We start from the raw sequence: 42743 nt of genomic DNA on the forward strand, positions 1-42743 counted from the left end.
GAGCCCCCTCCCCCGTCCTCGGGTGGCGCCCTCGCGGAGCCCTCCCAACGTCGCTTCCACTGGCTGCCCCCCGTGGGGACGTGGAAGTACCACCTGCTGCTGAGCGCCGTGGCCCTGTTCATCCTGGGGCCCCTGGGCGGCATCGCCGCCTCGTACATGAACTTCAGCGTGGGCTTCTTCGTCGGCGGCCAGGTGCTGGCCGGCATCCTCGGCAGCGCCGTCACCTACGGGTACGGCGCGGAGGGCAAACACGGCGCCAACTACATGCAGACGATGGCCGCGTCAGTGGCCTCGCTGTGCGCCATGTCCGTGCTCATCCAGTCCATGGTGTGGCTGGGCATGGAGATGCCCGCGGCCTGGCAACTCATGCTCTTCGTCGGCTGCGTGGGCATGTTCGCCGTGGGCGTGGGCATGCTCTACACGCCCCTGCTCGTGGACAAGCTCCAGCTCGACTATCCGTCCGGGCTGGCGGTGGCCAACATCCTGCGCGCCCTCACGGACAAGCGCCTGCTCAAGGCGTCCATCTCCAAGCTGGGCGGCGGCACCCTGCTGGGCGCCCTGGCGGCGTGGATGACGGAGAAGGTGGCCTTCGTCGCCTCCATCGGCACCAGCGCGGCGACGCTGGGCGCGGGCATGATTGTCGGCAGCCGCATCACCGTCCCCGCCATCGTGATGGCCGTCATCGGCGCGGTGCTGGTGCCCACCCTCCGGGAGATTGGCTGGCTCGGCCCTCAGGACCCGTTCCGTAAAATCGGCTTCGTCATCGGCCTGGGGATGATTTGCGGCGCGGCCGTGGTGGACCTGTCGCTGCTGGCGGTCCAGGCGGCGAAGCGCATCCGCGAACGGGCCTCGGTGAAGGACGAAGGGGAAGAGGAGTCCTGGAAGAAGGTCAACATCCCCCGGCTGCTGGCCTGGGTGGGTGTCTGGGGCGGCGCGACGCTGGTGGTGGGCACGCAGGTGCTGAATCAGCCCGTCGGCTGGCTCCTCTTCGGCATGCTGCTCGCCCTGCTGTTCGTGCTCATCAACGGCATCTCGTTCGGCATCACCGACCAGAACCCCATCTCCAGCGCCTTCGTCATCTCCGTGCTGCTGATGTCCATGATGGGCCTGCGCGTCCCGCTGGTGGGCATGATGGCCGCCACCATCCTGCTCATCTCCACGTCGGTGGGCTGCGACATGCAGCAGGACCGCTCCACCGGCTGGCGACTGGGCACCAACCGCGCCACCCAGTTCCGCTATCAGGTGCTGGGCGTCATCATGGGCGCGCTGCTGTGCGTGGGCCTGGCGCGCGTGTTCATGACCGCCTACCCGGCGCTCACCATCAACCAGCTCGACAACCCCAACGCCGAGGTGGGCCAGTGGGGCTCCGCGATGACGTACAAGCTGGTGGGCGCCATCCGCGACCTCGGCTCGCTGTCGCAGGCCGTCGTGAATGCCCTGCTCCTCGGACTGGCCATCGGCTTCATCTACGAACTGCTGCGCAAGGTGGTGCGAGGCAACGCGCGCTACCAGCGGTACGTGAAGGGTTCCCGAAAGGGCTTCGCCGTCGGCTGGACGGTGGACGCCATCCTGCTCCCCAGTCCCTACGCGTCGTCGTTCGGCGGCTTCGTGGCGTTCCCGGTGTCGCTGTGGTTCGGCGCGGGCGGCATCGTGACGTCCGTCTGGAACACATTCTCCAAGCGTGGAGAGCCCGCGGTGAGTGGCAGCCCGGGTGAGGGCGAGGCCCTTCCGGAGGACATGAGCACCATGTCCCTCATGGGCGGTGGCCTCATCGCCGGTGAGTCGCTGTTCTTCCTCATCGCCGGCCTCATCGGGCTCGCGTCGCTGTTGGCGTAGCAACACCTGCACGGGCCCTCCCAGAAGCGCAGGGTCCGTGCAGGGGGCCGAGTTGACAATTCTCCGAGCCCCTCGCATCTTCTTCGCCGTGAGCTTCGTCATCACCACCACGACCACCGGCACCACGACTCGCTTCGGCGGGCGTGGAACCGTGCGCGTCACGTGGTGAGCTGACGAACGCACGGTTCCCTGCCCCGCCTTCTCCGGCCGGGGCAACCGTGCGCTCGCTCAGCGCTCCGACCGGATGGCGTTTCACCCTTCCGAATCGGAGACGAAGCAATGCTCGACGAACACGACCACCGCGCGCTGGGCCAACGCCTGGACCTCTTCCACCTGCAGGAAGAGGCACCCGGCATGGTGTTCTGGCACCCGCGCGGACTGGTGCTGTACCGGCTGCTGGAGGAGCACGTCCGCCAGCGCATGCGCCGCGAGGGCTACCAGGAAGTCCGTACCCCACAGCTCTACGCGCAGCCCTTGTGGGAGCGCAGCGGCCACTGGGACAACTTCCGGGAGAACATGTTCCTGGTGGAGGACGGCGCGCGACACCTGGGCGTGAAGCCGGTGAGCTGCCCCGGCCACATCGAACTGGTGCAGCGCATGGCGCCCAGCTACCGCGACCTGCCGCTGCGCCTGGGCGAGTTCGGCCTGGTGCACCGCGCGGAGCCCGGCGGCGCGCTCCACGGCCTGTTCCGCCTGCGGCAGTTCACCCAGGATGACGGCCACATCTTCTGCGCCGAGCCGCAGGTGGTGCCGGAGGTCGTCCGCTTCGCCCGCTCGCTGAAGGACTTCTACGCGGGCTTCGGCTTCGACGACGTCCAGGTGGCCTTCTCCGGCCGGCCCGCGTCGCGCGCGGGGCGCGATGAGCTCTGGGACAAGGCCGAGTCCTGGCTCCTCCTCGCGGCGAAGGAAGCGGGACTCCAGTGCCACATGCAGCCGGGCGAGGGGGCCTTCTACGGGCCCAAGCTGGAGTTCGTCCTGAAGGACCGGCTGGGGCGTGCGTGGCAGTGCGGAACCATCCAACTGGACCTCGTGCTGCCGGAGCGCTTCGACCTCCACTACGTCGACGCCTCCGGGGCCCGCGTCCGTCCGGTGATGCTTCACCGCGCGCTGCTCGGCAGCCTGGAGCGCTTCATCGGCGTCATGCTGGAACACCACGGCGGCGCGCTGCCGCCCTGGCTGGCGCCGCAGCAGGTGGTGGTGGCCGCCGTGGGTGAAGGCGCGGGCGACTACGCCGAGCGCTTCGCCGCGAAGCTCCAGGAGGCGGGCTGCCGCGCCAGCGTGGACCGGCGGGGTGAATCCCTGTCCCGCAAGGTCCTGGATGCCCACGCGGCGGGCGTCCCGTGGCTGGTGGTGGCGGGCGCACGCGAGGTGGCCGCGGGCAACGTCCGCCTGCGGCAGCGGGACGGCGCGCAGCGGGACGTCCCATGGGAGGACGCCGCGGCGGAGCTCGTCGCGTCGTGCCGTCCGGCCCCGGACGCCTGAGGATGGCACCAGGGCGCGAGCGGTGTGGTTCACCGCTCGCGCCCCGTCGCTTCAGACCTGCTGGAGCCGCTCCAGCACCTCGCCCGCGTGCAGGACTTCCTCCGGCACCGTGGCCAGGTCGTCCAGGCTCAAGAGCCCCACCGGCCGCCGCTCACCGTCCACCACCACGAGGCGACGCACCATCTTCTCCTCCATCACCTGTTCCGCCACCTCGAGCGTCGCGTCCACGTCACAGGTGATGACCGTGGCCGTCATCACCTCGCGCACGGGCGTGGTGTTCGGGTCCTGCCCCAGCGCCGCGGACCGCACCGCGATGTCCCGGTCCGTCAGCATGCCCACCAGTTGCCCACCCTCCAGCACCGGCAGGGAGCCGATGTTGCACGTGCGCATCCTCAGAGCGGCGGCCCGGATGGGCTCGCCCGCTTCGATGGTCTCCAGGTTCTTGGTCATCAGCTCGCCAATCCGCATTGCACGCTCCTCGCTTTGCATGACGCCCCTCCCACTCCCGTTGAACCCCGGCGCCCCGCCGTCGCCTCCCGGATTGCGCCTGGCCCTGAAGCGGGGAGCCGGACGAGCTCCCTCACACCTTGCTGCCCACCAGGCGCGACGCTGGGGCAGGATGCGCATCTGATGTGCGCGTGGGCCCCGGTCCGGGCCCGGACAAGGAGCAGGAAGGCATGGTCGACAAGCTCACCCTCAGCGACGACGAATGGCGCAAGCGCTTGAGCCCCCAGGAGTATGAAGTCCTCCGCCGCCAGGGCACCGAGCGGCCTGGCTCCGGGTGCTTCCTGGGCACGAAGACGCCTGGCACCTACGTGTGCGCGGGCTGCGGCAACCCCCTGTTCAAGGCGGGAACGAAGTTCGAGTCCGGCACGGGCTGGCCGTCCTTCACGCAGCCGGTGGCGCCCGACGCGGTGGCGGAAATCCAGGACGTCTCGCACGGCATGATTCGCACCGAGGTCCGCTGTGCGCGCTGCGACGGGCACCTGGGTCACGTCTTCCCCGACGGCCCGCCGCCCACCGGCCTGCGCTACTGCATGAACTCGGTGTCCATGAAGCACGTCCCCGAAGGCCAGCCGCTGGAGCTGGTCAAGGCATAGCCTCCTCACGGAACGGGTGAGCGGGCCGGATGCTGTCCCGGCCCTGCTCCCCGCCCAGAGAACCCGCGGCGCTCAGCCCAGCCAGACGCGGGCGTTGCGGAACATGCGCATCCAGGGGCCGTCGTCACCCCACTCGCGCGGCCGCCACGAGTGCTGCACGGAGCGATGCACCCGCTCTGGATGCGGCATGGTGATGGTGAAGCGGCCATCCCGCGTCGTCAGCCCCGCGATGCCGTGCGGCGAGCCGTTCGGATTGGCGGGATACGACTCCGCCACGCGCCCGTGGTTGTCCACCCAGCGCGTCGTCACCAGCCCCAGCCCGTTGACGCGGGCGGCGTCCTCCGCGCTGGGGAACTCCGCGCGGCCCTCGCCGTGCGAGGTGACGATGAGCATCCGGCTGCCTTCCATGCCCTGGTAGAAGAGCGACGGCGTCTTCGACACCTCCACCAGCGACAGGCGCGCCTCGTACTGCTCGGAGGCGTTGCGCACGAAGCGAGGGAAGTGCTCCGCGCCCGGGATGATGTCCTTGAGCTGCGACATCATCTGGCAGCCGTTGCACACGCCCAGGCCGAAGCTGTCCGGCCGCGCGAAGAAGGCGGCGAAGGCGTCTCGCGCACGCGGGTTGAAGAGGATGGACTTCGCCCACCCACCACCGGCGCCCAGCACGTCACCGTAGGAGAAGCCGCCGCAGGCCAGCACGCCCTTGAAGCCCTCGAGCGACACCCGCCCCGACAGGATGTCACTCATGTGGACATCCACCGCGGCGAAGCCCGCCCGCGTGAAGGCCGCGGCCATCTCCTGCTGGCTGTTGACGCCCTGCTCGCGCAGCACGGCCACGCGAGGACGGGCCCCCTTCGCGATGAAGGGCGCGGCCACGTCCTGGGCCGGGTCGAAGGTCAGCTTCGGCGACAGGCCCGGGTCCGCCGCGTCAGTCCTCGCGGCGGATTCCTGGTCCGCGCAGGTGGGGTTGTCGCGCAGCTTCTGCATCTCGTAGCTGACGCGGGACCACGTGCGGCGCAGGGCCAACGTGTCCTCCGCCAGCAACGTGTCGCCGCCGTGGCGCACGCGCACCTGGAGCGCCGTCACCGGGCGGCCCAGTTCGTGAACGTCCCGTGACAGGCCGTGCTGCGCCAGCACCTCGCGCACCCGCGCCACATCCGAGGCGCGCACCTGCACCACCGCGCCCAGCTCTTCGTTGAAGAGGGCCGCCGTCACGTCACCGCCCAGCGGCGCCAGGTCCACATCCAGTCCGCAGCGGCCCGCGAAGGCCATCTCGCACAGCGTGGCCCACAGGCCGCCGTCGGAGCGGTCGTGGTACGCCAACAGCGAGCCGCTCTCGCTGAGCGCCTGCACCGCGGCAAAGAAGCCACGCAGCAGCGCGGGGTCCTCCACGTCCGGGCTCTCCGGCCCCACCTGCCCGTGGATGTGCGCCACCACGGAACCGCCCAGCCGCTGCTTCCCGCGCGCCAGGTCGATGAAGAGCAGCCGCGTGTCGTCCGCCACGTCAACCAGCTGCGGCGTCAGGGTCTTGCGCACGTCCAGCACCGGCGCGAACGCGGAGATGATGAGCGACACCGGCGACGTCACGGCCTTGCGGGCGCCGCCCTCCTCCCAGACGGTGCGCATGGACATGGAGTCCTTGCCCACGGGGATGGTGAGCCCCAGCGCGGGGCACAGCTCCATGCCCACCGCGTGGACGGCGGCGTAGAGGCTGGCGTCTTCGCCCGGGCTGCCCGCCGCGGCCATCCAGTTGGCGGACAGCTTCACGTCGGACAGCTTGCCGATGCGGGCCGCGGCGATGTTGGTGAGCGCCTCGCCCACCGCCATGCGCGCCGAGGCCGCCGCGTCGATGAGGGCCAGCGGCGTGCGCTCGCCCATGGCCATGGCCTCGCCCGTGGTGCTCGTCACGGTGGACAGCGTCACCGCGCAGTCAGCCACCGGCACCTGCCAGGGGCCCACCATCTGGTCCCGGCTGCTGAGCCCGGACACGGTGCGGTCGCCAATGGTGATGAGGAAGCTCTTGTCCGCCACCGTGGGGTGGCTCAACACGCGCTCCGCCAGCACCGCTAGCGAGCCATCCAGCGTCAGCGGCGCGAACGACACCGGACGCGACGTCACGTCACGGTGCATGCGCGGCGGCTTGCCGAACAGCACGTCCATGGGCAGGTCGATGGGCGCATTGCCGAACTGCGTGTCCCCCAGCTTCAGGGTCTGCTCGGCGGTGGCGTCCCCCAGCACGGAGAAGGGCGCGCGCTCCCGCTCGCACAGCGCGGCGAAGCGGGCCAGGTCCTCTGGTGCCACGCCCAGCACGTAGCGCTCCTGCGCCTCGTTGCACCAGATCTCCACGGGCGACATGCCCGGCTCGGCGTTGGGCACCGCGCGCAGCTCCAGGCGCCCGCCCAGGTCGTTGTCGTGGGCCAGCTCCGGCACCGCGTTGGACAGACCGCCGGCGCCCACGTCGTGGATGGAGCGGATGGGGTTCTTGTCGCCCAGCGCCCAGCAGCTGTCGATGACCTCCTGGCAGCGCCGCTCCATCTCCGCGTTGTCACGCTGCACGGAGGCGAAGTCGAGGTCCGCCGCGCTCGCGCCCTGCGCCATGGAGGACGCCGCGCCACCGCCCAGGCCGATGAGCATCGCGGGCCCGCCCAGGACGATGAGCTTGTCGCCCGGCTGCAGGCGGCCCTTCTGCACGTGCGGCGCGCGGATGTTGCCCAGGCCACCGGCAATCATGATGGGCTTGTGGTAGCCGCGCACCTCCACGCCACCGGGCGTGGGGACCTGCACCTCGTAGCTGCGGAAGTAGCCCGTGAGGTTCGGCCGGCCAAACTCGTTGTTGAAGGCCGCGCCGCCCAGGGGGCCGTCCACCATGATGTCCAGCGCGGAGACGATGCGGTCCGGCTTGCCGTAGGGCTGCTCCCAGGGCTGCTCGAAGCCGGGGATGCGCAGGTGGCTCACGCTGAAGCCGGTGAGGCCCGCCTTGGGCCGGGCGCCACGGCCGGTGGCCCCTTCATCGCGAATCTCGCCGCCCGCGCCGGTGGCGGCGCCCGGGTACGGGGAGATGGCCGTCGGGTGGTTGTGCGTCTCCACCTTGATCATGATGTGGGCCGGCTCGCGCACGGAGCCCCACTCACCGGTTTCGGGGGACGGGAAGAAGCGGTCCACCTCGAAGCCTTCAATGACGGCCGCGTTGTCCTTGTACGCGCCGAGCACGCCTTCCTTGTGCTGGACGTAGGTGTTCTTGATGGCCTGGAAGAGCGAGCGCTCCTGCGGCTTGCCGTCGATGGTCCAGCTCGCGTTGAAGATCTTGTGCCGGCAGTGCTCGCTGTTGGCCTGCGCGAACATCATCAGCTCGACGTCGGTGGGGTTGCGCTTCAGCTCGGTGAAGCGCGCCACCAGGTAGTCCATCTCGTCGTCGGCCAGGGCCAGCCCCAGCTCGCGGTTTGCGGTCACCAATGCCGCGCGGCCTCCGCCCAGCACGTCCACCGTCGTGAAGGGCCGGGGCGTGTGCCCGGCGAACAGGATGGCCGCGTCTTCGAGACGCCCCACCACCGCCTGCGTCATCCGGTCATGCAGCACCGGCGTCAGGCGCTCCAGCTCCACGTCCTGCAACGCCTGCCCGTCGGGGCCCGCGATGAAGAAGGCGGTGCCGCGCTCCATGCGCCGCACCCGCTCGCCCAGGCCGCAGTTGTGGGCGATGTCCGTGGCCTTGGAGGACCAGGGGGAGATGGTGCCCGGCCGAGGCAGCACCAGCAGCAGGCTGCCGGTGCGCGCGCCCGTGGCCACGCGGGGCCCGTAGTCGAGCAGGCGGCCCAGGGTGGCCAGGTCCGCCTCGGAGAGGGGCGCCGGAGCGTCGATGAGGTGCACGAACTCCGCATAGATGGATGAAACGGAGGGCACCCGCTCGCGGCACTGGGCCAGGAGCTTGGCGAGCCTGAAGTCAGAAAGGGCCGGAGCCCCACGCAGGGTGTGCATGCTGGACATGGGTCGAGATCGTGGCTCTGGGTAACAGCGAGGCCGTCCTTATCACCGTGCGTCGGCCCGGCGCGTGAAGAGTTCACGCCGGGACGCCTGCCGGACGTGCGGGCAGGAGCCACGGTAGGTGTCAGCCGCACGTCAGAGCCTGCGCAGCGCTCGTGACAAAGCGGGAAGCACCGCCAACAGACGAACCTGCCCCCCAGGACGCCGGACGGGGCATCGCAGGGGCAAGCAACTTTCACGGCCTCCTTCACGCGCCTCCAGGGAACAACCCCCGCGCGGGAGGCCCCCTCACCCGCTGTGCGTTCGCGCCGCTATGCCGCTTCGCGTTCCGGGACATCCGGAGGCGGCGCCTCCAATGTCGCCAGGTGGGCCCTGGCCAACTCCAGGTTGTCATTGTCCAGCGGGTGGAAGGAGGGGCGCAGGTACTGCCGCAAGCCCCGCCCCAGCACCTGGAACAGCACCGGGTCCTTCCGGTGAGCGCGCCACAGCTCGCGCAGCAGCCCTGTCCACCCCAGCCCACGCTCCTGGCGCAGCAGCGTCACCGTGGCGGCGAACCACAGGGAGAAGAGCGACAACACGGCCAGCACCATCCCCAACACGCGCAGCCCATAGCCCGGTGCCACCTTCCGCAGCACGTCGAAGGCCACCGCCTTGTGCTCAATCTCCTCGGCGGCGTGCCACTCGATGAGGTTGCGCATCGCCGGGTGGCCGTCCGCGAACACGCCCAGCGTCAGCGTGTTCTCGCCCATCAGCGCCGTGTAGTGCTCCAGCGCGGCGGTGATGGACAGCCGCAGCGACGGCGGAAGCTTCGCGTCGATGACGCCCCAGAGAAATGACTCGTACCGCCGCATGAAGCGGTGGATGTCGTAGCCCTGGGACTCCAGCAGCTCGATGTAGTCCTGGTGCTCACGCGCGTGCTTGCCTTCCTGCGCGAAGAAGGCCTTCACCTGCGCGCGCAGCGCGGGCGTGTCCGCCAGCTGCGGCATGTAGTGGTTGACGCTGCGCACGAAGAACCGCTCGCCCTGGGGGAAGAGCATGTTGAGCCCGTTCCACAGGTGCGTGGTGCCAGGGCCATTGCGGTGCCAGATGCGCGGGAAGCTCGCGTCGAAGGGGAACTGGAGGTGCGGTCGCGGCCGGATGCGTCCGGGGTCGTGGGGGGAGACCATGGGGAGCTCTCGTGACGGAAGACCAGGAAGGTTCATTCAAGGGAGTGACCGGCGCCGCGGCTGGGCCCTGTCGACGGCCTCCGCGACGAGCACATCCCGGAAGGCCAGCAGCTTCTCGCGCGTGCCCAGGGCACCACTGCCCGCGAGCGCCGCGAAGAAGCGCTTGCGCACGCCCGAGGGCGTCGCGTGGAGGACCTCCGTCACGCAGAGGGCCACGCCGCCCCCGACGGCCCGCAGCGGCCGCATCGTGTTGAAGAAGAGCGGGGAGTGCCGCGCCAGCGCTTCATCATCGTCGACCTCCAAGGTGATTTTGGACAGCAGGGCATTGCCTCCCAGGGCGGCGGGCACCTGCCGCAGCAAGGGTGTGTAGGCGAAGCCGTGTGTGGTGAAGGAGGGCATCCACCACGGCAGCGCCGGCGAGTACAACGTGGAGAAGATGTCCTTCAGCACGCCGCCGCCCCGCCGCGTCTGCTCCAGCAGGTGCGCGACGTGGGCGGGCGTCATCGGCCCTGTGCGCGTCCGCGAGGGCACCACCGCGATACCAATGCGCCGCCACTTCCGCGCCACGGTGTGCGGCGACGCGGGCAGCACCGGCACCAGCAGCGTGGGATTGTCGACGGGGAACACGCCCTCGCCGGCCCGCTTCACCGCCTGGAGCATCGCGCAGGTGAGGTTCCGGAAGTCGAGCCCCTCCGGCAACTCCACTCGCAGCAGTGGCGACGGCTCCTCGGGACCGGTGAGCCATTCGCCCGGCGCCGCGCGGCCCTCCCTGCGCGGCAACCCCTCCGAGGCCGCCAGCGAGAGCTCGGCCATCGCGGTGCCATCCATCACCAGGTGGTCGAAGCTCAGCTCCAGGGCGCCCGTCGCCGGGTCCACCCTCGCGCCGAACCAGGCGCTCGACGTCAGCAGGTGGGACGTCCAGGCGCTGCCACCTCGCGAGGCGCGGTCCACCAGCACCTGCGGGAACAAGCCGTCCCGGCGTGCCTCGGCCAGCGAGCGGCTGGGCGTGCGCGCCAGCAACGCCGCCACCCCGTCAGGCGTCAGCGCCGCGTCGTCCAGGGACAAACGCACCACCTGGAGCCCACCGTCCTCGCACGTGATGGCGGCGGTGAGGACGTCCGCGTCCAGGACGCGTTGGCGTGCATCAGAGCCTTCACGCCCCAGGCGCGCCACCCAGACGTCCAGGGGCTGGTTCTGCCGGCGCACGCCGCGGCTGTCGCGGTACCAGCGCGCCACACGCGCCAGCAGCACCGGTGCCCACGTCCCGCCGTCCGTCTCCACGCCCAACGGCTGCACCGTCACCATGATGCGGCGCGAGCGGGGCTCGGTCGTCAGGAACTGCTCCCACGTCGTCAGCGCGGGCACCACCTGGGTCGGCCTCCGCGCCGGAAACAGCCGCCGCCACCCGTCGCAGAAACGCACGAGCCCGCTGATGGCTTGACGCGCCACCGGATGCATGTGCGGAAACTGATGCGTCAGCGCAGCATGCACGCGTCCGATGACGCCAACGTCCTGGGCTTCAACCGGAAACGGGAGGGGACCGGATCCGTCCATGGCACACCTCCGAGTGGTCAACGGGGGGATGACCCACGGCATTTGCTGCGTAGCCTACCGGACACGCCACCTGTACCGTCAGGTCATCGCGCGATTTCACCTGCAGCCACGCTATTTTGACCTGCCTGCGCGGGTGAAACACGACTCACGAAGGCGCCCCCTCACGGAGCGCATGGGCAACTCACGCAGCGGGCGTGATACGCAGCGCATCAGTCGGGACGGAATCTTCGCGCGACGTGCCACGTCGGCCGGAGGGAATGTCTGACATTGAATGCAAGCGAGCCCAAACGCCTGCCTTCACCCCAGACACATCCTGGTATTCTTTGACAGCCTGACATTCCCATGCGCTCCCGCCCGGGTGTCGGCTCAGGAGCATCCATGTCTTTCATCCGCCGTCCCTTCGCCTGGAGTGCCGCCCTGCTGCTGACGTTCGCGACCGTCGCGGCGGCTGACCCCATCAGCTCCGGGTCCGAGGCGCTCTGTGAGAACAGCGCGAGCGCCGAGTCCTCGCTGGCCATCTGCTTCCAGTCCTTCTGTGACGAAGACTGGGAGTGCGCGAACGCGTGTCCCAGTGCGCAGACGGCCGCCTGCGTGAACGCCGTGTGCGAGTACACCTATCGAACGGGCGGCGGCACCGGCGGCTCGGGCGGCCCCTTCTGCCCGGCGATGCTCTGTGCGGATGACTCCCACTGTCAGTGTGGAGACCGTCAGGGCTACTGCGGCCTCGACTCCATCTGCTACTTCTAGGCCGCTCGACGCGTCGCTCCGCTCGTCAGGCTCCGGGAAGAAAGCCCGCGCCAGTGAGTCCGGCGCGTCGGTGGACACCTTCCCGGAGCCGCCATGCCACGCCTGCTCGACAGCCTTCCCCTTCTCTACCGCGACCTCCTTCCTGACTTCTTCCGGCAGGACGTTCCCGAGGAGAGCAAGGCCACCTGTTCGAACTGCGCCATGAGCCAGGACTCCGCGCAGGGCGCCGTCGACTCCGTGGACGGCGTGAGCCGCATGTTCCGGCCGGACACCAAGTGCTGCACGTACTCACCGCGCCTGCCCAACTACCTGGTGGGCGCGCTGCTGTCCGATGACCGCCCCGAACTGGCCGAGGGCCGCCGCCGCATGGAGGCGAAGATCGCCAGCCGCGTGGGCGTCACGCCGCAGTGGGTGAAGCCTCCCGCCAAGTTCCAGTTCCTCTACAAGAACGGCCACCAGTTCTTCGGCCGGGCCGCGTCCCTGCGCTGCGGCTACTTCTCCGCGGACAGCGGCGGCTGCACCATCTGGCCCTACCGCGAAGCCGTCTGCTCCACCTTCTTCTGCAAGTACGTGGCGGGCGCGGACGGCCGCAAGTTCTGGATGTCCCTCAAGACGTACCTGACGCTGGCCGAAATCCAGCTGTCACGCTGGACGGCGCTCCAACTCCTCCCCGACTACGTGCTGTCCGGCAGGGACCGCGCGGAGACGCAGCCCGGGCCGCTCACCGTGGAGGACCTGGATGACACCGCGCCGCCCGCCAAGACCTACGCGGCGCTGTGGCAGGGTTACGAGGGACTCGAGCTCGACTACTTCCGGGAGTGCTACCGCCTGGTGAAGGCGCTGCCCCCGGACGGCGTGGAGAAGCTGCTGGGACTGGATGGCACCATCGAGCTGAAGACGCTGGAGAAGCTCCACCACACCGCCGTGGCGCCCAAGCTGCCGCGCACGCTCAAGCTCAACCCCGATGCCACCGTCCAATGGATGCAGGACGGCAGCGTGGCCCTGGGCGCGTACAGCGAATACGACGCCGTGGCCCTGCCCGGCGAAGCCTATGGACTGCTCGTCGACTTCACCGGACGCGAGCCCGTGGACGCCGTGCGCAAGCACCTGCGCGAGAACAAGCAGGCGGACCTGTCCGAGGACGTCCTGCTGGAGCTGTACCGGCACCGCATCCTCGTGGACGCGTGAGGCAAGCGTCCGGCTACGACTGCTGAGCCAGCTCTCCCAGCTCGCGCAGCGTGCGGACGGAGGCCTGGGCGTTGCGCCACGCGAAGACCGTCTCTGACAAGTGGTCCGCCATCCACGAGCAGAAGCCCGGGTCTCCGGCGCCCAGCCACTCCGCGGACTCGGACAGCTCCGTCTCCGCGGCTTCCCACGCGCGGCGGTAGGCGCTGGCCGCGGTCATCAGCTCGGACAAGGAGTGGGTGAAGGCGTCCAGGGCCGCGCGCAGCTCCAGCGGCGCGCTCGGCTCTCCCCGGCGGGAATCGCGCAGCCGCCCCAGGTGGACCAGGAGTCCCTGCTCCAGCGCGGCGGCGGTCCCCAGCCGCGCCTGGGCGCCGTGGAGCAGGACCTGGAGGTCCTCGCCCAGCTCATGCTGCAGCTCCTCGGTGGAGCGCGCCACCGGGCGTCCCAGCCGCGTACACACCGCCTGCCACAGGCTGCTGTACCCCAGGAGCTCCGCCACGCCGCGGCGAACATGGGGCGGGACGCGATCCAGGAACTCGAGCGCGCACTGACGGGCGGAGGTGGCCAGGGGGCCCGCGCCCGGGCCCGCCTTCGCGCACTTCAGCACCCGCCAGGCCCACTGGAGCGTCGTCTCGGTGGAGCGGAAGAGGGCTTCACAACCCGCGCTCAGCGTCCCCGCATGGCTGGCGTCCATCAGCGAGGCGGAGGTCACGGGCACGGCCTGGGCTTCCTCGCCGGAGACCTGCTGCGGGCGTGGATCCCGTTCCGATGAACCGCGGTCCGGCGACATGCTCCGCCTCCCTAAACGCGACGAGCCCCCCAGGTATCGCATGCCCTGCGCACAAGCTCCAACACCCCATCAGGGGAGGGTTCAGGGCGCCGCGCGTGGCCTGAGACGGGCGGGATGCCCGGGGATTCAAGCCAGTGTCGTGTCACACCGGTTGAGAAAAGTCCGGCCGGGCGCCCGGAACGAGACACCCGGCCGGCGCGCATCCGCGCGGCACGCGCTCAGTGAAGGGTGCGCTTGAGACGGCTGAGCCGCTCATGCGTCCGCTTCTGCGCGGGAATCAACTCCATCCGCACGAAGCGCCGATTCTCGCCATGCACCTGGTCCGCGTCGCGCTGGTAGTCGGCGAGGCCATGGTCCTCGCCCTCCTCCAGCGCCTGGATGGCGGCCTTCTCGCCCAGGACGTCCGCGCCGCCTTGGACCAGCTTGGCGAAGGTGCCCCACATGCCAGAGCTCTCCACGGGCTCACCGCCCATCTTCAGGATGCGCTCGCGAATCTCCTCGACCCGGTGCTCATGGTCGTGCTGGCAATACTCCAGCGCGTCACGGGCCAGTCCGTCCGAGACGTGCCCGATCGCCTTGCGATAGGTCTCCACGGCGGAGATTTCGCCGCGCAGGAACGAGTTGAGCGTCTCGACGTCCTTGTTGGTGCTCGCCATCGATGGCCTCCATGGGTGACGGGTGAATCCGGCTTGCCGCAAAAGGTGATGCCCGCTGCCGCATGGGCAACGAGGGCTCGCCTCCCCGCCTCCTTCCAAGGTCTGCGCGGACGTTCACCGGATGGCGCCGTGTCCTGCCCCCAGACGGGCGGACGAGCGGACGCCTCCTCAGGCTGGCCCAGCCCCGCATGCCGCATCGAGGACGACGGGTTGACGCGCGCCTGAAACAGCCGCTAGCGTATGTCTTCGCGATGACGCACTCCCACACACCGACCGCCGCGCCGTTTGCCAGCCGCTGCTGTCCGTCGTGTGCCTGCTGTCGTCAGCCGGACCTGGGTTGTTGACGCGCACACGGGACGCCCTTCCAAGCCTCCCGCCTCGCGCTCTTCCCGGCCCGGTCTCCTATCCCAGGAACCGGGCCGTTTTCGTTTCCTCGCCCAGCCCTGCACCGCTCCCACCCCATGACCTTCACCGCCGACGCCCGTGTCCCTCGCTCGCCCGTGCTCTCCGCCCGGGGTGATGTCGTCTGTGCCACGGGTGGCGCGTGCTGTCTGTGCCGTGCGTGTCCCGCGTGTCCGCCTGCAGGCGGGTGCCGAGCGTCGAGAAGCGTGTAGCGCGTCCTTCTCGAACCTTCTTGCTCGTGCGGCCCGCCCTCGAAAGAGGCGGGCCTTTTCTTTTCCTGGAGTCACCATGTCGCCCCAGCAGCCCCAGGCCTCGGCCCTGCTCGCCGAAGCCGCTGAAGTAAAGGACGCCCCCGCGCAGGACCTCCTCGCCTGGGCCGAGCGCCGCTTCGGCGCGCGCGCTGCCATCGCCTCCAGCTTCGGCGTGGAGGACATGGTCCTCATCGACCTGGCGCGCCAGCATGCGCCCAGCCTGCGCCTCTTCACGCTCGACACCGGACGCCTGCCCCCGGAGACGTACGAGCTCATGGAGGTGGTGCGTAGGCGCTACGGCGTCACCGTGGAGACGTACTTCCCCGAGCGCGCGCGCGTGGAGGCGCTGGAGTCCACGAGCGGCTACTTCTCCTTCCGCCAGAGCCTGGAGGCACGCAAGGCGTGCTGCGCCATCCGCAAGGTGGAGCCCCTGTCGCGCGCGCTCGCGGGCCAACAGGCATGGGTGACGGGATTGCGCCGTGAGCAGTCCGTCACCCGCACCGACGTGGCGACGCTGGAGGTGGACAGCGCGCATGGGCTGCTCAAGCTCAACCCGCTGGCCACGTGGAGCAGCCGGGACATCTGGGCCTACGTCCGGGAGAAGAGCGTGCCCTACAACGCGCTCCATGACCGTGGCTACCCGTCCATCGGCTGCGCGCCCTGCACGCGCGCGGTGAAACCCTACGAGGACGAGCGCGCGGGCCGCTGGTGGTGGGAGTCCGCGGAGAATCGCGAGTGCGGCCTCCACCCGGTCCGATGAAACGCGCCATGCCTTCACACGCCTTGGATTATCCCGTGTGCCTTCGACTCGAGGGACGCTCCGTCCTGCTGGTGGGCGGCGGCGCCATCGCGGAGGGCCGTGCCCTCGCGGTGCTCGACGCCGGCGCGCGGCTGCGTGTCATCGCACCGGAGGCCACCGCCACGCTGCGACGGCTCGCAGCCGATGGACGCCTGGAATGGCAGCCCCGTACCTACGAGGCCGGCGACGTGCGCGGCCATCACCTGGTGCTCGCGGCCACGGATGACGTGGCCGTGGGCCGGCAGGTGGCCGCCGAAGCCCGGGACCTGGGCCTGTGGGTCAATACCGCGGACGAACCGGCGCTGTGTGACTTCACCCTGCCCTCCGTCGGCAGGCGCGGGCCCATCACCGTCGCCGTGTCCTCGGCGGGGCGGGCCCCCGCGCTCGCCAGCCACCTGCGCAAGACGCTCACCGCCCAGGTGACGCGACACCACATCTGGCTGGCGCGACTCAGCGGCTGGCTCCGCGAACACCTGCCCCGAGGCGAAGCGCGCCAGCGGGTGCTGAAGCAGGTGGCGGTGGGAGACATCGGCGCGCTGCTGGAGCGAGGCGAGCGCAAGGCCGCCTGGGCTCGGCTCCGCACGGAATTGGAGCACTCGAAGATTCTTGGAGAGACACGATGAGAGAGCAGACGAGAGGCCGAGTGTTCCTGGTCGGCGCGGGTCCGGGAGACCCGGAGCTGTTGACCTTGCGCGCCGCGCGCGTGCTCCGGGAGGCGGACACCGTCGTTCATGACCGGTTGGTCCACCCTGGCGTGCTCGAGCATGCGCGCCCCCACGCACGGCTCATCTACGTGGGCAAGGAGGGCGGCGGAGACGCCGTGAGCCAGGAGGAGATTCACGTCATCCTCATCGCCCAGGCGATGCTGGGGCGCCGCGTGGTGCGGCTCAAGGGCGGTGACCCTTTCGTCTTCGGCCGCGGCGGCGAGGAAGCGCTCGCGCTGGAAGAGGCGGGCATCCCCTATGAAGTCGTCCCCGGCCTCACCGCGGGGACAGCCGTGCCCGCGGCGGCGGCCATTCCCGTCACGCACCGGGGTGTCTCCGGGGCGGTGACGTTCGCCACCGCATACCGAGGCGGCAGCGCGCCGGCCTGGGACTTCCTGGCGAAGGCCCAGACGCTGGTCCTCTACATGGCGGGCAGCCGGTTGGAGGAGACGGTGCGCGCGCTGGTCGGCGCGGGGCGCTCCGCGTCCACCCCGGCCGCCGTGGTGGAGGCGGGCACGTGGGAGCACCAACGGGTGGTGGAGGCTCCGCTGAGCCACATCGCCCAGGCGGCGACGCGTGACGCGCTCGGCTCGCCGTCGCTGCTCATCGTGGGCGAGGTCGTCTCGCTGCGCGGGCGCCTGCCTTCGCTGGTGGCGCAAGGAACCTCGGAGCATGGACACGCGCCAGCGCGCGTGGCGGAGGGCGGTCATGAGTGAGCACACGTTCGCGCGGGCGTCCCACCTGTCGGAGCTGGAAGCGGAGAGCATCCACATCCTCCGGGAGACAGTGGCCGAGTTCGCCAACCCGGTGATGCTCTACAGCATCGGCAAGGACTCCCAGGTCCTGCTGCACCTGGCGCGCAAGGCCTTCCACCCCGCGCCCCTGCCCTTCCCGCTGCTCCACGTGGACACCACCTGGAAGTTCCGGGACATGTATGCGTTCCGGGACGCCTTCGTGGCGCGCCACGGCCTGCGCCTCATCATCCACCGGAACCAGCGCGCGCTGGCCGAGGGCATCAACCCCTTCGACCACGGCAGCCAGAAGTACACCCACGCGATGAAGACGCAGGCGCTGCTGGAGGCGCTGGCGGCGCATGGCTTCGACGCGGCCTTCGGTGGCGCGCGGCGCGACGAGGAGAAGTCCCGCGCCAAGGAGCGGGTGTTCTCCTTCCGGGACCGGCACGGACAGTGGGACCCGCGCCGCCAGCGACCGGAGCTGTGGAACCTCTTCAACGGCCGCGTCGACGCGGGCGAGAGCATGCGCGTCTTCCCGCTATCCAACTGGACGGAGCTGGACGTGTGGCACTACGTGCTGCGCGAGCGCATCCCCGTGGTGCCGCTCTACTTCGCGGCGGAGCGCCCTGTCATTGACCGGAGCGGAACCCTGCTCATGGTGGATGACGAGCGCATGCGGCTGCGGCCCGGGGAGAAGCCCGAACTCCGTCGCGTGCGCTTCCGGACCCTGGGCTGCTACCCGCTCAGCGGCGCCATCGAGTCCTCCGCCACCACGGTGGAGACCGTCATCCACGAGATGGTGAACGCCCGCCAGTCCGAGCGGCAGGGCCGACTCATCGACCACGACGAAGAGGGCTCCATGGAGCTCAAGAAGCGCGAGGGCTACTTCTAATGGACACCGGCTTGCAGCAACTGCTCGACCAGCATGCCTCCCGGGAGCTGCTCCGGCTCGTCGTGGTCGGCTCCGTGGATGACGGGAAGTCCACCCTTATCGGCAGGCTCCTCTACGAGTGCGACGGGCTCTTCGAGGACCAGATCTCCGCCGTGCGGAAGGCCAGCGCGAAGCGGGCCGCCGCCGCCGTGTCCGTGCCCGCCGAGGTGCTGGTCCAGGGCCTGAAGGCCGCGTCCGGCGCGGACGCGGAGGAGCTGGACTTCTCCCTCTTCACCGACGGCCTGCGCGCCGAGCGCGAGCAGGGCATCACCATCGACGTTGCCTACCGCTACCTGAGCACCGCTCGGCGCAAGGTCATCGTCGCGGACACGCCGGGCCACATCCAGTACACGCGCAACATGGCCACCGGTGCCTCCACCGCGGACGCGGCGGTCATCCTGGTGGACGCGCGACTGGGCGTGCTGCCGCAGACGCGCCGCCACGCGTACATCGCCTCGTTGCTGGGCATCCCCTACCTGGCCGTGGCGGTGAACAAGATGGACCTCACGGGCTTCGACCGCGGCGCCTTCGAGCGCATCGGCGCCGAGCTGATGGACTTCGCCCACGCGCTCGGCTTCGAGGGCGTGCGGCTCTTCCCCGTCAGCGCCAGTCGCGGGGACAACATCACCCGGCCCAGCATCCGCACGCCCTGGCATGAAGGCGGCACCCTGCTCGCGTGGCTGGAGTCCCTGCCACACCAGCGCCGGCAGGACGACGCGCCCTTCCGCTTCCCCGTTCAGTACGTGCTCCGGCCCCACCAGGACTACCGAGGGCTGGCGGGACAGATTGCCTCCGGCACCGTCCGCGTCGGGGATGAAATCCAGGTCCATCCCTCCGGGCGGCGCACGCGCGTGGCGAGCATCGATACCTTCGATGGACCGCTGGAGGAGGCCGCGTCCCCCGCGTCCGTCACGCTGCGACTCGCGGACGAAGTGGACGCCAGCCGAGGCGACGTGCTGGCCCATGTGGACCAGCCGCCGCTGTCGCTCCACCAGTTCGACGCGATGCTCGTGTGGTTCGGAGAACAGCCGCTGGACTGCTCGCGCCGCTACCTGGTGAAGCAAGCCTCGCGGACCGCGCCCGCGCACATCGAGCGGGTGCTGTGGCGCAAGGAACTGGCGGACCTCTCCGAGCAACCCGCCGAGTCCCTGTCGCTCAACGACATCGGCCGGGTGCGAGTGGTGTGCCGTCGGCCGCTGCTGACCGACCCGTACCGCGACAACCGCCGCACGGGCGCCTTCATCGTCATCGACGCGCTCACGCACGACACAGTGGCCGCGGGCATGGTCCTGGGTCCCGTGGAGGAGTCAACGAAGGGCGAAATCGGCTCCTCGCTCGTCACGCAACCCGAGCGGCGGGGACGGCTGGGTCAGCCCGGCGCCATCGTCCTGCTGCCCGCCACGCCGGACGCGGGCTCACGCGCATTCCAGTTGGAGCGCCGGCTGTTCGACCTGGGCTGGCACGTCACCACCACCCCCGGTGACATAGAGGTCGCGCTGGCGCTCGCGGCGGCGGGATTGGTCGCCCTGGTCCACACCGACACGCCCCAGACACGCCGGGCCCTACGAGCGGAGGCCCGCGATGCCGGCGCCGCGTGGCTGGAGCTGGAAGGCACCGAGAACCTGGAGCAACACCTCGACCGGATCATCTCCCTGCGGGAGGCCACACGATGAACACATCCCCTGCCCCCCACGCGCCCCCGTTCATCAACGCGCTCCTGGGTGAGAACAAGAGTGCCCTGCTGCTCAAGCTCGTGGAGGGGATGGACGCCTCCGCCCTGCACTGGCTGAGCGGCTACACGGCGGGACTGGCCATCCGCGCGCCCCAGCCCACCGTCGTCCCCGTGACGCCCGTGCCCGTGGCCGCCCCCGCCGCTCACTTCACCATCATCTATGGGACGCAGACGGGTAACAGCCGACTCCTGGCCGAACGCCTCAAGCACCAGGTGGAGTCCGCCGGGCTCGCCGCGAGGCTGTTCCGGGCCAGCGACTATCCCGTGCGGGAGCTGGCCAAGGAGAAGCTGCTCTGCGTGGTCATCAGCACCCAGGGAGATGGCGACCCGCCGGACGACGCACGCGTCTTCTGTGAGTTCATCCTCGGCAAGCGCGCGCCTCGCATGGAGGGGCTGCGCTACGCCGTGCTGGGGCTGGGGGACTCCAGCTACCCGCGCTTCTGCGAGGTGGGTCGGGTGCTCGACGCCCGCTTCTCGGAGCTGGGCGCCAGCCGGCTGTTGGCGCGCGCCGATTGCGACGTGGACTTCGAGCCCGTGGCCAAGGGTTGGCTCGACCAGGCCTACACCCTGGCGCGCGAAGCGCTGACTCCGCAGGCGACGGTGACGGCCACTGTCGTGCCGCTGCGGGAGCCGAACGCCACGCCCGCGTTCACCAAGGAGGCGCCCTACACGGCGGAGGTGCTGCTCAATCAGCGCATCACCGCACGCGGCGCGCTCAAGGACGTTCGACACCTGGAGCTGTCGCTCGCGGGCTCCGGGCTGGAGTATGCCCCCGGCGACGCGCTGGGCGTGTGGCCCCACAATCCGCCGGAGCTGGTGGCGTCCTTCCTGTCCGAGCTGCACCTCGACGGAGAAGCGGCGGTCACCCGAGAGGGCCGCACGCTCCCGCTGGCGCGTTGGCTGAGTGACGAGCTGGAAATCACCAGGCTCAACCGCCCCTTCCTGGAGCGGCACGCCAGGCTGTCCGGCAGCGAGGCGCTGCACGAAGTGCTCGAACCGGGCCGCGCCGAGGCTTTCCGCGCGCTGCTGGCAGGGCATCAGGTCATCGACGTACTCCGCGCCCACAAGGCCACCTGGGAGGCCACTGAGCTGGTCCAGTCCCTGCGCCGGCTGACGCCCCGGTTGTACTCGATTGCCTCCAGCCCCAAGCGCGTGGGTGAAGAGGCCCACCTCACGGTGGCGGTGGTGGACTACACGGTGTTCGACCTGCGGCACTTCGGCGCGGCGTCGTACCACCTGGCCACGCGCACGGCCGGCACCGACACGGTCCGCGTCTTCATCGAGCCGAACGAACGCTTCCGCTTGCCGCAAGACGGCGACAAGGACGTGCTGATGATTGGCCCAGGCACTGGCGTGGCGCCCTTCCGGGCCTTCGTCCAGGAGCGCGCGGAGACCGGAGCGAAGGGCCGCAACTGGCTCTTCTTCGGTGAGCAGCACTTCCGCTCCCAGTTCCTCTACCAGACGGAGTGGCAGGAGGCCCTGAAGAAGCAGACGCTGCACCGGCTGTCACTCGCCTTCTCGCGGGACCGCGCACAGAAGGTCTACGTGCAGCACCGGCTGCGTGAGTCCGGACGTGACGTCTACGAATGGCTCGAAGGCGGCGCCCACCTCTACGTGTGCGGCGACGCCCAGCGCATGGCCCCGGATGTCCACGAGGCACTGGTGGACGTCGTCTCCACCCACGGCGGCAAGAGCCGCGAGGACGCGCACGCCTGGCTCGAATCCCTGCGCGAGCAGCGGCGCTACCTGCGCGACGTCTACTGACCCATTCCGATTGAGAACATCGACATGAGCTACCAGCCCAAGCCGCTCTCCGAAGTGGAGCACATCAAGTCCCAGAGCCGCCTGCTCCGGGGCAGTCTGGCGGAGAGCCTGGAGGACCCGGTGACGGGCGGCCTCGCCACGCCGGACACCAACCTCATCAAGTTCCACGGCAGCTATCAGCAGGACGACCGCGACCTGCGCGAGGAGCGGCGTCAGCAGAAGCTGGAGCCCGCCTACAGCTTCATGCTCCGCACCCGCCTGCCTGGAGGCGTGTGCACACCCGCCCAGTGGCTGGCGATGGACGCCCTGGCACGTGAGCACGCCAATCACACGCTGCGCATCACCACGCGGCAGGCCTTTCAGCTGCACGGCGTCATCAAGGAAGACCTCCGGCCCACCATCGCCCGCATCAACGAAGCGATGATGGACACGCTGGCCGCCTGCGGCGACGTGAACCGCAACGTGATGTGCAACCCCAATCCGGTGGACTCGAGCGTCCACGAGACGGTGTATCGGTGGGCGGTGCGCATCTCCGAGCACCTGCTGCCGAAGACGCGCGCCTACTACGAAGTCTGGCTGGGGAAGGAGAAGGTGGCCGGCGGAGAGGACGAGCCCATCTACGGCTCCACGTACCTGCCCCGGAAGTTCAAGGCCGCAGTGGCGGTGCCGCCCCTCAACGACGTGGATGTCTTCGCGCAAGACCTGGGCTTCATCGCCATCACCGAGGGCGACGCGCTCGTGGGCTTCAACGTCTCCGTGGGCGGCGGCATGGGCGCCACGCATGGTGACGCGGCCACCTACCCCCGGCTGGCGGACGTCGTCGGCTTCATCCCGCCAGAGCAGACGCTCGCCGTCGCCGAGGAGGTGGTGAAGATTCACCGCGACTTCGGGGACCGAACCAACCGCAAGCACGCGCGCCTGAAGTACGTCCTGGAGGAGCGCGGTGTGCCCTGGTTCACGGCGGAGCTGGAGAAGCGGCTCGGCTTCCCGCTCCAGCCGGCGCGCCCCTTCGCTTTCGAGCACAACGGAGACCGCTTCGGGTGGACGGAGGGCCATGACGGCCGGTGGCATCTCACGCTGCACCTGGACAGCGGCCGCGTGGCGGACCGGCCCGGCGCCACGCACTTGACGGGCTTGCGGGAAATCGCGCGCATCCACACCGGGGACTTCCGGCTCACGGCGAACCAGAACCTCGTCATCGCGGGTGTGACACCCGAGGCTCGCGACGCCATCGACGCGCTGGTGACGGAGCACGCGCTGGACAGCTTCCGCAGCGCCAGCCCGGTGCGTCGCAACGCGCTGGCGTGCGTGGCGCTGCCGACGTGCGGGCTCGCCATGGCGGAGGCGGAGCGCTACCTGCCCGCCTTCGTGGGACGGCTGGAGGACCGGCTGCGGGCGCATGGCCTGCAGGACGCCAACCTGCTGCTCCGCATCACCGGGTGCCCCAACGGCTGCGCGAGGCCGTACCTGGCGGAGGTGGGACTCGTGGGCAAGGCGCCGGGCCGCTACAACCTGCACCTGGGCGGAGACGCGCGAGGCCAGCGCCTCAGTCATCTCTACAGGGAGAACATCGACGAGGACGCCATCCTCGCCGCGCTGGAGCCATTGTTCGAAGGCTACGCACGCGAACGTCAGCCCGGTGAGGGCTTTGGCGACTTCGTGGTGCGCGCTGGCCACGTCCCCAGCCCAGCCGTTCAGGCTCGACCGGCCTGAGCCAACGCGGACCGCGCGCGTGTTCAATCGCCCGCGTCCCGCACCGCGGTGAGGAGCAGGTCGTACTTGCCGCCCAGGAAGGTACGGAAGCCGTGCTGGTGCAGATAGCGACGGTAGAAGGACAGGTCCTTCACCAGCAGCGACAGGTCGGGCTCGCGGAGGTTCCGCACCCGCGCGCCATAGACGACCTCACCATCCCGGAAGCGGGAATTCGGGAAGCCCAGCAGCAACGCCGAGCGGGGCTCCAGGTGCTCCTGCACCAGCCTGCGCAACAGCGCATGGTCGTCCACACCGGGGCTCTGCAGCGTGCCCACCGACACCACCAGGTGGAAGCGTCCCAGGTCCTCCGGCAGCGCGTTGAGGTCGGCGACAATGAAGCGGTGCCGCGCATCAGGGAAGCGGGCACGCGCCTCTTCGATGGCGCTGGCGCTGTGGTCCACCCCCACGAAGCGCACATCCGGGGCCTCCTCCAGCCACGAGAACGCCGCCAATTCATCCCCGCGGTTGACCCCCAGGTCGAGCACGCGGCCGGACTCCGGCAAACGGATGCGCCCAAGCGCTTCGAGCCACGGCAGCAGGAAGCCCGCGTCCTCCAGCTTGCGCAGGCGCGCGAACGCGGAGGCCGCGCCATAGCGTTCTTGCGGTGACACCGCTTCGTCCGCCTGCCCCCCCGCGTGCCAGGGCGCCTCGGGCCCCAGGCGCTCGAAGGTCAGCGCGATGTGCGTCGCATCCACCGCGCGGGGCGTGAGCAGGCGGCACGCCAGCCCCTCCGCCAGGTCGCACCAACTGCGCAGGGGCCGATGGAGCAGCGCGCCGGACGGGCCCACACGCTCGCCGGGGTAGCAACCCCTGCCCAGGTCCGGGTCTGGCACCTCGATGGTGACGGGCCCCGCACCGAGCGACGCCAGCAAGTGCCGATGGATGTGGGTCAGGGACTCGGCATGGAAGCGGCGAGGGTGCGCGGCGGACTCGGTGGGGCTCGACATGATGGCGCGGAGCCTAGCGCGGCGCCTGTCCTGTTCCATGGCTTCCGCGCCGGTGCCCAGCCGCCGCGAGCCCCACTGCGCGTCGCCCTGCTTGTAGAGCGGCGTGCCGGATTCTCGAACGTGTCCGGACTCGCCAAGTGGCGTGACAGCGAGTCACACACGCGTCGACCTTCCGTGACAGAGGTGGCTGGGGAAGTCCCGTGCGGGCAAGGCGTCCAGAGGGAGCCCAGCCCCACGCGGGCCCTGGCCTCGAGCTTGCTCAAGGGCCGCGTGTCACTCCTGAAACCAAAGGCACTCGGCCATGGCCACCCCACTCCGGAAGCACTTCTGGCTCGTCACCACGACATGCATCGCACTCGCCATGCTGCTCCTGGCGAGCACGACCAACCTGCTCGTGGAGTTCGCGTTCACTCCACGCATTTCAAACATGCGGGATGAGCAAGCCTCGCCAGCCGAGGCCGCCTCACGCCCCCGCGCGGCATTGGAAGGCAGTCGTCTGGCAAAGCTCACAGGACTGACCCTCGACAAATCGCCTGAGCAGACGCCGCCCTCGGGTGGCGGCACGGCCCTGAACACGTCCCTGCGGTTGAAGCTGCTCGGCACCCTGGTGGCGCATGACTCGCAGTGGTCGCTCGCCTCGATTGAGGACCTCGACGCGAAGCGCATCCGCAGCGTGATGACCGGTGACGACCTGCAGGGCGCTCGCGTCGTCTCCATCGAGCGCGAGCGCATCACCTTCCTGGTGGACGGCCGGGAGGAGTTCATCCGCGCCGGCCACCTTGGCGGCGTCTCACCCGCGCCCTTCCTGGCGAACGCCGCGCCCGCGCAGACGGGCATCCGCGCCGTGGGTGAGCACACCTATGAGGTGTCCCGTCGCGCTGTCGAAGACGCGCTTGCCAATATGGACGGACTGCTCACCCAGGCCCGAGTGGTGCCGGCCTTCCGCGACGGCAAGCCCCAGGGCTTCAAGGTCTTCTCCATCAAGAAGGGCTCCCTCTACGAGCAGCTCGGCATCCAGTCTGGTGACGTGCTCCGGCGCATCAATGGCGTCTCGCTCGACGCGCCCGACAGAGCCCTGGAGGCCTTCATGCTGCTAAGGGGCGCTTCGCACCTCGAGCTCGACATCGAGCGAGGAGGGAGTCCGGTCCGCAAGGTGTACGACGTGAGGTGATTGCCGTACGTCCCTTCAGCTCCGGGCCAGTGCCGCCGCGAGCCGGGGGAGCGCATCCCCTGCCCGTGCCTCCAGGTGCACGTCCGCGAGCTCCACGCCCCGGCACTCCCCCAGGTTGAGGATGGCGATGGGCATCCGGCGCTCGGACGCGCGCACCAGGAAGCGGTAGCCGGAGAAGATGGCCAGCGAAGAGCCCACCACCAGCAGCGCGTCGCCCTCCTCCAACAGGGCGAACGCCGACGCCACGGTGGGGACCGGCACGTTGTCGCCGAAGAAGACGACGTCCGGCTTGAGCGTGCCACCACACACCAGGCACGCAGGGACCTGGAAGGCCGACAGCTGCTCGGAGGTCAGGTCCGCGTCACCGTCCGGACGCAGCTCCAGCACCTCGAAGGAGAAGCCAGGGTTGAGCGACAGCAGCCGCGCCTGCAACGCCTCGCGCGCCTCCTGCGCGCCGCACGTCAGACACCGGACCTGGGCCAGCGCACCATGCAGCTCAATCACCCGCGAGCTGCCAGCGGCCTGGTGGAGCCCGTCCACGTTCTGGGTGATGAGGCCTCGGACATGGCCCGCCTGCTCCAGCTCCGCCAGCGCCGCGTGTGCCGCGTTGGGCCGGGCCGAGGAGAAGCGCGGCCAGCCCATCAGGCTCCGCGCCCAGTAGCGCGCCCGGACCTCGGGGCGCGTGAGGAACTCGCGATGCTGAATGGGATTGCGCGCCCGCGCCCGCGTCCCGGGCCCCCGATAGTCGGGGATGCCTGACTCGGTGCTGCACCCCGCCCCGGTGAGCACCACCGTATTGCGGCGCGTGAGCAATGAGACCAGCGCCTCCATGCTCGGAGCGAGGCTGGGGACAGGCAGGGCATCGTGCGGGGCAGTCATCGCGGCCTACATATTAACCGCGCGTCCCTGGCCGCGCCGGACGTCCAGTCTCGCCTGGGCGCTCCCGGGCGTACACCTGCCCCCACCCACTCGGGCAGGCATGCCCGCCAGCCTGGCCAGCGGGGTGCTCACGCGCCCCGGGCGGGAGACAGCCTGCGCAGGAACGGCGGCGCGACGAGGAAGATCAAGAGCAGCCGTCCCACCTGGACCGCCAGCACGACGGACAAAGTGGCACGCGTGCCCAGCGCGATGGCCAGCACGGAGTCGACGCCGCCCGGAGACGTCGCGAAGTAGGTGGTGAGCAGGTCCACGCCCGTGGCCGCGGACCAGCCCCACGCGAGCAGCAGACACCCCACCACCATCGCCACCGAGGCCGCCAGTGCGACGTGAGCGACGCGCTTCAGCTCCTGCACCGCCGAGGCATCGAACTGGCTGCCCACGCGCACGCCCAGCACCCACAAGGCCAACGGGAGGAGGCCCGGCGGCCACGCGCCCACCGGCAGGCCCAGCGCCGTGAGGGGGATGCCCAGCAACACGGGCCCCAGGAAGGCCCCGGCCGGCAGCTTCAAGCGCAGCCCCAGGAAACTGCCCACGGCGGACACTCCCGCCGTCGTCAGCCATGCCCACAGCGGTGGCGGCGAGCCCGGCAGGTCCGCCGCGCGGGCCACCGCCACGTCCGGCGTATCCCCCACCCACCGCCCCACCACCACTGCCACGAGAATCACGATGCACAGGCGCATGAACTGGAAGAGCGTCACCAGCCGCGCGTCCGCGCCCAGCTCATCGCTCAACGCCACCATCGCGGACGCGCCCCCCGGCATCAGCCCCAAGGTGGCGGTGCGCGAGTCCAGGTAGCCCAGCTTCGCGCACACCCACGCCACGCCCTGCGCCACGGCCACGACGCCCACCACGGCGCCCAGTGACACGCCCCAGCTGTCCGCGAGCGCGCTCCAGGCCTCCGGAGAGAAGGACGAACACAGCGCGCCCCCCAGCACCGAATGCGCCACCAGCAGCCCCCGGCGCGGCACCGGGACGTGCACGGACAGCGTCAGCGACGCGGCGATGGACACCACCATCGCCCCCAGCAACGCCCCGGCAGGCAGGTGGGCGAGCTCCGCGAGTCCAGCGGCGAGCAGCGTCGCCCCGGTGACGGCCACCACGCGGCGTGAGCGGCGTCCAGGCGCGGAGTCATTCGTCATCACGGCGCCGAACGTACCAATGAAGGATGGGACATGCGCCGGGTATCCGCCGAGGCGAGCCCCGCACGCTTACCCGTGCTAGACGCCGTCCTCATGCGACGCTGGCAATGGAAGTCCTTCCAGGCGCTGTCCCTCGACGAGCTGTACGACGTGCTCGCCCTGCGACAGGAAGTCTTCGTGGTGGAGCAGCGCTCCATCTACCAGGACGTGGACGGTTTCGACCGGAGCGCGGAACACCTGCTGCTCCACACGGAGTCGCAGGGTCCCCGGCTGCTCGCCGCGTACTTGAGGGTGCTGCCTCCCGGTGTGAAGTATCCCCAGGAGAGCAGCCTGGGCCGCGTGGTGACGTCGCCCCGCGCACGGGCCCAGGGGCTGGGGCGCGAACTGGTTGCGCGTGGCCTTGCCCGCCTGGACAGCCTGTACCCACAGGCCGCCGTCCACATCGGGGCCCAGCACTACCTCCAGCGCTTCTACGAAGACTTCGGCTTCCAGACGCAGGGCGACGTCTATGACGAGGACGGCATTCCCCACATCGACATGGTGCGGCCAGCGGGCGGAACGCGCTGACGCCGGGCAACGGCCTCGCGATGGGCGGAGAGCGCGAGGCCTGGCTGCGGCTGGGCATGGCGCTGCGGCACGCCCCCGCCACCCCGACGGCTGAGGCACAAAGGCTGGCGATGGGCCGACAACACTTCCTGGGCGCAGTCTGTCGCGTACCGCACGCGCCGGGGTGGCTGGGGTGGCCGGCAACTTCGCGGCCCCATGACGCCATGCGCGTCCATGGCTTTCCTGCGAAGCCATGAGCCAGTGCACCCACATCGTCGACAATCCCTTCACCGGAGACGTCGCCGCTTCGGTCGAGCCCACGTCGCCCGCGAAGCTGGACACCGTGCTGGAGCGAGCCCGCGCCGCGTCACGCGCGCTGCGCGCCCTGAGCGTGGCGGAGCGCGTGAAGCGGGTGCTGCGCGCGTGCGAGGCGATGGAGAAGAACGCCGACGCCATCGCACGGGACATCACCCGGCAGATGGGCAAGCCGCTGTCCCAGGCCCGGGGTGAGGTGGGCGGCATGGCGGGACGCCTGCGCCACATGGCCGCCATCGCCGAGGAATCCCTCGCGGACATCGTCCTGCCGCCCAAGGACGGCTTCGAGCGGAGGATCGCGAAGGAGCCGCTGGGCGTGGTGCTGGACCTGCCTGCCTGGAACTACCCACTCCTCACCGCGGTGAATGCCATCGCGCCCGCCGTGCTCGCGGGCAACGCGGTCATCGTGAAGCACTCGCCGCGCACCCCCCTGTGCGGTGGCCACTTCGCGCGCGCCTTCGCCGAAGCAGGCGCGCCCGACGGCGCGGTGCAGGCCATCTTCCTGGACTACCCGGGCACGGAGCAGCTCGTCGGTGACGCGCGTGTGGACCACGTCCTCTTCACGGGCTCGGTGCTCGGCGGCCACAGGATGCAGGCGGCCGCGCGCGAGCGATTCCTCCACATCGGCCTGGAGCTGGGCGGCAACGACCCGGCCTACGTCGCGCCGGACTGTGACTTCGACAAGGCGGTGGAGAACATCGTCGACGGTGCCATGTACAACGCGGGGCAGAGCTGCTGCGCCGTGGAGCGGGTGTACGTGCACCGCTCGCTGTACGAGCGCTTCATCGCCGCCGCGGAGCCACTCGTGCGCGCCTACGTGCTGGGCGACCCGGAGTCCGAGCAGACGACGATGGGCCCCATCGCCCAGCCCTGGCACCCCGCCGAGTTGCAGTCCTTCGTCCAGGACGCCACGAGCCTGGGTGCACGGCTCGTCACGGGTGGCCGCGCGGCACAGGTGGAAGGACGGGGCCGGTTCTTCGAGCCCACCCTGCTCCGCGACGTGAGCCCCCAGGCGCGGCTGATGCGCGAAGAGTCCTTCGGGCCGCTGCTGCCCATCGCGCCGGTGGACTCGGACGAGGAGGCCCTGGCGCTGATGAATGCCTCGCGGCTGGGCCTCACCGCGAGCGTGTGGACGTCCGACCGGGAGCGCGCGGACCGGCTGGCGCGGCAACTGGAAGCGGGCACCGTCTACATGAACCGCTGTGACGCGCTGGACCCCGCGCTGCCATGGAGCGGCGTGAAGGACTCCGGACGCGGCGTGACGCTGAGCGCGCTGGGCTTCGACGCCCTGACGCGGCCCAAGGCGCTCCACTACCGCCTGCGCTTCTGACGCGCGGCTACAGCTTGCGCAGCCTCACCCGCTTCACCTTGTGGTCGGGGCCCTTGAGGAGGATGAGGCGCGCGCGCGAACGGGTGGGCGCGATGTTCTGGGCCAGGTTGGGCCCGTTGATTTCGCCCCACACCGACTCGGCGACCTGAATCGCCTGCTCGTGGTTCAGCTCGGAGAAGCGGCGGAAGTAGCTGCGCTCGTCGCGAAACGCCGTCTGCTGGAGCTTGAGGAAACGGTTGACGTACCAGCGGCGGATGTCGTGCTCGTGCGCGTCCACGTAGATGGAGAAGTCGAAGAAGTCGGAGAGGAACGTCGCCGGCATCTGCTTCCCCTCCTGTGCCCCGGCCTGGAGGACGTTGAGCCCTTCCAGGATGAGGATGTCGGGCTGGCGGACCACCTGCGCCTCGCCAGGCACCACGTCGTAGACGAGGTGCGAGTACACCGGCGCCGCCACCTCCGCCCGTCCGGCCTTCAACTCCGCCAGGAAGCGCACCAGCGCGCGCCGGTCGTAGCTCTCCGGGAAGCCCTTGCGCTTCATCAAGTCGCGCTCGGTGAGGACATCGTTGGGGAAGAGGAACCCGTCCGTCGTCACCAACTCCACGCGCGGGTGGTCCGGCCACCGCTTCAGCAGCGCCTGGAGGATGCGCGCCGTCGTGCTCTTGCCCACCGCCACGCTCCCGGCGATGGCGATGATGTACGGCACCTTCTGCGCCGAACCTCCCAGGAAGGCTTGCTGCTCCGTCCACAGCCGCTGCGCCGCGGCCACCTGCAGGTTCAGCAACCGGGACAAGGGCAGGTAGACGTCCACCACCTCGTCCAGGTCGAGGTGCTCTCCCAGGCCCCGCAGGCCGTCAATGTCCTCGGACTTCAGCGGCAGAGGCGTTGCGGCACGCAGCGCCCGCCAGGCCTCCCGTTCCAGGTCGATGAACATGGATGGGGACAGACCGCTGGCTAGGGCCATGGATTCCACTCCAGGAGATGAACATCCTAGCCGCCGCGTAGCACAGCCGAGACGTTCACGCTCGGACGTTCAGGTGCCAGCCGCGGGATCCCACCCGTAGAAGCGCTTCAGCTCCTCATAGAGATCCGGCGTCTTCTCCTGCATTTGCTGGGGTTTCTCGAAAAACGACTCGGTGGCCACCGCGAAGAACTCGGCCTCGTTGAGCCCACCGTAGTCATCCAGCACCTGCCGCTCCCGGCGCTGGCCCTGCTGAAGCTTGTGGAAGTGCTCGCTCATCACCGCGCTCCAGGCCCGGTAATGCGAATACGCGCGCAGGTTGGGCGTGCCATCGAAGGCGCCGTCGGCCCGGTCCAACACGTGGGCGAACTCATGCGTGGCGGTGTCGTGACCATCGCCCGGGTTGCGCAGCCCCGCGAGCACCGACTCCCACGAGAGGATGACGGAGCCCCAGTTCTTCGCCTCGCCCAGCACCCCTCCCGTGCGGTCGGGGATTCGGAAGGCGCTGGGATAGACGATGACCTCCCGCAGCCGGTCGTAATACGACAGGCCCAGGTGCACCACGAGCTGCACCGCGGTGGCGGAAATCACCACGCGAATCTCGTCGGTGACCTCCAGGCCGCCGGCGCCGATGAACTCCTTCTCCCACGCGAACACCTTGAGCTTGTCCAGAAAGGACTGCCGCAGCTCCGGAGGGAGGGTGCGGAAGAAGGGCACGCGCGCGTCGAGGTAGCCCAGCCAGGCCTCCGGAAAGGGGCGGCGAAGCAGTCGCCGACGCCGGAACTGGCGGATGAAGGAGAACATGCGCCCTGGCATAGCAGACGTGCACGGCGCGAGGAGCACCTCCCGGGACGAAACTGGAGGTAGATTGCGCCTGACGGGCGCGGCCGGCAGCCCCTTTCACGGACGTGCAACGAGTGATGAGCAGACGCGTATGGGTTCGATGCGCGGCGCTGGGGCTGAGCCTCCTGGCGTCCCAGGCACCGGCGCAAATCACGGAGTCAGATCCGGTCGTCGATGAAGTGGTGGTCCGCGGCCCGGAGAAGACCCAGCCGGACACGGTGCGCGCCTATGCGCGTGTGGGGGAAGGAGACCCGCTCACGCTCGAGGACCTGGCCAAGGTCGAGCGACGGCTGGTCGCCACGGGCCTCTTCCAGGAGGTGAAGGTCCGCTACGAGCCCTCCGGGCCGGGCCGGGTGCGGCTGATTCTGGAGGTGGAGGACAAGGCATCCTGGGTGGTGGCGCCCACCTTCGTGCTGCAATCCGACAACGTCGGCGGCGGCGTGCTGTACGCGGAGAACAACCTCTGGGGCCGCAGCAAGAAGTTCGCGACCGCGGCCCAGGTGAGCACGGCGGAGAGCGGCATCTTCGCGGGCTTCCTGGACCCGAACCTCTTCGGGCTGCCCCAGCTGCGCTTCAGCCTGGAAGGCCAGCTTCGCAGCGACCGGGTAGACGAGTACCAGGCCGGCTCCGGTCAGCGGCGCCCAGAGGTGGTGCGACGGACGCGGATGAACTCCGCGTCCATCGCCGGAGAGCTGGGCTTCCTGCTGTTCGAGCGCGTCCGCGCGGCGGCCAAGTACCGGCTGATGTCCATCGACGCGAAGTCCCCCGACACCTCCGAGGAGGTGACGACGCCCGCGTTCGCCCTGGGCCCGTCGCAGCAGGATGCGTCCCTGCGGCTGATGGTGGGCATCGACACGCGGCAGAACCTGCACGCGGTGATGGAGGGCCTCAACCTGGAGGCTTCCTACGAGCGCTCCAATCCCGGCGTCGGCAGTGACTTCCGCTACGAGCGCTTCGGACTGCTGTACCGCCATGGCCTGCGGCTGGTGGGTGAACACAACCTGGTGCTGCGCGGCGAGGCCGTGGCGGGCGTGGACCTGCCCTTCCATCAGGAGTTCGTGATGGGCGGCAATTCACTGCGCGGCTTCGTCTACCGCCAGTTCCGGGGCGACACGCGCCTGTCCTTCACCGCCGAGTACCACTTCCCCCTCTTCACGGTGAGCCCGCTGTCCTTCCGCGGCGTCGCCTTCTCCGACACGGGGATGATGATGTGGCGCAAGCTGCCCGGTGACCGGGAGCTGCGAGACGTCAATGGGCGCGTGGTGCGCAGCTACCTGCCCGACGCGGAAGACGGGCTGGGCAACGCCACGGTGGCCCAGGGCGTGGGCGCCGGCCTGCGGCTGTACCTGCGCAACATCGTGCTGCCCCTGGTGGGCGTGGACGCGGCCTACAGCGTCAACTCGGGCGAGTTCCGCTTCTATCTGGTGGCGGGGGTGAATCCGTCCTAGGGACGACACGTCAGGCGGCCCCGCGGTGGGGCGTCGGGTGCGGCGCGCCAGGCCTCCATGTCATGAGGACATGCGCGTCTCCCCTCCCCGCTTCCCACGAGTCCGCCATGTCCGACGAACGCTTCACGACCAGCCGCGAGGTCTACCACCGCATCCAGTGGGACCCGCGGTTCGACCCACGCGAGTTCACCATCGGCTACGACGCCCATGGAGAGACGCGCGAGGAGATGCCGTTCGCGGCCTTCGTTCCGGACGGCGAGATTCCCTGGCACCGCGTCTGGTACTTCAAGCGGGGCCACCAGGTGGTCTGGGACCGCGAGCAGCGCTTGGACCTGCTGGATTCGCCGCAACCTCCGCCCGGGTAGCAGGTTGAAGGGAGCAGATGCGAAGATGACGAGCATGCTGAGAACGCTGCTGGTCGTCCTTGGAGTCGTCCTGGCTGCCTGTGGTGAATCGGACGCGCCCACCCCGGATGGAGGCGCGTCTCCACCCGCCCCCGACGCGGGCGTTCCCCAGCCCGACGCGGGGAGCCCTCTGGACGATGCCGGAACCCGGGAGCCGGACGCCGGCTCGCCGTGGGCCCCGGTGACCGCCTTGCTGGAGGCACGCGTCGCCGAGGCGGGTGCCTCCGTCCCGGGGCTGGGCCTCGCGGTGTACGACGCGCAGGACCGGAAGGTGTACGAGCACATCGTCGGGGACTTCGCGCCGGACCGGCGGGTGGCGGTGGCCTCCGCGTCGAAGATGGTGTCCGGCACCCTCCTCTTCGAGCTCATCCGCCAGGGGCATCTCTCGTTGGACTCCACCACGGGCCAGGTGCTCGGCTGGACGGGGAACAAGGCGGGAATCACCCTGCGCCACCTGCTCTCCTTCACGTCGGGACTGCAGCCCTCGCACCTCTGCACGCTCCAATCCGGCATCACCCTGGCGGACTGTGTCGCCAGCATCGCCCAGACCCCACAGGTCGCGGCTCCCGGGGCGCGCTTCGACTACGGCAGCACGCACTTGCAAGTCGCCGCGCGCATGGCGGAGGTGCGCACGGGCAAGCCGTGGAACGCCCTCTTCACCGAGACGCTGGCCCAGCCGCTGGGCCTGCCTTCAGGCGTCACCTACTTCACCGCGCCCAATCACCCGCTGGGCACCACCAATCCCCTGGTGGCGGGCGGGCTGCGCGCGTCCATGAACGAGTACGCGCCCCTGCTGGCGCTCGTCTTCCACCGAGGCACGCATGCCGGTGGTGTCGTGGGCACGCCGGAGCTCTTCGATGCACAGGCCGTCGAGCCCTTCCCTGACGTCGTCGTCGGCAATTCGCCAGCGGCGGACATGGGCCTGGACCTCCGCTATGGCCTGACGGCGTGGCTGGAGTGCCCCACGCCCGCGCAGGGCTGCGCCGTCATCAGCTCGCCAGGGGCGTTCGGATGGACGCCCTGGGTGGACCGGGAGGCGGGCTACTACGCCGTCCTCGGGATGCACCTCCAGCGGGATGACCCGGGCGCGGGCGTCGTCAGCTTCGCGATGCGCCTCTCCTCGGAGGTGAGGCCCCTCATCCAGGCGGCGCTGGCCCCCTGAAACGGCGGCTATCCGTCGAAGCGCCTCCGCCGCAGGTCCAGCATCCACGCCTCCAGCGCGGCCACGGCCGCATCGGGCGGCGACTCGGGTAGCGCCGAGTCCGCCCGCGCGGCGTCGAGCACCTCGAACGCACGCGACACCTCGCCGCGCCACCGCTCGCTCAGGGCCTCCGGAAGCTCGCTCTTCTCCCCGCGCAGCTTCTGCTCCACCAGGGCATGGGCCTCCGAGAAGCCGTACTGCGACAGCAGTTCCGTGACGTCCGTCTCCACCACGCCGGTCCGCAGCGCATGGGTCCCCGTCAACGTGGTGCGCAGCACGTAGAGCAGCCGCTTCGCCGAACGGAAGCCGCTCTTCTCCCACTCACGCAGCTGCCCCTGGGCAAAGCCGTTGTAGTGCCGGTACATCTTGCGCGACAGCACCGCGCGCACCAGTGGACGCAGCGACTCCAGCTCCGGAGACACGCGCAGGGGGATGGCCCCCAGCACCCGCTCCAGGTAGTTCCCATTGCCTTGCAGGATGCCCTGGAGCACCGGCAGCAGTTCGTTGGACGAGTAGTCCACCTCCACGCCCTCCAGCACCTCCAGTCGCTCCGTCGGGACGTGCACGGGCTGCAGCGTCAACAAGGCCGCGGTATGCGCGACGTGGATGGACTTCAGGTCCAGGTCACTGTCCGGAGAGGGGAAGCCATAGGCGTGCGCTCCGGACAGGGAGACGACCAGATGCGCGCGGTGCCGGGACTCCTCGCCCAGCACCCGGTCCGCCATCGCGCGTTGATGTTCCGTCAAGGTGCCCTTCATTCCGAATCCCTCCACGCCATGGCCGGGGCCTCCGGCGCGTCACGTCCCAGCGGCCCGGGTTCCTTCAGCACCCAGCGCCGCGCCAGCTCCTCGCCCACGCGCCGCAGCAACCGGTCCGCGCGTTCGTAGTCCGGATGCTCCGGCAGACGGCTCTCCCGGTGCGCGGCCTCCAGGTCCGGCGCGAGGGCCTCCGCGTCCCGCAGCACGTCTTCCAGCGGCACGCGGCCCGCTTTGATGTCCAGCAGCCGCGCCTTCAGTACGCCAGTGGCCTCGAAGACGGGCGTGCCCTCGCGCAGCCACTCTGTCGCCGTGGCCACCAGCCGCAGCAGGTTGTAGGCGTTCTTCGGGCGCAGCTCGCGCGCGGAGGGTGGCCGCTGACCGCCGCTTCGCGCATAGGCGGTGAGCGCCTTGAAGTCGTTGGCCGCCAACAGCCCCTGGTCCCAGAGCGAGCGGTAGAGCTGCTTCACGTACGTCTTCGCCGCCAGCAGCGCGTCCTGCGCCGACGGCGCCTCGCGGGGCGATACGGCCGACAGCCGGCGCGCCACCTCGTCCAGGTCCGGCGCGGGCTCCTCGCACAGCCATTCGAGCAGCAGGTCCCGATGCTCCGCCAGTCGCTGGCTGCGCGTGAGCTTGTCGAGTTGGCTCATGGCGTAACGCCCGAAGCTGCCGAACAGGGCCTTGGACACGAAGGCGTCGCGCTCCGCCAGGAGCCACTCGCCCACCGGGTCCAACGCCTTCACGCCCGGCACGAAGAGCGTCTCCAGCGTGTTCGGGTCCGCGCGGAGCGCCTGCTCCACCGCCTTGTGGACCTCCCAGTACGTGGTGCTGCCATCCGCGCTCACCAAATCACGGGGCGCGTCGACCAGCCCGAACCGCCAGGGGAGCGGCAAGGCGAACACGCCGCGCACGTCCACGTCCGAGCGCTCGTCGGCAAGCCCCCATGCATGGCTGCCCACGCGCGTCTCCAGCACCACACACGGCGTCAGCGCGCTCCAGGCCGCCTCGCGGCGCCGGGCGAACTGCACCTGCCCCGGGCGCCGGGGAACCAGCTCGTCCCGCGCGAACCACACCTCCCCCACGCCGACAATCTGCACGTCGAAGCCGCCGTCATGCGCGCGGACCACACGGCCCACGACGCCCTGCGGAATGCGGCGGCCTCCCGAGGCCAGGCGCTCCACGCGCGTCGTCACCTCGGTGCCGTGGGGCAACGGCACCGACAACCGGTCCACCTGCTCCATCCCCCGGATGCGCGCGCCGCCAGGGGAGGGAGCCTCCGTCGATGAATCACTCATGAGGTCGTCACCTCTCGAATCGGTGCGAAAGCCGCCCAGGGACGGCGGGACGAGCGCCACCCTGACCCGACCCGAGGCGGCCTCAGCGCCGGGTAGACACCGCCGCATCATGGCCCAGCTCCGCCGCCAGCCGCTCGTCGGGGTCCGGCCGCTTGTCGCGCAGGGTGACGAACTCCTCGGCCGCGGTGGGATGAATGCCCACGGTGGCATCGAGCTGCTTCTTGGTGACGCCACACTTCACCGCCACCGCCAGGCCCTGGATGATTTCCGGCGCGTCCGCCCCCACCATGTGACAGCCGAGCACGCGGTTGGACTCGCGCTCCACGACCACCTTCATCATGGTGCGCTCGTTGCGCCCGCTCAGGGTGTGCTTCATGGGGCGGAAGCTGGTGACGTAGATGTCCAGCTTCCCATGACGCGCCCGCGCCTCCTGCTCCGTCAGTCCCACGGAGGCCACGGGCGGCTGGCTGAAGACAGCCGACGGCACGTTGGTGTGGTCCATCCGCGTCGGGTTGTCGTTGAAGAGCGTCTCCGCCAGGGCGCGCCCTTCCGAGATGGCCACCGGCGTGAGGTTGATGCGGTCGGTGATGTCGCCCACCGCATAGATGCTCTCCACCGAGGTGCGGGACCCCGCGTCCACCACCACCGCGCCGCGCGCGTCCAGCACCACTCCCGCTTCCTCCAGTCCCAGTCCCCCCGAGTTGGGAACGCGCCCGGTGGCGAACAGCACCGCGTCCGCCTCCACCGTCTCGCCCCCGCCCGTCAGCAGGCTCACCCCACCCTCGGCCCGCTTTTCGATGTCCCGGATGAAGGTGTCCGTCATCAGCTCGATGCCTTTCTTGCGCATCTCCTCCGTGAGGAAGGAGCGGACGTCGTCATCGAACCCGCCCAGCACGCTGGCGCCGCGAATCAACATCGTCACCTTGGAGCCCAACCCGTGGAAGACGCCCGCCAGCTCCACGCCGATGTACCCGGCCCCGACGACGGCTAGCCGCCGGGGCAGCTCGGGGAAGGACAGCGCCTCATCGGAGGTGATGGCGTGCGCGATGCCGGTGATGTCGGGCGGCAGGTAGGGTCGCGAGCCGGTGGCAATCAGGATGCGCTCGGCCGTGTACCGCTTTCCGGCCACCTCCACCGTGTGCGGGTCCACCACGCGCCCCCGCCCTTCCATCAGCGTCACGCCCGAGTCGCGCAACAGGCGCGCATACACGCCACGCAGCCGGTCCAACTCCTTGTCCTTGGCGGCCAGCAGCTTGCTCCAGGTGAACAGCGGCTCCTGGACCGTCCAGCCGTAGCCCTCCGCGTCCTGGAACTCCTCCCGGAAGTGCGCGCCGTACACCAGGAGCTTCTTGGGCACGCAGCCGCGGTGGACACACGTGCCTCCCACGTCGCGGTCCTCACACAATGCCACCCGGGCCCCGTGTGCCCCGGCCCTGCGGCTGGCCGCCACACCGCCAGAGCCGCCGCCAATGGTGAACAGGTCGAAGTCGTATCGAGCCATGCGCTTTGAATCTCCTCGGTGGCCTTCGCGAATGAGCCTGAAGAGATAGCGCTCGGATGGGGCGGCGCGCACCGTCGACGTGCGCCTCCGCCGCGGAATCCGGCCCGCCCCACGCTCCGCGTGTCAGGCGCCAGACAGGGCCAGGACGCTGTCACGCAGGCGGCCCAGCAGCAGCCGCGTCACTTCCAGCTCCGCCCGGCACCGCTCGAGCCGCTCCGGCATGTCCTCCAGCAGCCCGGAGTCCGCCTGCACTTCGATGTCGCGGGCCTGCGACTCCAGCGCGCTGGCGCCGAACCAGGCCGCGTTCGACTTGAGCGTATGCGCCGCCCGGCCCAGGTCGTCCGCGTGCCCACGCAGCAGGGCCGAGTACGCGTCCTCCAGGAGCGCCGGCATGCTGTGCAGCGCGGTGTCGATGAGCTCGGGGAGAATCTGCGCCGCCTGCGCCCCCAGCTCCGCCCACAGCCGGGCGAGCGCGGCTGACTCCAGGCCCGGGATGCGCGCCGCGTCCGGCAGGCCCTCCATGACCGTTCGCAGCGGCGTCAGCGCGACCGCGCCGCTCGCGACCCGCCGCTCCGGTGCCACCTCCGAACGCCGGGGCTGGCAGCGCAGCAGCGCCGCCGTCAGCGCCTCCACGCGGATGGGCTTGCCCAGGAAGTCATCCATGCCCGCCGAGAAGCACTGCTCCCGGTCGGAGTCCATGGCGTTGGCCGTCATCGCGATGACCCAGGGCTGCGCCTTGGGCGGCAGTTCCTGGCGGATGCGGCGCGTGGCCTCCAGACCATCCATCTCCGGCATCTGCAGGTCCATGAGGACCGCGTCGTAGCGCTTCTGGGACAGCGCCTGCAGCGCCTGGCGTCCGTTCAGCGCCACGTCAGCGCGGTAGCCGAGCCGCTCCAGCACGAGCAGCGCCAGCTTCTGATTGGTGGCGTTGTCCTCCACCAGGAGGATGTCCAGCGGCACGGTGTCCCCCGGCCGTTCCCCCGGAAAGGGCCCCGCTGTCGAGGGCCGCGTCTGCCGGGGCTCCGAGAGCAGGGGAAGGTGCCGCGAGAAGCACGACACCAGCGCGTCGTAGAGCTGCGAGTCCTTCAGTGGACGCGACAGCACGGCCGCGAACAGGCCCTCGGGGGGATTGCCCCGCCGGCCCGGCGTCGACACCAGCACCAGGGGAAGGGCCCGCGTCTCCTCGCGCTGCCGGATGCGCTCGGCCAGCGCGGTGCCATCCAGCCCCGGCATGTGGTGGTCGACGAGCACCGCGTCGAACGAAGCCCCCGCCTCAAGCTGGGCGAGCGCCTCCATCCCCGACGCGGACTCCACCGGCACCAGGCCCCACGCCTGGAGCTGCCGGCCCAGCAACCTTCGAAACAGGGCGTTGTCATCCACGACGAGCACGCGCCGGCCCTGCAACAGCCCCTGCTCCTGGCGCGGCTGCACCGCGTAGGCCTGTGGCGCGGCCTGGGCGCGCAGGGTGAAGCGGAAGGTGGTGCCTTGTCCGGGCACGCCCTCGCTCTCCACCCAGATGGTGCCGCCCATGGCCTCCACCAACCGCTTGGAGATGGCCAACCCCAGCCCCGTGCCACCAAAGCGCCGCGACACGGAGGCATCCAACTGGTTGAACGGCTGGAACAGCCCGGTGCGCCGGTCGTCGGGAATCCCGGGGCCGGTGTCCTGCACGCTGAAGGTCAGCTCCCAGTCCGCCGCGCCCTCCGCGCCGCCCAGGGCCAATCCCTCCACGCTCACCACCGCTCCGCCGTGCTCGGTGAACTTGAGCGCGTTGCCCACCAGGTTGAGCAGCACCTGGCGGAGGCGCGACGCATCGCCCACCAGCATCTGCGGCAGCTGCGGCGCGAGGTCACACCCCAGGTCCAGCCCCTTCTCGCTGGCGCGCACGGCCATCAGGTCCAGGACGGACTCCAAGCACTGGCGCAAGTCGAAGGGCCGCAGCTCCGCCTCGAAGCGGCCGGCCTCTATCTTGGAGAAGTCCAGCACGTCGTTGAGCAACGTCAGCAGCGCCTCGCTGCTCTGCCGGATGGTGGCGACGAAGTCGCGCTGCTCTTCCGTCAGCGCCCGGTCCAGGAGCAGGCCCGTCATGCCGATGATGGCGTTCATCGGCGTGCGGATTTCGTGGCTCATGGTGGCCAGGAACAGGCTCTTGGCCTGATTGGCCGCCTCCGCCGCCTTGCGTGCCCGTTCGAGGTCGGTGATGTCGTGGTAGATGGCGATGAAGCCGAGCTGCCGCCCGCCCACCGACACCGGCAGCGCCCGCAGCTCCACGTCCACCACGCTGCCATCCTTGCGGACCCGCCGGGTGACGGAGCGCAGCCGCCCGCGCTGCACGACCTCGCGCGACGCCTGCTCCGCTTCCGGGAGGACGGTGGGCTCGGTGGCGACCAGTTCGAAGATGTGCTTGCCGAGCGCTTCCGCTGGCGAATACCCGAACAGGCGCGTGGCCTCGGGGTTCCACGACAGCACGCGGAACTGGCGGGTGATGGTGATGATGGCCACCGGGCTGTTGATGACCACCGCCTCGAAGAACTCCTTCTGCTGCCGGAGCGAGGCCTCCACCTCCAGGCGGGCCGTCATGTCATGGAGCTGCAAGACCCAGCCCCCGTCCCCGTCTCCGGACAGGGGCAGCGTCACCACCCGCAGGTAGTGCGCGGGGCCAGAGCCGCCTGGGCGATGCCCGGCCAGCTCCGTCTCGCGCAGGGCGGCATCGGCGGGAGCGCGGGGCTCGGGAGGACGCCAGCCGGGCAGGAGCAGCCCCACCGGCTGCCCCACGAGTCTGGCCCGCGGCCCGAAGATGCGTTCCGCGGCGCGGTTGACCTCCACGATGCGCTGCCCAGCATCCAGCACGAGCGCCCCATCCCGCGAGTGCTCGAAAATCGCTGCATGTGCGCTTGACGCCAGGTCAGCCACCCTTCCCCCCTGCCACGAGAATGAAGGCCCGCTCGGACCGCATCATGCCAGACGCGCGCGCGGACCAGGTCGGTGTTGCAACGAGCCGTCAGCGGCTGTTCCACCAGGCCTTGAACTCGTTCCAGGAAATCTTCCCGGTGCGGTCCGTGTCGACGATGTCGACGGCGATTTCCAACTCCTCGTCGGAGATGTTCTGCCCCAGCGCCTCCAGCAAGCGCGCGAACTCCGCGCGGTCGATGGTGCCGGTCCGGTCGCGGTCGTACCGCTGGAAGATGTCGAGCACCTCGTCGCCGGAACTGGTGAGCTCGTCCACCGCGGCGTGGACGGGCGCCAGGGGCTGGAGCCCCGCGGACGTCGTCTCCACCTGCTCGACGAAGGGCGCCCCCGTCGTGGGCCGCTCACGCCGAGCCTTGGAGGTCCGCCGCGTCGCCGCCTTGCGCGTGGTGGCCCTCTTCGCGGTGGTCTTCCTGGCCGCTGCCTTCTTCGCCGTCGTCTTCTTCGCGGGGGCCTTCTTCGCCGCCGCCTTCTTCGCCGTGGTCTTTTTCGCCGTCGTCTTCTTCGCGGTGGTCTTCTTCGCGCCGCGCGCCTTGCCAGCCGCCTTCTTCGGCGTGGCCTTCTTCGCGGTCGCGGTACGCCGGGATGACTTCTTCGCAACAGCCGTCTTGCGTGACTTCGTCGCCATGATGAACCCCTCCCTGGACGGCGCGCATCGTAGCGCTCCCTCGTTCGGGTCCAAGCATCGGCGCGCGCCCCAATCCACCCATGATGGGGTGCGGCCTAAGTCCCCTGGCGAACGTGGGCGGTGGGGATGGCCTGGAATCAAGCCCCAAACATGGTCCAAGATGACCCACCCAGCGCATTCAAAGCGAAGGCTACCCTGGAACCCCGGGAGGCAAACTGCTAGCAGGCCGTCCGCCAGCCTTCTTGACCGCTTGCCGCACCGTGTTGGTAGCAAGAAAGGCCCGCGAGATGTTCACATGCCACCGTGCGCCGCGAACAGGGCCGCCCGCACGCTCGCTACCGCGCCGCCAATCCTGCCCGGCCCCCACTGGAACCCCGCGTCGGAATGAATGACTCGCTAGAGACCCTCCTGGCCGATGGCATCATCGAAGCCATCATCGGTCAGCTGAAGACGGGCAAGGAGGCCGAGGTATGGCTGGTCCAGCATGCCGGACAGATTGTCGCGGCCAAGCTGTATAAGGAGCGCCACGAGCGCAACTTCCGCAACAACGCGGGCTACCGGGAAGGCCGCGAGGTGCGCAACTCGCGCACGCGCCGCGCCATGGAGAAGGGCAGCCGCTTCGGCCAGAACGCCGCCGAGGACGCCTGGAAGAGCGCGGAGTCTGACTCGCTCTACAAGCTGCACGCCCAAGGTGTACGCGTGCCCACGCCGGTGCTGTTCTACGAGGGCATCCTCCTCATGGAGGTGGTGCTGGACCCGGAGGGCCACCCCGCCCCGCGCATGGTGGAAGCCC

General features: G+C 70.0%; 35 protein-coding genes. 19 read left to right on the plus strand and 16 right to left on the minus strand.

Translation table 11 applies throughout. The features are described 5' to 3' along the window. Together HNV26_RS22650 and thrS are read left to right on the plus strand one after the other, a co-directional pair. The coding region (locus tag HNV26_RS22650) for an OPT/YSL family transporter (protein ID WP_436410054.1) at nt 1–1836 on the plus strand (1836 nt) is incomplete at its 5' end. 279 nt (nt 1837–2115) lie between these two features. Continuing rightward, the gene (gene thrS / locus HNV26_RS22655; RefSeq protein ID WP_171440791.1) at nt 2116–3318 is read left to right on the plus strand and encodes a threonine--tRNA ligase; all 1203 of its coding nucleotides are present in this window, start codon (nt 2116–2118) and stop codon (nt 3316–3318) included. Between the two features lie 51 nt (nt 3319–3369). On the opposite strand, the gene HNV26_RS22660 is transcribed toward thrS, so the two are convergent. Beyond that, a complete protein-coding gene (locus HNV26_RS22660) occupies nt 3370–3807 on the minus strand; it encodes a CBS domain-containing protein (protein ID WP_237079351.1) in 438 nt (145 codons plus the stop codon). A gap of 188 nt (nt 3808–3995) precedes the next feature. Between HNV26_RS22660 and msrB the strand changes: the two genes are divergently transcribed. Beyond that, entirely contained in the window at nt 3996–4418 is a 423-nt protein-coding gene (gene msrB / locus HNV26_RS22665; protein ID WP_090489950.1) for a peptide-methionine (R)-S-oxide reductase MsrB, read from the plus strand. Between the two features lie 72 nt (nt 4419–4490). On the opposite strand, the gene purL is transcribed toward msrB, so the two are convergent. The 3 genes from purL to HNV26_RS22680 form a co-directional block, all read right to left on the minus strand. After that, nucleotides 4491–8399: a phosphoribosylformylglycinamidine synthase gene (gene purL, locus HNV26_RS22670; RefSeq protein ID WP_216612620.1), complete on the minus strand. Its 3909-nt coding sequence runs from the start codon at nt 8397–8399 to the stop codon at nt 4491–4493. A gap of 308 nt (nt 8400–8707) precedes the next feature. Then, on the minus strand, nt 8708–9562 hold the full coding sequence (locus HNV26_RS22675) for a metal-dependent hydrolase (RefSeq protein WP_171440792.1): 855 nt from the start codon (nt 9560–9562) through the stop codon (nt 8708–8710). Between the two features lie 36 nt (nt 9563–9598). After that, entirely contained in the window at nt 9599–11020 is a 1422-nt protein-coding gene (locus HNV26_RS22680) for a hypothetical protein (protein WP_253816922.1), read from the minus strand. 474 nt (nt 11021–11494) lie between these two features. Here HNV26_RS22680 and HNV26_RS22685 point away from each other — a divergent pair, with 474 nt between their 5' ends. Together HNV26_RS22685 and HNV26_RS22690 are read left to right on the plus strand one after the other, a co-directional pair. Next, the gene (locus HNV26_RS22685) at nt 11495–11863 is read left to right on the plus strand and encodes a hypothetical protein (protein ID WP_171440794.1); all 369 of its coding nucleotides are present in this window, start codon (nt 11495–11497) and stop codon (nt 11861–11863) included. A 93-nt stretch (nt 11864–11956) separates the two neighbouring features. Next, nucleotides 11957–13051 (plus strand): hypothetical protein, encoded by a 1095-nt coding sequence (locus HNV26_RS22690; protein WP_171440795.1) that lies wholly within the window; start codon nt 11957–11959, stop codon nt 13049–13051. 13 nt (nt 13052–13064) lie between these two features. Here the strand turns inward: HNV26_RS22690 and HNV26_RS22695 are convergent, their stop codons facing one another. Beyond that, nucleotides 13065–13838 (minus strand): hypothetical protein, encoded by a 774-nt coding sequence (locus HNV26_RS22695; protein ID WP_171440796.1) that lies wholly within the window; start codon nt 13836–13838, stop codon nt 13065–13067. A gap of 218 nt (nt 13839–14056) precedes the next feature. Further along, the gene (locus HNV26_RS22700) at nt 14057–14494 is read right to left on the minus strand and encodes a DUF2383 domain-containing protein (RefSeq protein ID WP_171440797.1); all 438 of its coding nucleotides are present in this window, start codon (nt 14492–14494) and stop codon (nt 14057–14059) included. Between the two features lie 690 nt (nt 14495–15184). Between HNV26_RS22700 and HNV26_RS22705 the strand changes: the two genes are divergently transcribed. Genes HNV26_RS22705 through cysI form a run of 7 tightly spaced genes read left to right on the plus strand, consistent with a single transcriptional unit; the run spans nt 15185 to nt 23524 of the window. After that, nucleotides 15185–15907 (plus strand): phosphoadenylyl-sulfate reductase, encoded by a 723-nt coding sequence (locus HNV26_RS22705; RefSeq protein ID WP_171440798.1) that lies wholly within the window; start codon nt 15185–15187, stop codon nt 15905–15907. Continuing rightward, nucleotides 15904–16569, plus strand: a complete 666-nt coding sequence (locus tag HNV26_RS22710; protein ID WP_171440799.1) for a precorrin-2 dehydrogenase/sirohydrochlorin ferrochelatase family protein — start codon at nt 15904–15906, stop codon at nt 16567–16569. The genes HNV26_RS22705 and HNV26_RS22710 overlap by 4 nt, the downstream gene beginning before the upstream one ends. Then, nucleotides 16566–17366 (plus strand): uroporphyrinogen-III C-methyltransferase, encoded by an 801-nt coding sequence (cobA, locus tag HNV26_RS22715; protein WP_171440800.1) that lies wholly within the window; start codon nt 16566–16568, stop codon nt 17364–17366. Before HNV26_RS22710 ends, cobA begins: the two co-directional genes overlap by 4 nt. Beyond that, complete coding sequence (cysD, locus tag HNV26_RS22720) at nt 17359–18276, plus strand: sulfate adenylyltransferase subunit CysD (protein ID WP_171440801.1); 918 nt, start codon at nt 17359–17361, stop codon at nt 18274–18276. Before cobA ends, cysD begins: the two co-directional genes overlap by 8 nt. Next, complete coding sequence (locus HNV26_RS22725) at nt 18276–19988, plus strand: sulfate adenylyltransferase subunit 1 (RefSeq protein ID WP_171440802.1); 1713 nt, start codon at nt 18276–18278, stop codon at nt 19986–19988. The genes cysD and HNV26_RS22725 overlap by 1 nt, the downstream gene beginning before the upstream one ends. Then, nucleotides 19985–21811 (plus strand): assimilatory sulfite reductase (NADPH) flavoprotein subunit, encoded by a 1827-nt coding sequence (locus HNV26_RS22730; protein ID WP_171440803.1) that lies wholly within the window; start codon nt 19985–19987, stop codon nt 21809–21811. The genes HNV26_RS22725 and HNV26_RS22730 overlap by 4 nt, the downstream gene beginning before the upstream one ends. Before the next feature lie 24 nt (nt 21812–21835). Next, a complete protein-coding gene (gene cysI / locus HNV26_RS22735; RefSeq protein WP_171440804.1) occupies nt 21836–23524 on the plus strand; it encodes an assimilatory sulfite reductase (NADPH) hemoprotein subunit in 1689 nt (562 codons plus the stop codon). 23 nt (nt 23525–23547) lie between these two features. On the opposite strand, the gene HNV26_RS22740 is transcribed toward cysI, so the two are convergent. Further along, nucleotides 23548–24510, minus strand: coding sequence for a class I SAM-dependent methyltransferase (locus HNV26_RS22740; protein ID WP_171440805.1), 963 nt, complete (start codon nt 24508–24510; stop codon nt 23548–23550). A gap of 301 nt (nt 24511–24811) precedes the next feature. Between HNV26_RS22740 and gspC the strand changes: the two genes are divergently transcribed. Next, nucleotides 24812–25681, plus strand: a complete 870-nt coding sequence (gene gspC / locus HNV26_RS22745; protein ID WP_171440806.1) for a type II secretion system protein GspC — start codon at nt 24812–24814, stop codon at nt 25679–25681. Nucleotides 25682–25696: 15 nt separating this feature from the next. On the opposite strand, the gene HNV26_RS22750 is transcribed toward gspC, so the two are convergent. Beyond that, nucleotides 25697–26560: an NAD-dependent protein deacetylase gene (locus HNV26_RS22750; RefSeq protein ID WP_171440807.1), complete on the minus strand. Its 864-nt coding sequence runs from the start codon at nt 26558–26560 to the stop codon at nt 25697–25699. Nucleotides 26561–26688: 128 nt separating this feature from the next. Further along, nucleotides 26689–27759 carry an AbrB family transcriptional regulator gene (locus HNV26_RS22755; RefSeq protein ID WP_216612623.1) on the minus strand — a complete coding sequence of 357 codons (1071 nt, stop codon included), beginning with the start codon at nt 27757–27759 and terminating at the stop codon, nt 26689–26691. A 93-nt stretch (nt 27760–27852) separates the two neighbouring features. Between HNV26_RS22755 and HNV26_RS22760 the strand changes: the two genes are divergently transcribed. Together HNV26_RS22760 and HNV26_RS22765 are read left to right on the plus strand one after the other, a co-directional pair. Next, nucleotides 27853–28326, plus strand: a complete 474-nt coding sequence (locus HNV26_RS22760; protein WP_171440809.1) for a GNAT family N-acetyltransferase — start codon at nt 27853–27855, stop codon at nt 28324–28326. 232 nt (nt 28327–28558) lie between these two features. Further along, a complete protein-coding gene (locus HNV26_RS22765; RefSeq protein WP_171440810.1) occupies nt 28559–29950 on the plus strand; it encodes an aldehyde dehydrogenase family protein in 1392 nt (463 codons plus the stop codon). 7 nt (nt 29951–29957) lie between these two features. Here the strand turns inward: HNV26_RS22765 and coaA are convergent, their stop codons facing one another. Further along, nucleotides 29958–30911, minus strand: coding sequence for a type I pantothenate kinase (gene coaA / locus HNV26_RS22770; protein WP_171440811.1), 954 nt, complete (start codon nt 30909–30911; stop codon nt 29958–29960). A 69-nt stretch (nt 30912–30980) separates the two neighbouring features. Beyond that, complete coding sequence (locus HNV26_RS22775) at nt 30981–31712, minus strand: M90 family metallopeptidase (RefSeq protein WP_171440812.1); 732 nt, start codon at nt 31710–31712, stop codon at nt 30981–30983. 116 nt (nt 31713–31828) lie between these two features. Here HNV26_RS22775 and HNV26_RS22780 point away from each other — a divergent pair, with 116 nt between their 5' ends. From HNV26_RS22780 to HNV26_RS22790, 3 genes are all read left to right on the plus strand, one after another. Then, complete coding sequence (locus tag HNV26_RS22780) at nt 31829–33199, plus strand: BamA/TamA family outer membrane protein (protein WP_171440813.1); 1371 nt, start codon at nt 31829–31831, stop codon at nt 33197–33199. Nucleotides 33200–33306: 107 nt separating this feature from the next. Next, nucleotides 33307–33564, plus strand: a complete 258-nt coding sequence (locus tag HNV26_RS22785) for a DUF504 domain-containing protein (protein WP_171440814.1) — start codon at nt 33307–33309, stop codon at nt 33562–33564. 25 nt (nt 33565–33589) lie between these two features. Then, nucleotides 33590–34765 carry a serine hydrolase domain-containing protein gene (locus HNV26_RS22790; RefSeq protein ID WP_253816924.1) on the plus strand — a complete coding sequence of 392 codons (1176 nt, stop codon included), beginning with the start codon at nt 33590–33592 and terminating at the stop codon, nt 34763–34765. Between the two features lie 8 nt (nt 34766–34773). On the opposite strand, the gene HNV26_RS22795 is transcribed toward HNV26_RS22790, so the two are convergent. The 5 genes from HNV26_RS22795 to HNV26_RS22815 all read right to left on the minus strand — a co-directional run bounded on the left by HNV26_RS22795 (nt 34774) and on the right by HNV26_RS22815 (nt 42028). Continuing rightward, nucleotides 34774–35562, minus strand: coding sequence for a nucleotidyltransferase domain-containing protein (locus HNV26_RS22795; RefSeq protein WP_171440815.1), 789 nt, complete (start codon nt 35560–35562; stop codon nt 34774–34776). After that, nucleotides 35559–36854: a DNA polymerase beta superfamily protein gene (locus HNV26_RS22800; protein ID WP_171440816.1), complete on the minus strand. Its 1296-nt coding sequence runs from the start codon at nt 36852–36854 to the stop codon at nt 35559–35561. The genes HNV26_RS22795 and HNV26_RS22800 overlap by 4 nt, the downstream gene beginning before the upstream one ends. An 82-nt stretch (nt 36855–36936) precedes the next feature. Continuing rightward, nucleotides 36937–38355: a glutathione-disulfide reductase gene (gor, locus tag HNV26_RS22805; RefSeq protein WP_171440817.1), complete on the minus strand. Its 1419-nt coding sequence runs from the start codon at nt 38353–38355 to the stop codon at nt 36937–36939. Between the two features lie 123 nt (nt 38356–38478). Further along, a complete protein-coding gene (locus HNV26_RS22810; RefSeq protein WP_171440818.1) occupies nt 38479–41268 on the minus strand; it encodes a response regulator in 2790 nt (929 codons plus the stop codon). An 88-nt stretch (nt 41269–41356) separates the two neighbouring features. Then, nucleotides 41357–42028 (minus strand): EF-hand domain-containing protein, encoded by a 672-nt coding sequence (locus HNV26_RS22815; protein ID WP_171440819.1) that lies wholly within the window; start codon nt 42026–42028, stop codon nt 41357–41359. A 306-nt stretch (nt 42029–42334) separates the two neighbouring features. Between HNV26_RS22815 and HNV26_RS22820 the strand changes: the two genes are divergently transcribed. After that, nucleotides 42335–42743 (plus strand): RIO1 family regulatory kinase/ATPase domain-containing protein (locus HNV26_RS22820; protein WP_301340302.1); only part of this gene is annotated, 409 nt, incomplete at its 3' end.

Source organism: Myxococcus xanthus (genome assembly GCF_013116825.1).
GTDB classification, from domain to species: domain Bacteria; phylum Myxococcota; class Myxococcia; order Myxococcales; family Myxococcaceae; genus Myxococcus; species Myxococcus xanthus_B.

Coding starts and splice junctions, on each gene's coding strand:
- thrS (WP_171440791.1), top strand. CDS start 2,116: ATGCTCGACGAACACGACCACCGCGCGCTGGGCCAACGCCTGGACCTC.
- HNV26_RS22660 (WP_237079351.1), bottom strand. CDS start 3,807: ATGCAAAGCGAGGAGCGTGCAATGCGGATTGGCGAGCTGATGACCAAG.
- msrB (WP_090489950.1), top strand. CDS start 3,996: ATGGTCGACAAGCTCACCCTCAGCGACGACGAATGGCGCAAGCGCTTG.
- purL (WP_216612620.1), bottom strand. CDS start 8,399: ATGTCCAGCATGCACACCCTGCGTGGGGCTCCGGCCCTTTCTGACTTC.
- HNV26_RS22675 (WP_171440792.1), bottom strand. CDS start 9,562: ATGGTCTCCCCCCACGACCCCGGACGCATCCGGCCGCGACCGCACCTC.
- HNV26_RS22680 (WP_253816922.1), bottom strand. CDS start 11,020: ATGCATCCGGTGGCGCGTCAAGCCATCAGCGGGCTCGTGCGTTTCTGC.
- HNV26_RS22685 (WP_171440794.1), top strand. CDS start 11,495: ATGTCTTTCATCCGCCGTCCCTTCGCCTGGAGTGCCGCCCTGCTGCTG.
- HNV26_RS22690 (WP_171440795.1), top strand. CDS start 11,957: ATGCCACGCCTGCTCGACAGCCTTCCCCTTCTCTACCGCGACCTCCTT.
- HNV26_RS22695 (WP_171440796.1), bottom strand. CDS start 13,838: ATGTCGCCGGACCGCGGTTCATCGGAACGGGATCCACGCCCGCAGCAG.
- HNV26_RS22700 (WP_171440797.1), bottom strand. CDS start 14,494: ATGGCGAGCACCAACAAGGACGTCGAGACGCTCAACTCGTTCCTGCGC.
- HNV26_RS22705 (WP_171440798.1), top strand. CDS start 15,185: ATGTCGCCCCAGCAGCCCCAGGCCTCGGCCCTGCTCGCCGAAGCCGCT.
- HNV26_RS22710 (WP_171440799.1), top strand. CDS start 15,904: ATGAAACGCGCCATGCCTTCACACGCCTTGGATTATCCCGTGTGCCTT.
- cobA (WP_171440800.1), top strand. CDS start 16,566: ATGAGAGAGCAGACGAGAGGCCGAGTGTTCCTGGTCGGCGCGGGTCCG.
- cysD (WP_171440801.1), top strand. CDS start 17,359: ATGAGTGAGCACACGTTCGCGCGGGCGTCCCACCTGTCGGAGCTGGAA.
- HNV26_RS22725 (WP_171440802.1), top strand. CDS start 18,276: ATGGACACCGGCTTGCAGCAACTGCTCGACCAGCATGCCTCCCGGGAG.
- HNV26_RS22730 (WP_171440803.1), top strand. CDS start 19,985: ATGAACACATCCCCTGCCCCCCACGCGCCCCCGTTCATCAACGCGCTC.
- cysI (WP_171440804.1), top strand. CDS start 21,836: ATGAGCTACCAGCCCAAGCCGCTCTCCGAAGTGGAGCACATCAAGTCC.
- HNV26_RS22740 (WP_171440805.1), bottom strand. CDS start 24,510: ATGTCGAGCCCCACCGAGTCCGCCGCGCACCCTCGCCGCTTCCATGCC.
- gspC (WP_171440806.1), top strand. CDS start 24,812: ATGGCCACCCCACTCCGGAAGCACTTCTGGCTCGTCACCACGACATGC.
- HNV26_RS22750 (WP_171440807.1), bottom strand. CDS start 26,560: ATGACTGCCCCGCACGATGCCCTGCCTGTCCCCAGCCTCGCTCCGAGC.
- HNV26_RS22755 (WP_216612623.1), bottom strand. CDS start 27,759: ATGACGAATGACTCCGCGCCTGGACGCCGCTCACGCCGCGTGGTGGCC.
- HNV26_RS22760 (WP_171440809.1), top strand. CDS start 27,853: ATGCGACGCTGGCAATGGAAGTCCTTCCAGGCGCTGTCCCTCGACGAG.
- HNV26_RS22765 (WP_171440810.1), top strand. CDS start 28,559: ATGAGCCAGTGCACCCACATCGTCGACAATCCCTTCACCGGAGACGTC.
- coaA (WP_171440811.1), bottom strand. CDS start 30,911: ATGGCCCTAGCCAGCGGTCTGTCCCCATCCATGTTCATCGACCTGGAA.
- HNV26_RS22775 (WP_171440812.1), bottom strand. CDS start 31,712: ATGTTCTCCTTCATCCGCCAGTTCCGGCGTCGGCGACTGCTTCGCCGC.
- HNV26_RS22780 (WP_171440813.1), top strand. CDS start 31,829: ATGAGCAGACGCGTATGGGTTCGATGCGCGGCGCTGGGGCTGAGCCTC.
- HNV26_RS22785 (WP_171440814.1), top strand. CDS start 33,307: ATGTCCGACGAACGCTTCACGACCAGCCGCGAGGTCTACCACCGCATC.
- HNV26_RS22790 (WP_253816924.1), top strand. CDS start 33,590: ATGACGAGCATGCTGAGAACGCTGCTGGTCGTCCTTGGAGTCGTCCTG.
- HNV26_RS22795 (WP_171440815.1), bottom strand. CDS start 35,562: ATGAAGGGCACCTTGACGGAACATCAACGCGCGATGGCGGACCGGGTG.
- HNV26_RS22800 (WP_171440816.1), bottom strand. CDS start 36,854: ATGAGTGATTCATCGACGGAGGCTCCCTCCCCTGGCGGCGCGCGCATC.
- gor (WP_171440817.1), bottom strand. CDS start 38,355: ATGGCTCGATACGACTTCGACCTGTTCACCATTGGCGGCGGCTCTGGC.